The organism is Bacillus sp. TH19 (assembly GCF_016651075.1).
GTDB lineage: Bacteria > Bacillota > Bacilli > Bacillales > Bacillaceae_G > Bacillus_A > Bacillus_A mycoides.
Window position 1 is genome coordinate 1 of record NZ_JAEKEO010000016.1, and the last position, 41,942, is coordinate 41,942.

The window sequence follows — 41,942 nt, forward strand, 5'->3', positions numbered from 1 at the left end:
CTTATTGTAATTTCATTGTTTAAATCCAAATCCACATTTATATTTTGTTTTAAAAAAGCATATAGCGATTTACCACTATTAAAGAAGCTCGTTTTCCACTCAGGAAGGATTTCATCTAATAATAAACATAAAAACATTCCTGAGCTATAGCAACTCTTTCTTATGTTACAATTAGCTTCATATGCATCTAAAATTAATCTACTATATTTTCGTAATGTTTCACTTTCATCATTATTACATACTGTATTGTAAGCATTCATTTCAACATACCAAGCAGGCCCTTCTATACTTTCAACCATACACTCGTATGTTACAAACTCTTCTTTCATAAAATTAACCCTTTGCTCTCTTAGTTCAATAAATTGCTTAATATAGTTATTCTTCTCAGCTTGTGACTTACAATGAACAGCATCATATAAACAAATTCGCTCTTTATTTCGTAATTCAATATTTTCTTCTAATATAGGATATTGAAATCCTAGGGATTCATTTGGAAATCTACTTTCACCATTCAAATATTGATAACAATGAAAAAGTTCATGCACTACAATCGCAAATAAACTTTCATAATCTCTATACCTATTCATATTGACGATGGCAGTTGGATAATCTTTGAATATGATGAATGTATCTCCTTTAAATTGTTCATTCCAATTTAAAACGGTATACCCATCATCATCCTCTGTCATAAATAATGGATGATGAAATACATACACATACTCATCATTATACAATGCAAAAGCAGCCCTCTTAAAATCAGGCCATAGCTTATACAATAACTCCATATTTATATCTTGCTTCATTCTATTTAATATATTGTCCATTATACAAATCCCCCCTATATCATTCTTTATATATATCATCTACCCTATTTTCAAATAACCATTTCATTTACATAATTACAAAAATATATATCTTGTACATAATTTTCCAAATACAAACTTATCATGTATTATATAAATATAGTCATAACATTGGTATTAAAAGGAGGTGAACAATTATGAAAAATATAATCCCAGCATTATTAGCTTATATTATTGTTTGTATCATCGCAATTATCATTCCAGCATCTGAGGGCTATAATACTGTAGGTTGGAAATTCTTTGTTGGGCAAGCGTACGCAATACCTATTTTCATTATTGCTGCTATTATCACATTTTATATAAATAAGAAACGATCTTATGAATAAATGATAAGAAGGATAGCTATTGCTATCCTTTTTTATTTCCATCCAATAGGCTCTTCTGTAATTTTATAATAAAAAGGACAAGTAGCCAATATGACTACTTGTCCTTTCTTTTATCCATACTCAATAATATTAAGCTTGGAATGTTTCTGTTAATACTGGTACGATTTGTTTTTTACGAGATACAACACCTTTTAAAGTAGCTGTGTTGTTTTGTAATGTTACGTTGTAAGCTTTCTCAACAACGTTTGTTGCTTTACCAATCGCAAGACCAACAGAATCGTTAGTTAAGATGTCAGTTACAACGAATAAGAATAGGTCCAAACCTTTTTCTTCTACTACTGTAGTGATAACTTTTTCAAGTTCTGCTTGGTGTACAAGAACGTCGTTTGTATCAACAGCGTTTACTTGTGCGATTTCAACTTTCGCGTTACCCATTTGGAATTCTTTAGCGTCAAGAGAGATTAATTGCTCCATTGTTTTTCCGCTTAAATCAGCACCAGCTTTTAACATTTCTAAGCCGTAGCTATCTGCATCTACACCAGCGATTTCCGCTAATTCACGAGCTGCTGCTACGTCTTGTTCTGTGCAAGTTGGAGATTTGAATAGTAAAGAATCTGAAATGATTGCAGATAACATTAAACCAGCAACTTCTTTACGAATTGTAACGCCATTTTCTTTGTACATTTTGTTTAAGATTGTAGCTGTACATCCAACTGGCTCACAACGGTAGTAAATAGGATCGCTTGTTTCAAAGTTAGCAATACGGTGATGGTCAATAACTTCTAACACACGAACAGATTCGATATCGTTAGCACTTTGTTGACGCTCGTTATGGTCAACTAAAATAACGTTGTCCACTTCGTTTGCTACTGTCTCAACAAAACGCGGTCCTTCTACTTTAAAAGAGTCTAACGCAAATTGAGTTTCACCACTGATTTCGCCTAAACGTACAGGCTCAGCATTCATTCCTAATTCTTTTTTCAATTCTGCATAAGCAATCGCAGAACAAATTGCATCTGTATCTGGGTTTTTATGCCCGAAAACTAGTACTTTTTCCATGTTTTCCACCTCTTCATGAAAAGGATATCTTAAAGAAGCAAATATGACAATATTTAAAGCCGAATTTTTTATAAATAATTGTACTTTCTTCTATATTTTTCATAAAAAAGATCATCTAAAATGAATTAGATGATCAAAATGTATATTTAATTTAAAATAGTGTAGGAACTTGCACTACATTGTTAAACGCAAAATTGGAATTTAAACCATTATTCACAAGGTTCACATCAATAACTTGATAAAACGCATTTCCAGTGTCCGCAATCTCCCAAACAGCTAAAATAAGATGGTAGCCACTACGATTAGTTGGTACATTTGCTTCATGCGTTACTGTTGTCCCCGGTCTAACTCCGCCATCATTTTTCACATAGAACGGCACTAAATCTAAACTAGACCTTGTTAAAGGCATATTTGGATTCCAATCCTTCTTTGTAATGTAGTATTTCCATTCTTTCGTACTATGAGGAGCCGTTAATTTCCACTTGAATGTATTCGTCCCGCCGTTTAACGTAACTTTCTTCCACCTATCCACTGATTGAGCGTCTAAAGCAGGAAAATGACCAGCACCTGCAATTTGTCCATCAGAAGGTCCTAATTGCGGAAAGCCGCCTATTCCTTCTACACTTTGTGGTTCATATTGAACTGGACCGCAATTTACATTTACCCCTTGCTTACATAAAAAAGATCGGCTCGCTGGTGATTCTACATACCCATGAGCTGAAGCCTTTTCTGAAAATCCAAATGTTAATAATCCCGTAAGTAATATCCCACCACTTAACATAATCTTTTTCATCTTTTGTAAACTTGTCTTTTTCATTCTTTCATCCCCTTCCCAAAAATGAAACGAAAATAACTATAGTTGCCTAGTCATCTTCTCTACAACCATTATAAGTGGAAGGGCATTACTAAAAGAACCCTCTAAAAACTTTCTCAAATTCTTCTAGCTACAAAAATATCAATTCTTCACGCATTTTAATTACCAGTTATCAAATCTATTATTTATTTTGTCGTTTTACTGTTAAATACTTATAACACCGTCTGAAAATACAAACGGCGTTAAAGTAGTTAATAATTACTTACAATTATATATCACAGTGTAGCTTCGAAAAAAGTTTGATTACATTAACTCTATAAACCTAGATAAAATAATACAAAGAAAAAGTGTGTTTTGAAAAAGATTGATCTAAACATGCTTTAAATATACTCAATTAAACCATTCGTTTATAAATAAATTACGAAATTGGCAAAGGTAGTCTAGTTATCAAATAGCCCTCTCCCTCTCAGATTTGCGGAAACTGGCTCCTTTCCTATTTCACGTGCCCATATAGATAACTGGCCGATATGGTGGATTTCATGGACAATGACATGACGTATTATCTCTCCGTGTGTACATTCAATGACTCGGCGCCTGATTGGGGCGTCTCTAGAGCTAATCGGTTCTTCATTGAAATCAGTTTCTGAAAGTTTCCGAGAATCCATTTCATTTGTCCAAGATGTCACAAATGGCTTCACTTTCTCGTGATATTGAGCTGAGAGATTTTTTACTCTTTGCAAGCTGGCATACTCTTCAAACAATGGCTCCTCAGGAACTGGCTCACCTCGCAAACCTAAGATCCACATATATTCCACATCTACAATGTGAAATAGGGTATGTAGTATACTGCCGAACCCACCGACCCGTTTCTTTAATAGTTCTTCATCCGGCATGTCTTCGCACAATGTAAACCACTCATCACGAACTTGCCAATTATATTGAAACAGTTTCAACATGACAGCAACCTCCATCTTTTAGATTAACATTTAATATTCACCAAAAGACTTCAAAATCAAAATCTAAAAAACTGTTAAAATTCTCTACAGACTAGCCCTTTAAATTAAACATTCCAGATGAAGTTAAAGGGTCAAAAGAAAAAACTATTATACAGGATTTCATCAAACTTTATTTTGAATTATTAATCTTTTTGTAAATCAACACACAGACATAATAACAAATATGTCGTTTGAAATTATCTCCCTTTTCAAATAAAAAACTAAATCATTTTATAATAAATTACTGTTGCATCTAACTCACCATTCGGAGAAATTGCATACCCTGGTATTTTACCGGATTCTTGATAGTCTAACGACTTGTACAATCTATTCGAGGGATCTCCTTCTCTAGTATCTAACACTAAAAGAGACCTGTTTTCTTGCTTTGCTCGTTCCTCTGCTTTTTGCATAAGTGAACGTCCAATGCCGTTACGTCTAAAGTTTGGATGAGTCATTAACTTGCAAATTTCGGCTCTATGGATCCCGTTAGGCTTTGTAACTAAATGTAATTGAACACTACCCGCCACTTCATTGTTTATTTTAGCAACATACACTATCACTTCTGGCGCTAATACAGTTTGCCAATACTTCGCTGCTTCTTTTTCTTCTAGTGGAGGTAAAAAACCAATCGACGCTCCATCATCTACTACAGTTTTCAACAGTTCAGAAAGCTCTTCAATATCATTTTCTAGTTGCTTAATCTCTTCAATTACTAAATCTTGCATTACTAATCCCCCTTTTGTTTCATTGTAACAATTTTTAAAGCAGGAATAATGAAATACTAAGATGAAATTATTTAAAATACGATTTTTTAGAGAAAGGATAACTATATGAAATATATATTAGATAGGAAATATGCAAGAGAATTGCTGGATTGGGCATATGAACAAAACCCAGGTCCGTGGTTCGAACATTCACGTAATGTTGCCCTTGCAACTGAAAAGATAGTTGTAGAACTTATTAATAATGGGTACGACTTGGATGCTGACATAGCGTATAATGCTGCCCTCCTGCATGATATAGGAAGATATAAAGGTTTTACTAAATCTGTTATTCATTCCTATGATGGTTATATGTATATGAATGATTTAGGGTATACAGGAAACGCCATTATATGTGTGACGCATTCATTTCCTTGCAAAAATGAGCATTTAGATATCGCGGCAGAGTGGAGCATTGTTCCTGATTATATGGAAAGCCGATTAATTGAAATATTGAATGAAAACAGTGACTACGACTTATACAATAAGGTGATTAGCCTTTGTGACGCACTTGCTGATGCGGAAGGCTTTACTACTCTTGAAAAAAGATTGATTTCAGTTGGTTTACGTCATGGCACAACCTCTCATACTTCTTTACATTGGAAGGGATTCTATGCAATTAAGAAAGAATTAGAATCTTTAATTGGTAAGAGCATATACACACTTCTCCCTAATATAGAGACATCGATTTATAAAAATATAGAATATTAAAATAAACACAACTTAAAAACGATAGAATTTGTATGTATGATTCTAAAAAACTCTTTCAAAATCGGAGGGAATAATTATTAGTAAAATGGGATTTGACTTGATAGAACATAAAGGTAACTTTGATTTTGGATATGAAGATATTGCGGGTATATCTCGGAAATGTAAATTTTCTAATTGTTCGCATACAAATGAACCACACTGTGCAATAAAAAAAGCTATCTCTGACGGCATACTTTCTGAAGAAATATTTAATAGTTTTTATAGAGATTTAAACGAGGCACACTATGTTTCTAAACAGAGTAATAAAACAAAAGCTATCGACTATATGAAACAATTGAAACTCTTTCAAAAAAATTAGACTAAACTAGAAAGTCCCCCTTAAAAGAATATTTTAAGGAGGGCTTTTTCTTGTTTAATGACTTTGATGTTTCAATTCCACCAGACATTCTTGTACTAAGGTTACTGCCTGACTCATTGCAGCTCCCCCAGCAAACGCGGCTGAAACACCACAAGCTTCTAAAATTTCTTTATCAGAACATCCTTGGTCAATACAGCCCTTCGTATGATAAATCGTACAATATTCGTCTTGTGTTGCTAAACTAATCCCTAATGCAATGAGCTGCTTTTCTCTTTTAGTTAATGTACCCTCCTGAAAACATGCTTGTGTAAAAGCGTTATATGTTTCTGCAATTTCGGGGATTTGTTGCGTAAAATTCCCTATACCTTCTTTATAATCAAGTAATACATCATTTATAGAGCCATATTGTTGATTTTCCATCGTATATCCTCCATTCATTTTATTCACACTTACTTTAGTATGAGATAAAATGAAGGACATATACAAATATTTACTTTAAAAAATAGAATGAATTTTCAGTTTATTTTACTTTTAAATTTGTACATCTACAGTTTCAGCCCATTATCTACTGACACTTTTTCTTTAGAATTTTTCCTTTCAACCTCTTTACTTCTTTCTTCCCAAAATGTTAAACCTTCAATTCCCACATTTTTAGGATCAAACACTGGATCTTTCCCTTCTTTTTTCTGCGTTTCATAGTCTTTTAACACTTTTAATGCCGTTTTACTTAATAATAGAATCGCGATTAAGTTTAACCATGCCATACTACCGATTCCTAAATCTCCAAGGTTCCATAATAGCGACGCTGATTCTACGCTACCGATGTAAACCATAATTAAAAACCCAATTTTCAAAACTGGTTTTAACCAGCTATATTTGAGGTCACGATCTAAATAAGTAAGCGTCGTTTCAGCGATATAGTAGTACGCGAGTAAAGTTGTAAATGCAAAAAAGAAGATTGCGATTGAAATAAATATTGGACCAAATCCTGTCATAACAGTTTCAACTGCTTGTTGTGTATAGATTGGACCTGCATCTACATTCCCTATATTCTTTACAATAGCGCTTTTCCCTTCAGGTATTACATTATACATACCTGTTATTAAAATCATAAGAGCTGTCGCTGTACATACAACAATTGTATCGATATATACAGAAAACGCTTGAACTAACCCTTGTTTTGCAGGATGGGATACTTCAGCAGCAGCGGAGCTATATGTCGCTTCCCCGACACCAGCGACATTTGAAAATACAGCACGTTTTACCCCCCATGCAATTGCTGCACCGACGATTCCGCCAAACATTTCATTTACACCAAATGCACTAGAGAAAATTAATGCAAACATACTTGGAATTTCCGTTACATTCGCAATTAATACGATACATGTAACAATTACATAACCAATTGCCATAAATGGAACTAGCATTTGAGAAACGCCCGCAATTCTCTTTACGCCACCAAAAATGATAGCTGCTAATAATACGACTAACAATATACCAGTTATATATTTGCTAATACCATTAGAATTTTCAAATCCAACTGCGATACTACTCGATTGAATACCTGGTAATAAAACGCCATATGATAGTGTTACAACTACCGCTACAATGACCGCAAACCATTTCATTTTCAAGCCTTTCTCAATGAAATATGGCGTACCACCACGGTATTCATTGCCTACTTTACTTTTATATACTTGTGCTAATGTTGATTCAACAAATGCACTAGCTGCTCCTAATAATGCCATCACCCACATCCAAAATACAGCTCCAGGTCCGCCGAAAGCGATAGCTGTCGCTACTCCTGCGATATTACCAATTCCAACCCTACCTGATAACGCCAAACAAAATGCTTGAAAGGATGATATCCCAGTCTCCGAGCTCTTCCCTTCAAATAATAGTTTAATCATCTCCTTAAAATAGCAAATTTGTAAAAAACGAGTTGCAATTGTGAAATACACTCCTGCTCCTAATGCGAAAACAACTAAGCCAATACTCCAAACTTGCCCTACTAACCATTCTACTAACTGCTCCATCCAAATCCCCCTTATAATTCTTTTGAAAAAGCAATTTTATATATAAGAAAACGGACAACCTTTATCCTACCTACCAGTTGTCCGCATCTCTTACTATATTTCATCATTTTTTTATCTCGCTATTTGTGGGTAGTATGATTCCCACCTCATGCGTTGAACACAAAGGAAGTAAGGTGGAAAATCACCTACCCGTAAATACCCGATTCGTTCAACTACTATTCAGCCGGGATGAAAAGACTCCCGACTGAATAGAGTATTACTTAATATTTACCCAAACACTTTTCACTTCTGTATAGTTATCAAGGGCGTATGAACCTAATTCACGTCCGATACCAGATTGCTTATATCCACCAAATGGTGCAGCAGCATTTTCTAAGTTATAATCATTAATCCACACTGTTCCTGCTTTTAATTTATTGGCAACTTGATGCCCTGTTTTAATATTTTGTGTCCATACACCCGCAGCAAGTCCGTAAGACGAGCGATTTGCTCTTTCAATTACTTCTTCTGTCGAATCGAACGGGAGTACAACGACAACTGGTCCGAAAATTTCTTCCTTAACAATTGTCATATCGTCTGTAACATTTGTGAATACTGTTGGCTGTACAAAATAACCTTTTTCAAATGCACGTTCACCGCCAGCTGCAACAGTAGCACCTTCAGCTCTTCCTTGTTCAATGTAATTTAGCACACGCTCTTGTTGTTTTTTAGATACGAGCGGTCCCATTTCAGTTTCCGCCTCCATACCTGCCCCTAGCTTCACGTCATTCGCCATTTTTACAAGTTCATTTACGACTGTTTCATAATGTTTTCGGTGGACAAACACGCGAGAGCCTGCACTACAATTTTGACCATGATTATACATAATACCTTGGAACGCACCGTTAATCGCTTCTTCTAAGTCAGCATCTTCTAAAATGATGTTTGGTGACTTACCACCAAGTTCTAACGTTACATGTTTAATTGTTTCTGCAGATTGACGCATAATATATTTCCCTGTAACTGTTGAACCTGTGAAAGCTACTTTATCAATATCATGATGATTTACAATTGCCGATCCTGCTTTAGGGCCGAAACCTGGTACAAAGTTTACAACACCGTTTGGAAAACCAGCTTCTTTAAAAAGCTTCGCTGTATATAGTAAAGATAACGGTGTTTGCTCTGCTGGTTTTAATACGATTGTACAACCTGTTGCTAGTGCAGCTCCCATTTTCCAAGAAGACATAACGAGCGGAAAATTCCAAGGAATAATTTGCCCTACAACGCCAACAGGTTCATGGCGTGTGTAATTTAAATAATCTTTTGAAATCGGAATCGTTTGCCCGATAATTTTCGTAGCCCATCCCGCATAATAACGATAATTTTCTACAGTCGCTGCAATATCATCATCCAGTGCTACTTGATAGGGTTTCCCATTATCTAAAGCTTCTAACTGCGCTAATTCTTCTCCATGCTCTTCAATTAAGTCTGCTAATTTATAAATAAGGTGCGCTCTTTCAGCGGTAGTCATTTCTGCCCAAGGTCCTGATTCAAATGCAGATCTTGCTGCTTTTACTGCGACATCAATATCCTCTTCTTGCGCTTCACATACGACAGCCAGAACATCTTCTGTTGCTGGATTGTATGTCTCAAATGTCTTCCCGCTAATGGAAGGAACAAATTCACCATTAATAAACATTTTAATTTGTTCATTTAAAAACGCTTTCACTTTTGGTCTCAGCTCAATGTTTGTCGTTAACATATATGATCTCCTCCTTATTTAAACAGCTGCATGAGCTGCAATTTTTGAAATAATCGTTTGAAGTTTTTGATCTTCTTCTTCAGTTAATCCGAGTCTTGGATAACGAGAAGGTCCCCCCGCTTGCCCGTGTAATTCCATTGAACGTTTAACGATTTGTACATATTTTCCTGATCCTTCAAGAAACTCGCAAAGAGGTAAAATAGCATCGTTCATTTCCCACGCTTTTTCTAATTCACCATTTTGGAAATGCTCATACATTTTCGTAACAAGTCCCGGTACGATATTTCCTGCTACTGAAACCCATCCCGTTGCACCTACTAAATAAGATTCCATAACTAAATCTTCAGATCCACAGAATACTTGAAAAGCACCTTCTCCTTGTCGTACTAAATCTCTTGCTTTACGAATATCTCCGCTAGATTCTTTAATATGTGTAACATTTTCACATTCTTTTCCAATACGGAGCATTAGCTCTGTACTCATATCAACACCAGAAGTAAATGGATTATTGTATAGCATAATTGGTATATTTACAGCGTTTGAGATTTCTTTAAAATGAAAATAGATTTCCTCTTCTTTCGGTTTACAATAATACGAGTTTATAATTAATGCACAATCTGCTCCGTGCGCTTCTGCATGTTTCGTATATTCAATCGTTTCTTTCGTCGTCTCCGCAGCAGTTCCAACAATAACTGGAATACGGCCATCAACTTCTTTTAATACTGTTTCTACCATGTTAAATCGTTCTTCTTTTGATAAACTAACAAATTCCCCCGTACTTCCATTAATAATAATTCCAGCTACCTTTTGCTCAATAAAGTAGTTTACGTTTTGTTTTACGCCTTTCCAATCAATCTCTTGAAATTCATCCATCGGTGTTATTAATACTGGAAATGCCCCTTTAATTTTTTGCATCTTTATCTCTCCCTTTAACATATTATTTTAATAAGAAACCTGTTGGAAACGGATCAGTAGGATCTAATATAAATGTTTGCATACCTGTAATAAACCCTCTACTTTCAAATCGAAAAATGTATCCGAGTTCTTCTTTCTTCACTTTTTCTACTGTTATAAAGCTATTAAAAATACTTTCATTTCTAAAAGGTTTATCCGCTATATAATCATTTTTAAATAATGTATGAACATAAGACACAATAGTAGAAACAAAACCCGGCGAACGTACTATAAAGTTATCTTCATGAAATGTAATCGACTTTATATGGTTCTTTTCTTTTTGCATAGAATCTACTAAAATAAGTCTTTTTATTAATGACTGTTTTTGTATAGATTGAAGTGTAGCTTCACCCCATTTTTTTAATTTAGAGATGTTTTCAATACTGATTTCTGGCGAATACGTATCCTTTTCTACAACTGCATATACTTTATCTGCCTGTATGAGAGAGTAACTTATATTACCAACCTTTAAATTTTTCTCAATCATATAACATAGTTTGCTTTCAAACGAAACAGATACAACTTCATCATTCTCTACATATGCATCCACTGAAAATATTCCAGATAGCGTTTCGATTTTGTATTGATTAGACACTCTCTTTTTTAAATACCCGCTTTCTAGTAACATCGTTATTACTGCGACAATACCTCCGTAATGAAGAGGAATAGATCCTTCATGATTAAAAAACAATACAGCTGCATCCACTTCATTATGAATAGAAGGAACGACAATACATCCATTTAAACCGATAAAACCACGTGGTTCATTTAATAAAAGCTTCATTTCTTCTGCTAATTCACCTGAAAATTGTTCGTTTAATTGCTCCAAACTGTAGTAGTATTTACATGGTACGTCTTTCATTACACGAAATGCCTCGCCATTTACGTGTACGTCTACTGCTGTATACATTTTTTGAATGTTCATTTTACATCCTCCGTTTCATGTTCCATCGGCGGAATTAGCAAAAAGCCTTCTTTAAGCGGATCCTTTTCATTGTAAAAAAATCTATGCATACCCATAAGCCAAGCTGATCCCGTAATTTTCGTTACTACAGCTTCAATATTTTCTACATATGTTGTATTCATAACACACCCTTTAAATAAAGAACCTACAATACTCTCATGAACAAATTCTTCATCGATATCAATTTTTTTATGAGCGTATAATACAGCTAACTTCGCTGATGTTCCTGTGCCACATGGAGATCGATCAATTCCTCCTGGCGGAACAACAACTGTATTTTTCACATGCGCACTTTCATGAGTAGGATCTGTATAAAATTCTACATGTGTTAATCCTCTTATAAACGAATACTCCGGATGAATGATTTCAAACTTCTCATTAATTGTATTTCTAATATGAATCGCCTTATCAATGATTGTAGATGCGTTTTCTGGTACTAGCTCTAAACCTACTGACTTCGCATCGATAATGGCATAAAAATTCCCTCCATACGCAATATCCGCCTCTACAGTTCCAATTTCTTCGACGTGTACAGAAATATTTTTTAGTAAAAAAGCTGGTATGTTACAGAAGGAGACTTCTTTCGCTTTTCCATCTTGAACAGTAATATCTACTTCAACTAAGCCAGCTGGTGTATCTAGCTTTAAAGAAGTAACCGGTTCAATTACGGGAATTAAACCTGATTCAACTAAAGCTGTACATACACCGATTGTATCGTGACCACACATCGGTAAATATCCACCTGTCTCTATGTATATAACGCCTATATCAGCTTCCGGATGACACGGATCTGTTAATAGTGCTCCTGACATTACATCATGACCACGTGGCTCATTCATTAACAATTTACGAATCCAGTCATACTCCTTTTTCATATGTAACATCTTCTCTGCCATCGTCTCTCCAATTAACTTAGGAAGTCCGCTAATTAATGTCCTCGTTGGATTTCCGCCTGTATGTGTATCAATTGTCGTAAAGACTCTTTGTGACCTCATCCGTTTAACACCCTTTCTGTAAAACGACTCAAACGAAGTGGTTCAATAGGAATGATTGTTTCTTTTTCATTTAATAACTCTTCAATCACTTTCCCGGTAACTGCTGCAAGACTAATTCCATCACCTTCATGTCCTGCTGCAATAAAATAATTCGGAATATGTTCCACTCGTGAAATTATCGGCAAATGATCTTCTGTCCACGGGCGTAATCCAGCATATGAACGAATCACCATCATATCTGCCATTTTCGGATAAAAACGAATTGCTCTATTCGCAATACATTTAATAACCTCGTTATTTATCTTCGTATGAAAACCTACAAACTCTCTACTACTACCAATTAAAAAATTTTGGCTTTCTGTCGGTTCAAATACAAGTGCCACCCCATACTTTTCAGTTAAAGCATCCACTTTTCGTTTTCCACCAAATTTAGAAATTAAATAACCAAATTCCATTACTTTACGGCAGCCAACGTGTTGTTGCCTTGAAGCTACAATAATATGTCCCTTTCTCGGTTCAATTGGGATATTCACATCTAACATCTGTCCGATTTTAGGAGCCCACACACCGGCTGCGTTCACAACTTGCTTCGCAGTAAACGTTCCATTTGTTGTTTCTACAATAAAGGAACCGTCTATATCTATTTTTATTTCTTTCACTTCTGTATGATTAAAAGCTTTCGTGCCAAATTTCTTCGATTCTGTAAGAAGTGAAAAAGCAAGAAGATATGGATTTACAGTCGAATCAGTTGCACATTCTAAACCACCCAATAAATCATCCGCAAAAAATGGTGATTCCGCTCTTATATCTTGCCTATCTAGCATTCGAAACGGTAAGCCTACTTCTTTTTGCCTGTCAACCCATTGCTGTGCTGCCTCCATCTCTTCGTCTGATTCACAAACGAGAATACTTCCTGGCGCCCTATATTCAAATGAGTGCTCCAATTCTTCACTTAATTCAGTTACTAAATTTTGACTTACTAACGACATTTGACTATCAAACCCTGGGTCTTTATCAATCGCCAAAATGTTCCCGTCACACCGTGAAGACGTTCCACTGACAAATTCCCCTTTTTCAATGATTGTTACGTCTCTTCCGTATTTTGATGTGTAATAAGCGATAGAACATCCTATAATACCACCGCCTATTATTAAAACGTCACAGTGTCTCACATAGCACCCCCCCTTTCTCCTAAATCTCTCACTTTCTATTTATGCAATTGGTGTGCCAACTCTACACACATAAATATTTATATAAAATAAATTTATTTGTAAAAATATTTTAAATTTATCGTAAATAGGTGTATTATTTCTTTATCACTGTCTAAATTTTTATACATAACAGGAGGGCACTATGACATTTTCATTTCCAACAATAAAAGAGTTTATAAAAATTTTGTCAATTGATCATACAAGTACCATTCAGCACATGAAACAAGTAGGTAAAAATTTTTATTACCTTCCTTCATCTACTGAAGAATGTAGTTGCGCAGTTATTTATGAAGAAGACTCTTTCACTACGTTAATCGAAGCTTTTTCTAACCATTCTGCGGTCGTAATTGTGAACGGAAATCTAGAGCCTATATGCTGTGTAACTGCTCAACAAATGATTCCATTTCTTTATAATTCTTACAATGATCTGCTAGCTTTTTATAACACTGTCATTCAAACGACTGATTCTTCTGTTACCGTCATTGATGAGAAAGAATGCGTTCGTACGTGGACAGATGGCGCTGAAAAAATCTTTTCAGTCAAACATAACGAAATTATCGGACAACCCATTACACGGTTTTTTGATTATAAAGATTTAGAAATTTTACAATCATTACATGACGGAAAAAGCATAATCGCTCAGTTCCATCAGCCTCGTCCGGATTTGTTCGTATTAATTAATTCAAATCCAGTTTATTGTAACGATGAAATTATAGGAGCAGTCGTTTCTGAAACTGATGTTACAAATCAAGTCGCTTTGAATGAAAAACTATTTAATATGTCGCATGAAGTGCACCGATTAGAACAAGAAGTAGCAAAATATAAAGATACATCCGATCCTTTCCTTGCGATGAATGGAAAAAGCCCTGTTATACAACGAACGATTCAATTAGCTAGAAAGGTTTGTTCAGTGAAGTCAACTGTTTTAATACTCGGCGAAAGCGGAGTTGGAAAAGAAGTGTTTGCGAAAGCAATTCATGAAGCAAGTGAGACAGCAAATGCCCCTTTCATTTCAATTAACTGCGGTGCAATTCCTGAAGCATTATTTGAAAGTGAATTATTTGGTTACGAGCGCGGGGCGTTTTCTGGTGCAAATAGTAAAGGGAAGAAAGGGAAAATAGAGCTCGCGCAAGGCGGTACTTTATTCCTTGATGAGATTGGAGAAATGCCTCTCGATATGCAAGTGAAACTTTTGCGTGTACTGCAAGAACGAAAGTATTACCGAGTTGGTGGAGAAAAAGAAATAAATATTGATTTCCGCATTATCGCTGCTACAAATCGTGATTTACAAGAAGAAATGAGAAAAGGAACTTTCCGAGAAGATTTATACTATCGCTTAAATGTAGTTAGTTTGCATATTCCGCCACTACGCGAAAGACGAGAGGATATTATCGAATTAACCTATACCTTCTTAAACGATTTTTCAATAAACTATAACAGACCTATTCGCGACTTACCTTCAAGCATTATGCATGAACTGCTTCATTACAATTGGCCTGGTAATATTCGCGAGCTCCGCAACGTAGTTGAAAGACTCGTCGTATTTGCGACAGACGGCATTATAAAACAAGAATATTTACCGTTTCATACAAATGATACTTTAGAGAACGAAACATCTCATTCCCTATTACTCAGCAACAATAACACGATTCTTTCTTTACAAGAAGAGATGGATGAGCATGAGAAAAAGATAATTGAAAGAGCTTTACGCATTTTAGATGGTAATAAATTAGAATGTGCGAAACAACTTGGCGTAACGAGGGCCACTTTATATAACCGTTTAAAAAGACTGGGGTTACAATAATCCCTCTCCTCCTCTATATTGGCATAGTTTTTGCATAATAATTTGTGCAAACCGAACTAGAGGAGGAATACATATGACGAATAAAGAGAACTTAATTGTTTGTCGTTGTGAAGAAGTTACATACGGACAACTTCAATCGACAATTGCTGAATATAATTGCTCAGCTCGTGAGCTAAAACTAAGAACACGTGCTGGTATGGGTTTTTGCGGCGGTAGAACATGTAGAATGACGATAGAACGAATGGTAGAAAATGCGAATCCTAACATATCCCAAAATGAAATTCCATTAAAATATCAACCGCCAGTGCGTGCAGTTACTTTTGGAGCGGTAGGTGACAATCAATGAGTAGAATTACACATCACCCTATTTTAGGTAGTTTAAATAGTAGTCAGCGTATCAATTTTCAATTTAATGGTCAACAATATGAAGCATATGGACATGAAACGATAGCGGCCGCTCTACTTGCAAATGGAATAAGAACGTTAAGGGTCCATGAAGATAGTGGGACGCCGCGAGGTATTTATTGTAATATCGGGCATTGTTCTGAATGCCGCGTGACTGTAAACAATCAAACGAACGTACGAGCTTGCTTAACTGTAGTTGAAAACGATATGGTTGTTGACAGCGGAAAACAGCATCCAAATATCGTGAGAGCGATGGTGAAAAAGCGATGATCGATGTAATTATTATTGGTGCAGGACCAGCAGGATTATCAGCTTCCATCTCTTGTGCACGTTTTGGACTTAACGTACTTGTTATTGATGAATTTATGAAGCCGGGCGGGAGATTGTTAGGACAGTTGCATCAAGAGCCTACTGGGGAATGGTGGAACGGAATAGAAGAATCAAAACGTCTTCACGAAGAAGCAAAATCTCTTTCAGTCGATATTCGGTGCGGTGTTTCCGTCTATAATTTAGATAAAGATGAGAGTTGTTGGTTCGTGCATACAAATATCGGTACGTTAGAAGCACCGTTCGTACTAATTGCTACCGGGGCTGCTGAGTATTCTATTCCCCTTCCTGGCTGGACACTTCCAGGGGTTATGTCAATTGGCGCAGCTCAAGTTATGACAAATGTTCACCGCGTTCAAGTTGGTAAAAAAGGAATCATTATCGGTGCTAATATTTTGTCATTCGCCATTTTAAACGAATTGCAATTAGCTGGCATCACAGTGGATCATATTGTACTCCCTGAAAAAAGCGAATTAAGCCAAAAGGCCGGTGAACCAGAAGAAGTTTTAAACTCACTCTTAAATGCGGCTCACCTCGCCCCATCTCCCTTCCTACGTATAGGTAGCCGTTTTATGAAATATGATTGGATTCGAAAAGCTGGATTAACATTTTATCCAAATAGCGGCATGAAAATAAACGGGACGCCGCTTCATCTTCGTAAAGCTGCACTTGAAATTATCGGTACAGATCAAGTAGAGGGTGTACGTGTTGCTAACATTGACTCTAAAGGAAATATTATTAATGGATCAGAAAAGATATATGAGGCTGACTTCGTTTGTATAGCCGGAGGTTTATATCCGCTTGCTGAGCTTGCCGCTGTAGCAGGATGCCCTTTCCATTACATTCCAGAATTAGGCGGACATGTTCCACTTCATTCAGAAGAAATGGAAACCCCTCTTCCAGGTTTATTTGTAGCTGGAAATATTACCGGAATTGAAAGTGGTAAAATCGCAATGGCACAAGGTACTGTCGCTGGATATTCAATCGTGAAGCAAGCAATTCAAACATCCAATTCGGTTGAACAACACTTGCAACAAGCAATTCAAAATGTCCACACTGTGCGTCAACAAGCTGCGATTCAGTTTAATCCGATGGTTGATGTTGGTAGACAAAAGATGAATGAGATTTGGCGTGATTTTCAATCATTTGAAGAAAATCAACAAATGAAAGCGTGAAATACTAGCATATAAAAAAGGTGGTAGATTCATTTCCACCGCCTTTTTTATAATTTTCGTACTACATCTAGTATTTCTGTTACGTCAATTACAGGAACCAAAGGTATTACCTATTTTTTATTCCGACTAAAACTTTCGATATCGAAATCCATAAATTTATAAACATTAAAATTCCGCAAATATCAGCGACAATTACATACAATCCTATAAATTGGTTTTCAAAGTGGAACAACGGAGTGTAATAAATGGCCATAATTAAGGATATAACCATTGAAAAAAGAAGCAGTTTTTTCCTAGTTATCATATAAATACAATACAAAAACGTATAATAGGCCCAAAATTGCGCAGCATACCATGCATGAGATAGTCGAATACCTGTTTTCGTGTGCAAAGTTGTTAAAACCAGTATGTATATTACAAGTAATGCAATTACTGGTGCAAATCTAACAAATTGCAAAAGATTTATTAAAAAGCGTTTTTTTGAACTTAGGTGATTTACTTCGTATTTAAACATCTGTTTCGTTATATAATGAACAAAAAATATTAATCCTACACTAATAGCTAACATAAAAAACATCATTACTACGCCTTCTTTTCTAATGTATTAATCAACTGTATTTTAAAAACCAATAGGACTTAACCTAATAAAAATTACACCAACTAAAATTTTCACTAAACCATCTATTACAAAAAATACATCTAGATTTACGTTGGTAATGATTAATCCTATGAATGAATTGAATATTAAAATAACGGACAGCAAAAACATCATTTTTCCATGTACGGGAATAAACATTAAGAAATGAATACCTACAGCTAAAAGAATTAATAGCCAGCAATTTCTATAATCATCGCCGACAAAATGAAAAATGAGAAAAACTAAAATAGCCAAAAGCATCATTGAAAAATTAGCCAACTTTTTTGTTCCGATGTTCCAGAACCAACTGCAAATTTCTTCCTAGTTTTAGGGTTCAATTGCCATATCATTCCTAATGTATAAACAATAATAAAAGGCCAAACATTTGGATAGCCGTTATGTTTTATTAAAAGTAAAAACATTGCTACTCCAGCAATTATTAGCCAAATCCCATTAATCTTTTGTCTAGGATACTTGTAAGTTTGTATTTCCATGTTCCGTTCTCCTTTTTCGAACTTTTCTAATATTCTTGATATAAATATTTTTTTACCAGAAGCCTTATGAGCAAATTCAGCTAAATTCAAACCATCATTCTTCTACCTCGCTTTGAATAATAAAATATAAGATTTCTGAAATATCATATCAAATATAGCTGTGATTTATTTGTCGTAATTCGTCGAATAGATAAATAAAAATCGTTTTATGTCAAAAATATTTTTTATTTGGATAGCCAACTTTGAATTAGGTAGATAAAATGATGCAAATACTAAATTGAAGACACTTGAAATACTGGATTTTATTCTAAAAGAAGAAACATACTAGCAATATTAATCCAAATAAAAAACTGTTAGAGCATACAGCTCTAACAGTTTTATTGTTCATTATTATTAAATTTCGCTAATGCGTAAATGCCTTCTTCATCATCTAATTCAAGTTGCAATCTTGCTGCAAATGAATTGACGTTGTATTCTCGATCAAGCAACAAGCGTAGTGCTTCGATTAAGTTTGCTTGAATTAAAATTTGCTGGCGACCATTTACCTCTACTTCTGCAGAGAAACCGTAGTCATCATCATACATTAGTTCAACTGAAACTTCTTCTGGACCAACTTGTCTTTTTTCGGCGATATATACGCAAAGCGCATTTATAAGTTCTTGTTCAGAAATTTTTATTGTTTCCATGCTACTTCATCCGCCTTTTTCTTACGTTGGTCTTTGAAGTATTTAAATGCACGAACTGCTAACATTACGATACCAGCCATTACTAACATATTTACCATAAACGCTAATACAGAACCAAGTGCTCCCATATTTGCAAATAAGCTACCCATTAGTAAACCACCAAGACCACCTAGTAATAAGCCTTTCATAAAACCACCTTTATTACTTTTTGGCGCTGTGTTTGTTGCTTTTGTTTTTGAATCAGTTGTCGTTTTTTGTGAATTCACATTAGAATCTTTTTTGTTTAAATCAACTTTTGACTTTTGACCTGAACTTGGTGTATATGATTTTTTACCAGATTTGTAACTTTTCGCTGCCGCATGATCTACGAACATAAAGCTACTAGCCCCAAAGATAACCATGAATGCTGTCATTACTGCTACAAGTTTTTTCAACATATTATATCCATTCTCCTTTTATATAGATATATGTGAAATCTATCTTTCTAGTAAATTCAGAATGATAGATTTGTTTTAAAACCATTTTAAAGGTTCTTATGAACTTATTATATGAACTTTTGTCGAAATATGCAAGCATTATTTACTTACGACAATTTCATGACATAGGAAAAATTAAGCAAAACGGAATTGACTTTAAATGAAACAAAACATATTATAAGTTCATAAGAACTTTTTATAATTTTGGAGGTGAAAAGATGGAAACATTTCATCTCACACGAAACGAAATGGCAACGCTCCTTCTATCACTAAGAGGATGGAATACGAAGAAGCCTCTCGGCATTTTACAAGAAGCTTGGGCAAAGTCACATAAAAAAGATATTGAAAGCGGACAAAGCGTTACTGCTTTTATTACAACCGCACTTTCACCTATTTTTGAAAAATTGATTAAGATTGACGATACGGATGTCGGTTTTTCTTTAAATGAAATAGTTGCGCTTGGCAATCAGATTGAAAACACGAGTTTCTCTGTAACTGCTATGCAAAACTGGGTGAAACGAGATATAAAAGAAATGATTGGCTCACCTCAAAAAGGGAAAAAATACTCAATCGAACAAGCAGCATTACTATTCATTGTCGAAGATTTAAAAACAGCGCTTGATTTTGAATCTATTCGCAAACTATTACGACTCATCGTAAATGACCCGGCCGATCGAAGTGATGATTTAATTAATCCTCTTCATTTATATGTAGCTTATTCTTCTTTATTTGAAGAACTGAATCAAGGGAATTGCTTACAACTAAATGCTACAGATACAGTTCATACGATCGAAAATATCGTAAAAGAAAAAGCTGATAAAATAGCAAGTAAGTTCGATCAAATTAATAACGAACAACGCGAAGCAATTCGTAACGCTATTATTATCGCCACACTTTCTGTACATACCGCTTATGTACAAATGCTAGCGAAACGATATGTGACAGCAACATTATTTTTACAAAATTTAGATGTGAAACCTTAAAAAACAGGAGCAGATTTGCTCCTGTTTTTTTATATCAATATATCTTTTGTACTATTAAGCTCACATGAAATTCGAAATTGCCCTTCATGAACTTTTTCGGAGACTAAAAAAGTTTTATGTAGACACCTTTATTCTCACTAATATATGAGAAATTTTTAATAATCTTTTCATTATCTCTTCATGAAAACTGGGCTTATATCCTTTACTATAATACTTATGAGAGACATAAAAGAATTGAAATGGTAATCCACTATATAAATAAGGTATAATCTACATATAGTGAACCTTTTACATTGTTAAATAAAGGGGCTTATATTCAAAATTCATAAATTAGAAGGTGCAACAATGTTAAGTAGTTTTATTCATTCAGTATTAACATTTTTTGAGGGATTAGGTTATTGGGGCATAATGCTTGGACTTATGATTGAAATTATTCCAAGTGAGATTGTCCTTGCTTATGCGGGATACTTAGTATTCAATGGTAGTATCTCATTTGTAGGCGCAGTTATATTCGGTACAATTGGTGGGGTTATTGCCCAAATCTTTGTTTACTGGATTGGTCGATATGGTGGTCGCCCTGTATTAGAACGTTACGGTAAGTATATTTTCATACATAAAAAACAAATGGATGCTGCTGAAGATTGGTTTAATCGTTACGGAACTGGCGTAATTTTCACTGCACGTTTCATTCCTATCGTTCGTCATGCGATATCAATTCCTGCTGGTATTACAAAAATGCCATTACTACGTTTCACTACATTAACAGCACTTGCGATCATCCCTTGGTCTATCATTTTCATTTATTTAGGTGAGAAACTAGGTGAAAATTGGGAGAATATTAACGATATTGCTGGACCGTATGTGAAATCGTTCGCTATCGGTGGCGTTGTACTTATAATTTTATATTTCGTAATAAAAAAGTGGACAAAAAAACGTAAAAATCTTGCTTAAGATTATAATAAAAACCGCTATAAATTCATTAAGAATTATAGCGGTTTTATTATCGGCTTGATCATGTATTAGAAATTGTATTATTTCTTTTTTATGCTTTAAGTCATGCTCGATAAGTGATGAAAAATAATTATTTAACCTCAATTTTTTTGTGCCAAATTGATAGTCATTATTAAAATCCCGAGCAGGAATTCGCTCAATTTGGTCTACTAATTGTTTACGAGTAAAGCTAAATTGATCTATTAATTCTTCTTTTGAAATACCAGACCTTGCATATTTTATTGCACCCTTATTCATTTCCTCAACATCTGTTGGAACGATATGTACAGATTTCCCGCTTACAAAATATGAAATTCTATACTTCATTAAAAACTCATCCCAAACAATAAAATGTGAAATTACATCCGCAATTGCCCATGAACCTTTTTTAAATGGTTGAAACCATTTATCCTCCGATATTCCATTCAATGTTTGGCACCATTCTATTAGATTTAACTTTTCTTCCAGAATCCTTCCTTTCTCCATAATGCACTCCTCTTCCACACTAATAATTCATTCATATTAATGATTTCTAGACATTTCATTAAAACACTCCAGTCTAAGATTTACATGGATAAGCAACAATTCCACCATAAAATACGTATAGTAACTCAAAAAGGATTGATTCCCTATGCATTGGCAGCAAAAAATACCATACTTAATCGGACGCCCTGTTGGTGTTTCTCTCATTAATGGGCAAGGGACATCCGGCGTTTTATGCGGCGTTCAAAATAATCAATTATTTGTTTACGAATACCTTTACCAAGCCCAGTTCGCCATGAAACATTATGACTTTAGACAAATTCAAGATATACACGCCTTTCCAAATTGCCCACACCAAAATCCTCTATACTAAAAAACAGGAACGGCTTTATTGCCATTCCTGTTTCTATTGTTTATGCATTATTTTTCAGAGTAAAACTTCTGCACTGCTTCATCAAAATAGATCCATCCTTTCCAGCCTAAATGAATCGTATCTTTTAAGAAATACTTATCATATTCATGGCTAGAAAAATCGACTACTGGGTATCCCGCTTTCTCAACTTGATCGCGAACCTTATTGTAATACACATCACGACGTTCTTTTGGGAAACCAGCGTAATCATACCACGGTCCGTTTACAGGCACAGAAATAAAGAGTGGTTTTACATTTTTTTCTTTGAAAAGATCTAAAACAATTTGTAAGTCATCATATTCTGGTGAATCATCATACGATTCATTTGCTCTAAAGTTTTTTAAACCTTTTAATTTTTTCTTTAAATTATGTTTATAATAATATGGATTTTCAATTCCGAATGTATTTGTTGTGGATCCTACTTTACCTTCTTGTTCCGCATGTTTACGTGCATCTTCCCAAGAAAGCGAACGTAATCCCATATTTGTTTCCTCTTTCATCGGTTCGATCTTAAATAAAGAGTTAAATAAATCTCGATGATCTAAAATGTTCCGATACATATACACTAGCGGTTTAGCTAGTCCAGCTTTTATGTTATGTTTTGTATCGTTATATACAATACTCTCTAGCGAACTACTTAATATCGCATCCTTACGAACAACTTTATAATCTAGTAAACGTTTCGCGATTTTTTTCTTCATTTCAGGCTTTATTTCGTCATTAAAAATAAAGTGATAGGCTTGTTGTTTGGAGAAATTATTTGTAAAATCCCCTTGTGATACACCGGTTTTTGTAAACCATTGTGGTGAAAGAACAAAGACTACCTTTTTACCTTCTAATTCATCCATTGTAGACGTCATATTTAATATATGAGCCAAGCTTTGCGTACCACCAGTCCCTATTAAAAATGGAGTAAAACCTACTGGATTTACTTTAAAATAGTTAGATGGATGATATGCATCCATTCGTAAAAACTCTGATGAACCATACATCGGTAAATACTGCGAATTCTCTAACATTTTCTGTTGCAAGAAAACACTTTGTAATTTCTCTTTTTGTAAGGAAGTTGCTGCATCTTCTATCTTTTTATCGCTTATTAGTGACACTAAACTCTTAGATGGAATAAGCAATACAATGAAAAAGAGTACACAGGCTAAAATAATTGGTCCGAAAGCATGCTTCATCTTCATCGTTTATTCCTCTTTCTATTGCTAATAAATTGTAACCCTTGTTTATGACACGTCATCATTTTTCTCCTTTTTTCTATACATGTCCCATTCTATTTATCTATTGTATACATGTATGTATTCCTCTCTTTTCTCTGCAAATTCATACATTCATAGAGAAAGAAAATGTTTCCAAAGAAACATGTTAATTATACAAGATTCTACATAAATTTCACACTGGAATTTATGTAATAATTTTATTTTTAAGCTATGAAAAAACTTATAAAATGTCTATAATTCATTTGAATCTATAAGAAAAAACAGACTATCACATACGTGAAGTCTGTTTCTCCATCACTTTATTTTTGTACATCTGCCCATTTTAAACTTGTAGCTGGACCGAATTGATGTACATATAATTCTTTCACATATGGTTTTTGTAAGTAAGAAAGACCGCGCTGGAATACTGGTGCAATTACCGCATCATCAAGGAGCACTTTTTCCGCATCTTGCAGTGCTTTCCAACGAGCTTTTTCATCATTACCTAATTCTGTTTTAATCTTCTTAATTAACGCATCATATTCTGGATTTGCATATCCTGTATTATTTACGGTACTTCCCGAAAGGAAAACTTCTAAGTATGTCATTGGATCTGGATAATCAGGTAACCAACGTGATAACGACATTTCGTATTCTTTTTTCTTCTCTAACGCTAATTTTTGCGTATGTGGTTGTAATTTCACAGTTACTTTTAGCCCCGGTAAGTTTTTCTCAAGCTGTTCTTTAATATATTCGCCTACCTTTTTAAAGTTCTCTAAGTCATAGTTTAATAGTTCTAACGTCACTTCATTTGTGCCTGTCTCTTGCTTCGCCTTTTCCCAATATTCTTTCGCTTGTTTTACATCCGTCTTATTAAACTCACCTGCCGTACTTCTAAAATCTTTCTTATCTGGTCCTTTTAAAAATCCTTTTGGTACGTAATAATTCGCAGCAACTGATCCGTCATTTAAAAATGATGTCGCCAAGCCCTTTTTATCAAACACTGTACTTAGCGCAAGACGTGCATTTTTATTTTTAAGAATCGGCACATTTTCATTGAAACGGAAGAAATACATAACCGGATCTGTATATTGTTTCAGCTCTTTATTATTTTTATATTTATCTACGAATTCTGTTGAAATGACAGCTCTATCAACTTTATCTGTCTCATATAAATTTACCGCAGTTGAAATTTCTTTAACAATTTGATAGTTTACTTCATCTAACTTCACTTCTTTTTTATCCCAATATTTATCGTTTTTCTTCATTGTAAAGCTCGCTTCGTGCTTCCACTCTGATAATGTAAACGGCCCATTATATATCGCTTTATTTGCCTCTAACCCGTATTTATCACCTTGCTCCTTCGCATATTTTTCATTAATTGGATAGAAAGATGGTAAAATGAGTAGTTTCGTAAAATACGGTACAGGATGTTCCAGCTCTACAACGAACGTTTTATCATCCTTTGCTTTCACACCTAATTCTTCTAAGCCTAATTGTTTCTTATTTATCTTCTCCGCATTTTTCACATCGTACGCGATATATGCATATTGAGAGGCTGTATCTGGATTTATAAGTTGCTTCCAAGCATATACGTAATCATGAGCTGTTACTGGATCTCCGTTAGACCATTTCGCATCACGCAAGTGGAATGTATATGTCTTACCATCTTTACTCACTTCATATTTTTGTGCTCCCGCTTGAATCACTTCATCATTTTTCGATAAACGGAATAACCCTTCCATTACGTTATTCAAAACGTTAAATGATACCGCATCTGTTACTTTCCCTGAATTTAATGATGGAATTTCACCTGTTTCTAATAGTTGTAATACTTTCTTCTCATCTTTCGGCTTTGTAGCTGTTTTTTCTTTAGCACAGCCTACTAAAAATGAAGATACAAGTAGAGTACTAACTAATGAGTAGCGAACAACCTTCTTCATATAAAGCCCCCCTATCTTTTTTAAGGTAAGTAACGACGAGCACCAGCGTATTCTTCTATATATCCTGGTGTATTTAGCGGTATAATTTCTACCGATCTTTCAGCTCTTGGTGAGTGAATCATATTTCCATCACCAATATACATGGCAACGTGATGAACACTACCTTTTCCTTGATTATGTGCAAAGAATATTAAATCGCCCTTTTGTAGGTTTTCTTTATCAACCGCAATTCCTGCTTTTGATTGTGGCCCAGAATCCCTCGGTATTGTAATGCCATGTGATTTATAAATCGTATGTGTAAATCCAGAGCAATCAAATCCAAAACCACTTGTACCAGCCCATATATACGGTAATCCTAAAAACATTTTTCCGGTGTTTATTAAGTCATCAGCGGTTGGAGTCGGAATATCATTTTGAGAATGGTAAACAGTCCCATCATTTTTCCGTAGCCACGCCTTCTGACCATTTGGCAACAATACGCGGTATGAGATCGTATCTTCACTTAATAGCGGTAAACGCGTATTATAACTGACTTCAAGCGATTTATGTTTTTCAGAAGGGTTAATATATACAATTGCTGTCGGTTTCGTTACTAATACAAAAGCTTCGTTTGTTTTATCTGCAAATTCCTGATTATACGTTAATTGTTTTTCGGGCATCCATCCCGGGTAACCTACTTGGTTTCTTGGTGTTGGCTGACCGTGGACTAATACTTTCACCCAGTCACCTTTTTTATCAACAACCGTTACTTCTTGACCGAGTAGCGCTTGCGTTTCTAATTTATTTGCACTCGTTAACCAAAGCTTCTCATCTAGCGTCATTGATTTCGTCCACTTCCATAAATCAACTGGATTTGTCGCACTCGGTGCATCAATTGGTCGTAATGAATCTGGTGCAGTCCATAACGTTGCAGCAGATACATCTATAAATGCTTTACTATCCTTCTTCTCTTCAGCATTCACCGAAGTAAACGATGAAAATATAAATAAAGTTGTTAAAAATGCAGTTCCTACTTTTTTCATATATATCCCCCTTATAAGATAGTTTACTAGGTACTACTTCTAAGATTGTATATTCACTATAGAATGTAGGTTTACCTTTGGACCAGTGTAAGTCATCCCTTCTGGCTCTTCTACTAACCATAACGGTGCATCAAGATCAAAGTAATGAATATTCGGATGTGCCGCAGCTAAATGGGCAACAGCGCTAACTGAAAGTGAAGGTTCCATCATACTTCCAACCATACATTTCACACCTGCTGCTTCCGCAATATCTGCAATTTTCCATGCTTCTCGTATGCCACCGCATTTCATTAATTTAATATTAAGTAGGTCTGCATATCCTCCTTGGACAATCTTTAATGCATCGCTTGCCGAAAACATACTTTCATCTGCCATAATAGGCGTTTGTACATTGTCCTTCACGTACTTTAATCCTTCCCAATCTTTCGCATGAACTGGTTGTTCTACAAATTCTATATTTAAATTTCTATTCTCCATTTCTCTAATAATAGAAACCGCTTCTTTCGGTTTCCATCCTTGATTTGCATCTAAACGTAACGTCGTATTCTTTGGTACTACATTTCGAATTGCCTCTATGCGTTCTAAATCTAAATGTGCCTCTTTACCCACCTTAATTTTTAATGTTTGGAATCCCTTTTCGATATGCTTTTTCGCTTCTTTTGCCATTAATAAAGGCTCATCCACACTTACTGTAATATCAGTATGAATCTCTTTCTTCCCACCTAACAATGCATATAACGGTATGTTGTGAAATCGACAATATACATCGTATAAAGCCATATCTACCGCCGCTTTCGCACTTGTATTTCCTATACAGCTCATTTGAGTGTGTAACAATAACGTTTGAAATTGCAGCACATCTTTATCAACTAATACGGAGCGAATTGGCCCTAATATTGCTTCCTCAATCCCGTTGGCAAAATCACCTGTAATAACCGGTGTTGCTGCAGCAGCTCCTTTTCCAACAATCCCTTCATCTGTATGAATAAACACATCTATACTTTCGATTTCCGTTACAGTGCGAAGCGCAGTTTTAAACGGTGTATGAAGCTTTACATGTCGGCGGTTTACCTTCACATCGGTAATTTTCATTTTGTTCATCCTTTCATTATTTATAGAGTGATACTTTAATATCCAGGTGGCTTTTCCGTTAATATGAAACAAAAAAATCCAGCCATAAGAAGATTCTTACGGCTGGATTTTGTCTATGAATGGGTAGACAAAGCAGCGATCTGATTATATTTTTTCTGTGCATCCTTTAGCGCTACAAGTAGCGCCTTTTGAGACGAACCGAAGTACCGATTTTTTATTTCTGTTACTAATGCTGGGTCATTAATATTTTTATGTAGAAACAAATATTTAACAAATTGAGATGTTAATGCAATTGTGGCTGAGCAATCTGCATCTACAATTTCCCCTGTATCCTTCTCAAGTACAAATGCTACAAAATAACTTTTGAACTTTTCAGTAATGGGATTATTTTGAGGTGCTTTCGCATCCCCTACGACGTAAATTGTATTTGAAGCGTACACAGCTATCTTCCTTTCTTATACGAGGATAACGGTTTTCTTAACAGACGTATAAGCTGTTAACTCAACGTTGATTAAAAAATGTATCCGCTTACCTTGTATTATATACAATTGACAGAATTTTAACAATATTTATTTTGACATATATTCCATAATTATGAAAATCTCTTAAAACAATTAAAATTGGCTCAAACTTCTCATTTTTACAATATGTCATTGCTCCTTGTACCATGACATTCACACTACAAATAACTTTTCCCTCATACATCAAAAAACAGTTAGCTATCGCTAACTGTTCCACCACTTCACTTTGGTAATACGAATATTGTTTCGTTTGACTTAGAAAATTGATACTCTTTTCTAGCAAACTTTAAAATCTCTTCTTCATTATCGGTTAAATTCTCAATGTTAGTCTTTAAAGAACCTTGATCTTTCTTTAAAGAAACTAATTGTTTCTTTTGATTTGTTATTGTATTTTTTTTGCCATTAATTACTTCTTGTTGTTTCGTTAAAATATATTGAACGTACAAAGTAGTCGCAGCAATAAAAATGAACATGAAAATAAAACGCCTTAACTTCTTCTTATTTATAGTTCGCTTGTCGTTAGGCTGTGATAGTTGCTCTGGTATATTAGGAACATTGACTCTTTTGAGTTTCCTCATTTTCAAATCCCCCTAACCCATATTTTCTCACTACCATAGGCACGATCTCTTACTAACTTAAATTCTATTCTTATAAAATAACCTCCTTCACAAAAAAATCTCACAAATTAACCAATTAGAGATAGCGTTCGACGACATCTCTGTATTTAAAATGAGAATTTTTATTTATGCTGCTATAAAATAGTAGTTTATGTTATTCTTTTTCCCCAATTGTAGAAAACATTTTTACACATATAAATTCTAGTTTTGCATACCGATGTTATAACATGCTTACAAGGAGGAAAAATGATGCACTACCGTACATTAGGTAAAACTGGAATTACTGTTTCTGAAATTGGCTTTGGAGCGTGGGCGATTGGCGGCGATGAATGGGGTCCTGTTAACGACAAACAATCTATAACCGCTATGAAGAAAGCAATTGAATGTGGCGTAAACTTTATTGATACTGCTGATGTATACGGATTAGGACATAGTGAAAGGTTAGTAACTCAAGCGATAAGAGAGCACCGTAATAATATCGTTTTATCAACGAAAGGCGGTTTAATTGGGCATCACTATGATCCAAGTGGAGAGCCTGTTTATAATACTGCAGAAAAAGTGATCGCAGTATTTGAAACTAGCTTACTGCGCCTAGAAACAGATTATATTGATGTTTATTTCTGTCACATTTGGTGGGATAAACAAGAAGAAACAGAAGCATTTTTACGAGCATTTGAAATATTAAAACGGGACGGAAAAGTAAGAGCTGTTGGTGTTTCAACTCACGACATACAATATATAAAACACTTCAATAAAAACAATGAAATTGATGTTGTGCAACTTGATTACAACATATTAAACCGAAAACCAGAAAACGACATACTGCCCTACCTACAGGAGAACAATTTAGGAGCTGTTATACGCGGCCCTTTAAAAATGGGGATATTAACTGGAAAATTTACAAATAAAACAACTTTTCTTGACGGAGATTTACGCAAAGAATGGCCAAAAGAAAAGTGGTTTCAAGAAGATTTACAAAAAGTAGAGAAACTACGATTACTCTCAAATAAAAATCAAACCTTAGGGCAACTTGCGCTTCGTTATGTCCTCACTCATCCAGCGGTATCGGTCGCAATTCCTGGCGCAAAAACAGAAAAACAAGCGAAAGAAAATGCAAACTCGTCTATCCGTCCGATTCTTACAGATGAGGAATTAGCGCATATTCAGTCAATATAAAACAAGACGAGCAGCTGGAAATATCCAACTGCTCGTCTTGTTTTACTTTTTAATATTGTAAATCAATATCATATTCCATCATCTTCGCTGTTTCTTCAGCAACCCGAGCACCCAACAAATTTCTCACAATGTGAAATGACATATCAATTCCAGCTGAAATTCCTCCAGACGTAATAATATGCCCCTCATCTACAAACTTTACATTCTCTAATACTTCCACATTCGGAAAATCATTTCTAAAACTTTCAATACTTGCCCAATGTGTTGTCGCTTTGAAGCCATCGAGTAATCCAGCTTTCGCAAGTAAAAGCGCACCCGTACAAACAGAAGTCATTAACTTTACTTCTTTCATTTGCTCGCGGATCCAATTTGTTATTATTTCATTTTTCATTTCGTTTTCTCTAACACCTAATCCACCAGGAATAATTAAAATATCAACTGGAGGCAAGTTTTCGATACTATAGTCCGGTTGTACCTTTAATCCATTTCTCGCTGTAACCATTTCTCCATCTTGACTAACAGTACGAACTGTAAATAGTTGACCTTCACTTGTTGCTGTAACGGAAAAAACTTCAAATGGACCCGCAAAATCTAACACTTCCACTTCATTAAAAAGAAAAATCCCTACATTCCAGTGGCTAATCATAAGCTCACTTCCTCTTGCAAATGATGTAATAGGGATTCATACCCTTTTTCTAAAGCAATATCATATGCGGTTTTCCCATCATTTTTCTTAATCATTTTATTAGCACCATTTTCAAGAAGTAATATAATGATTTCTTCATTTCCTAATAACGCTGCTTCATGAAGTCCTGTCCAGCCACCACTTTGAACTGCATTCACATCTGATCCCTTTTCAATTAAGAAAGCTACAAGCTCGCTTTGTTTGTTCGCAATTGCTGCTTGAAGTGGCGTATTTTCATTTTCGTTTTTTGCTCTAATATGTATATCTGCACCCTGTTCTAAAAGGAAGCTTGCTAGTTCTTTCTGTCCAAAATAAGCTGCTAAATGAAGTGGTGTCCAGCCCTCTTCACTAAATTCGTTAACAACACTTGGATCCGTATTAATGATTTCTACTACCTTTTCTTTTTCCCCGCTTATGACTGCTTGTGATATTGATATGATTTGTTTCATAATGAACCTCCATGTATACAAATATTAAGTATCCCTTAATAAATTCCATTAATAATCACATGTTCCTTTCTAAATAATTAAGTTTACATAATAATATTATTTTTATAATTCGCTATCCTAATAAAAAAACAACCGACTCTAATGAGTAGATTGTTTTTGAATTTCATTTTTATAATTGTTTAAAAAAATATCATTTTCACTTACAACTAATAAACATTAATAAAAATGAAATGAAATTATATATTTAGCAGCCATAAACTCTTTATATATCAAAACCGGCTATTTACTTAAATTAATAGTTTTTTATCGTTTGAAAATAAAAATGGAATTTATCCTTACATTTGAAAAATACATATATAGCAAGAATCTATAGCAGTACTCTTATCATACTAATCTATAACAATTCTGCCTTCTTCCCTTACCTGTATCCTTTAAAACATAAGACTTTAAAACGAGTGCTGTTAGTGAATCTGTTAATGTTTTATATGATAAATTTGAAAGAGCTAATAGATCGTTCGTATATAACATTCTATGCTTCTCTAATAATAATAGTACTAAGCGTTCTGACGGTTTTAATGTTTCATCACTTTCTAGTATAAAATCTATATTTTTCATATCCCTACTTCTTACTCCTTATATAAAAAAATGATTTTAGTAGTTATTTAATATAAAAATACTACACAACAAATTTGAAGATATATCGAAATAACATAACACCCAAACACTTTTATACTATAACATAAAAAAGACATTTCCCCAAATTGAAAATGCCTTTTTATATCTACTTCTCTTTTTTATATAATTGATATGATTGTTCTAGCCCTTTATTATATTTCGTATTATTATCTGTCCATTCTCCCCCTAAGTTTCCTGGCCACCCTGATGTATTAGCAACATATTTAAGCAACTCCCAATCCTGCAGTCCTTTTTTCACACCACGTTCATACGATTTGACCATACTTGAAATTGCTATCGTTGTATTTATACGCGAATCCACTAAACTCTCTTCCGATAATTGCGCTGGTGCTAATCCACCACGATGTAATTGGAATAATCCGAAAGATGTTCCGTTATCCCCTATCGCTTTTCGATCAAATTTTGTTTCATGATCAGCAATAGATAATGGTATCCAATCTGGAATATCATACCTCTTTGCAACTTCACTAATTACTTGTTTATTATTTTTAATCTCTTTCTGCTTTTCATAGTTAATATAAATTACATAACTTAAAGTAACTAACGTAAATAATATGAATATATATTGTAGTGCCTTTTTCATCATTTCATCTCCTGCTTTGTATATGTTTCACTTTCTATATACACTATAAGACTTTTATGTGACATTCATTTGACAAAATGATATTAATTATACATAAACTGTTACAGTTTTAACTATCAATCTAAAAACTACAATTCTTCTAAAAGACTCCTCCAACACATAAAAACAATCAGCCTTTCATGTATAGTACATGAAAGGCTGATTGTTTTTCACTACACTTTTTTATGTATACAGTATATCCCTCTATAACAAAACAAATTGAAATTACTGATAAAATTGTACCTTGGATTTCATAAAATGCAGTAAAGAATTTTCCGCTTGGTCTATCCCAAATTTCTAATGAACCCGCGTAAATTGCGAAAGTTATATATGTAAGGTCAAATAGGAGAATTCCCGAAAGAACATAGGTTACTCCACTATTTTTCATTATTAGCTCACCTCCATTAATTTGATTTGTGAATAAAACAAAAAAGACCTTTATACGTTAAAGATCTTTTTCATCTTATTTTTGTTAGAAAAACGCCAGAACCTAAAACAAAAACTCACTTTATTATACGTATCTCCATATAAAAATTAAAGACTATAAGGTTACCAGCGTCTTCTCGATTATCATTTTCACATTAAATGTTTCTTGCAATATGCGGTTTACTATAATGGCTTGTTCCACCACCGCCTACTATTACTTTACCGCCTTTTTCGAAGATTAATAATTTACTTGAACCATCTGAAAGTAAAACTATTACTTCAGCATGATCACTTGTCGCTACATAGATTACATAACCACTTTTTGAAATACAAGTTTCCCAATTCTCATCAAATTCTGATCTTACAACTCGATTAGAATACACTTGATTTTCGATTCTTCCTTGTTCTTCGTTTTCCAAGTTTATTCCTCCCACTTCTCTAAAGTGTCATTTATAGTAAAATAACAGCCCATTTTAAATAGTGACTGACTTTAACATAAATAGTATATGTAGTTAGTAGGAGAATGCTTGGACAATGAAAACGTAACAGCATTTAAGTATTTTACAATCGGAATTTTTCCTTAATCATTACAGCTACTTCTTTAGCACTCAAATGAGTATTATTAATTTTTATGTACTCTTCTTTTTCAATTTCATCATGAAATGAATTTAATCTATGTTTTTTCATCGTTTCTTTTAAATTTTTTTCAGACCATTCAATGTCTCTTTTTTTCGGTTTATGCTCTAGTCTATGTGGACTTTTATTTCGCTCTAATCTTTCATCTAATTCTGCCTCGAGCTCTACAAAATATACTGCTGCGCCTTTTGATTCAAAAATACTTACTACATGGTTTATGTACTCCCAAGCCGATTGAAGGTCAAATGCCCATACATATGTAAAAATCATTCCGTATAAATCACTTTTAGACACTTCTTCAAACAGTTCATTACGAAACAAACTTACTAACCGTTGTGCTTCCGCTTTGTACTGTAATCAAAAAACGAGCTAACAAAATCAATCGTCATATGATTATGAAATAGCTTTAAATCAGTTATTTTTTCTAACTCATGCCCGACCGTCATTTTCCCGACTGCTTGCGGGCCAAATATTAAGATGAATTTCATTTGTTTGCCTCCGATTTTTCTCTATAAACAATGAAATAAAACATATCCTAAAATTGAAAATAAGGCAGTCGATGTTGTGTCGATTGCCTTATTTTCATGAATAGTTCCTATATTATTACTTTCGTACAGCTTCAAAAGTAATAATTTGTTCTGCATTTGACGGTTGCTTTTCATAAACATAGTCAGCAGAGCAAGTAATGTCAGTGAAACCTATACTTTCTAAAAGGAGCTTAAACTCTTCTATTCCATACCACCGCATTGCAAAACGTTGTAGTTCAGTTTGTACTAACTGTCCTTTACTCCATTTTTCATATTTTAAATATGATACAGTTACTTGGTTAAGCCAATCTATTTCAATTGATTTATTTTCTAATGTAATTCCGTCCCCGCTTGGCAGAGAAAAAGTCGATGTATGAATCTCACCCGTCTTCCAGTCATATGGAAACGCAAGATCTACAATTAAACGCCCACCTAGATTAAGATGTCGATAAAAACATTTCAGAGCATTTATAGAATCATCACGATTTTCAATTAAACAAAAGGATCCAGTAGGAATTATTATCGCTTCATATTTATGTGGCAGTGAAAATTGTTGTAAGCTTCCTTCATATAAATTAGGATGCAAGCCTCTCTCTTTACACCGCATACGGCAAGAATCTAGCATTTCAGGCGAATAATCTATCCCATCAACTTTAAAGCCAGCTTCAAGAAATGGAATAATGACACGTCCCGATCCTACTGCTGCTTCGAGAATTCTCCCTTTACAACTTTTTAAACGATCTTGATAATATTCAATATCACCTTTCAAAGAGTAACCGACAGGTTTTGTGAAATCATATAATTCCGTACAAAGTGTACTATAATAACTAAACATTTATTTTCTCCTCCGTTTTATGTGTACGGAAGATTCTAATTTACTTAATCTTTCCGTACCTCAAATTTTAATGAGAATTCGAAAGAGCTGACTGTCATAATATATCACTCGCTTTCTATAGAATATAATCATATTGTATAATATTCCCTTCAAAATGAACATATAGAAACCAAAATTCAGACTTATACTGAAAGGAGGATATGATGAATTCATTAATTGGATTTCTTTTTCTTCTTATCGCTATTAATGTTCTAATTTTCTTTATAGCAAAGCAGTGTAAACGAATATGGAAAATAGCCAGTGGTATTTTCATTCTTTCTTCTCCCATTTTCTTCTTTGCCACTTTGCACGTAATGGGAAAAAAAGTAGGAGATGATTAGCTGGAGGTTTTGCCGCTTTTACCTTTAGTGGCCTTTTAATCATTAATGCAATTTTTTTATTTGTTGTAAATATTATTATATCTACCAATAGAAATGCATAATACACTCCCTATGTTTGTAGGCATTTCTATTTCAAAATTTAAAGAGCTTACTATAGTAAGCTCTTTATCAAAAACTATTTATTTCACAATCGGCAATGTCACTTCACTCAATTTCACCGTTAGCTTCGTTCCTGCTTTCGGTCTAATTGTATAATCGTAATCACTTGCGATTAAAACGACCGCCATTTGATGCCCTACTTTAAATACATAATCATCTGGCTGCATGTCCCATGTAAATGTGTAATCTTTACCAGGTTGAATCGCTGTTGAATTTTCTATACTATTTAAGTTTTGAGGATCCATCCAACCTCTCGTTACAATTTCAGGCCTCGCTCCGCCATAATCAACGAGTAAAGCTGTTAAATTCGAAACAGATCGATCAATATTTCCTGTTATTGAAATTTTAGGCGTACCACTTATTCGCATATCTTTTTGCAGTACAGGCATTGTATATACTAATCGATTCGCTATTTCTAACTCAGGGTTTTCTACTAGTTGATTTGACTTTATTTTAGCATCATCTACTAATGAGAAAACATTGTTTACTGATCCCATACTTAATGGTAGATTGACTGCTTTATTACTTAAATACATACGGACTTTTGATGGTACAGCTGCTGGATCTGGCCAATTTTTTATTTTTTGCCACGATTTATTTTCACGTTGTACATCTACCATCGGTTCATCCATAATTCCATTTTCAATTCCATATAGCCAATAATCGAACCATTTATTTTGGGTTTGTTGCCAGTTATTACTTGATGTTCCACCATGTCCACCTTGATGTAACCACATTTTACGAGGAACATTATTTTTGCCAAGAGCTTCCCACCACTGTGCGAACTGCTTCGTTTTTACATTCCAATCATTTAAACCGTGAACAACAAACACACTAGCCTTCACATTCTTAACATCTTTTACATAGTTACGTTTATCCCAAAAATCGTTATAATCGCCTGTTTTACGATCTTGTCCAGCTGTTAGTTCTTTAATAATTTGCCCGCAAACTTCAGGGTTCTTTCTTGTTAGTATTGCTTCTGCCATATTATCTGTATCTTCTCCCTGATATCCACCTGGCGCAATAACCGCCCCATTTGCACGATAATAATCATACCAGCTACTAATCGCTGCGATTGGAATAATTGTTTTTAACCCTTCCACTCCTGTCGTTGCGACAGCATTCGGTAACGTACCATTGTAAGAAACTCCTGTCATTCCTACATTTCCCGAAGACCAATTTGCATTTACTTCCTTACCATCCTCTGTATATGCTTTCGCACGCCCATTTACCCAATCAATGACAGACTTCGTCCCTAGTATTTCTTGTTCATCTCCAGTTGTCGGACATCCATCTGATTTTCCAGTTCCGATACTTTCGCCTAAAATGACTGCATATCCTCTCGGAACATAATAATTACCATACGACCCAAGATTAACTGCCCCATACGGTTTTCCTTCATACGCATACAATTCTTCATCAACATTATAAACAGGAACATCTTTTAATCCTGATCGATATGGACTCATTTCATAAATAACGGGGACTTTCACATCTGAGTTCGTCTTTGGACGCATAACCTTTACTGATACACGATCTTTTTTACCATCACGATCACTATCAACTTCTGTCTCTACAAATAGATTTTCTACGATGGCTTCATCAAGTGAATAGATTGGCTTCGTCATCCCATTTTCTAATTCAATTTTCGTATTTGACATTAAACCCTCTGAAATTTGACCATTTAACATAACATTTTTGTCTTTTACGGAGCTCCCTTCATTTTCTTCTGCATGTGCAGTCATACTAGAAACTCCTGAAGTAATTGTTAAAGATAATATAGTCGATAGTGTAATTGCTATTTTCTTTTTTTCATGCCCTTCCCTCCCCATATATTCCTTCTTTTACTATACATTAAAAATGCAGAAAATTCAGTTTATATTTCGTAGAAAGTTGAGAAATTTGTAAAACATTCGAATCTTTCAAGATAATAGAAAAGGAACTAATAACAATTAGTTCCTTTCTATATACATATAAAATTGTATTTCTCCATCTTCTACCGAAACTCCGTATTCAAAACCATGTCTTTCTAATATACTTTTTACAATCGCTAATCCTAATCCAGTACCTGATTTTTCTTTACTGCGAGAAGAATCTAATACGTAAAAAGGCTCCCAAATTTTATCTATCTCTTTAATTCCCTCAGCAGCAATACCATTTTGAATTTGAAAATACACAATGCCATTTTTCTCTTCTAATATGATTTTTATATTTTGATTCGTTGTATATTTTATCGCATTAGAAATTAAATTTTGAAAGACCATTCTCATTTTATTTAAATCAGCATAAACAATCGTGTCACCAACACTATAGTTCACTTGCAACTTGAGTTCTTTCGACTCCAGTTCAATCTTATGCTTATCTATTATACTTTGTACTAGTGGTTCAATAGGGAATTCTTCTTTTTGTAAAATATCTCTTTCTAGTTTAGAAAATCGCAATAACTCTTCAATTAAATTTGAAATTTGATCTGTTTGTTTAATGATTGTATCAACATATGTGCCATCATCTAAACCGTCTTTTATTCCCATAGAATATGCTTTTACTAATGCGATTGGTGTTTTTAATTCATGAGTTACATCGCCCATAAATCGTTTTAAGTGGTCATTTCGATCTGTTAAATCTTGATGTGCTTCATGTAATTTATCACTCATAATGTTTATACTATTTGCTAAATCACCTATTTCATCATTCGTTTTAACTTTCGTCCGTTTAAATTTCAGACGTGAAATATCTTCTGCGACATCACTCAATTCATTCAGTGGCGTAGTGATTGTTTTTGAAAAATCCAGACGAGCACGATAATAAGAAATAGTGAGAATCCCAAAATGTATAAATAAAATGAGTTAAGCGTTTTAATTACTTCATTTGAATGTGCGATAGAAACTCCTACTAAAATCAACATATCATCTTTCGCAATGTATTTCGCAAAAAAAATAGATTTTATCTTTTCTTGATCATATATTTTATTCGATTGTCCGAGGTTCTTCACTTTCGTAATTTCTTCTTTTGTAATCCAAAGTTTATTCAATGCAACTCTCTTTTTTGTAAGTTGCATGCGTAATTCTTCATTAATAGCATCTTCTGAACTATTTATTGATGTATAAGCAATCGTAACATTACCTTCATTTTCAATACGATTTATAGCATCATCCAGCTCTTTACGCGGTATTGACTGGATTTGCGCTGTAATGCCTTCTAAGCTTTCACGTGTTTTGTGCACATTATATTTTGGTAAAAAATAGTTAATTAATAATAAAGAGATGGCAAAAATAAGGATGACTGTTAAAGAGATGCTGAAAAATAACTTTTTACCGAGTTTATTCACACTCTTCCTCCAAACTGTATCCTAAACCGCGATGTGTCTTTATAATATTTTCTCCTATTTTTTTACGTAATCTTCTTACATGCGTATCAACCGTTCGCTCTTCCCCAAAATAATCAAATCCCCAGACGATATCTAACAACTTTTTCCTCGTTAAAATCGTGCCTTTATGATTTAAAAAGCACTTTATTAATTGTAATTCTGTCTTTGTAATGTCTAATTCTTTCTCATTTTTATATACTTTATTTTTGGTGAAATCTATTTTTAAATCTTGAACTTGAATAACATCTTCATGCTGTACAAGTTTTTTCGCTCGCGTAATTAGCACTCCTGGGTGAAATGGTTTTTTCACATACTCATCTGCCCCGCTTTGAAGAGCTGCTAATTCATCTTCACTTTCACTTTTCGCAGTAAGCATTAATACTTTTACACTCGAATTCTTTTTTATTTCCTGACAGACAGTAATACCACTACTTTTCGGCATCATCCAGTCTAAAATAGCTAGGTCAATTTTCTCATCATAAAATATTTGAAGTGCTTCCTCTCCATCTTTTGCTAATAAAACTTCGAAGCCTTCTTTTTCAAAATACGCTTTTAAAATTTTCAGCATATCTTGTTCATCATCCGCGATTAATACTTTCATTACATTTCCTCCATTACTTATAAACAAATATCAATTTTATCATACAACTTCTTTGTTACATCAATGTGACATAAAAATATTTACAACGTTTGAGGGTATAGTAAGTGTGAGGTGTTGTTTCATGTTCAAAAAAATAGGAGTCATTACTCTTCTCTTCTTTTTATTATCAACAAATGCGTTCGCAAATACAAATAAACAAATTGAAGTATTTGATTGTAAAAAAGAAATGGTCGTTCAAAAACAATCTTTAGATCCAGCTATTCAAAAAGAAGCTGTTCAATATGCTAAATACATTACTGGCCCGTTCAAAAACTTAAACGTCGTTCCAAAAGATGGTCACATGATAAAAATCCCTTTATCTAAACCAGTTTCTATTACAAATCAATGGTTACATACAACAATTGATGAGGTACTTATTCTTCTCCCGCTTAATGAAAAACCTTATATTATGCTTTACGATGATGAAAATAATCCGCATTTTTATTATGTAAAAGGTAATCCGAAAACTTTATTGAAACAAATGAATGTTAAATTATAATTAATTAAAGATCCCGCAAGTATCATTCGCGGGATCTTTCTTTATCAGTTAACAACTTGATTTTCATTTAAAAAATTAATAATCTGCCTTTTGTGATGGTTATCGTGATCTACGAATTCTTTAATAATATATATTAGAGAGTACGGCATTCCAGTATGAGGACAATATGATACTCCATTGGCAGTTAAATGTTCCTTTAGCTTTCCAATAGACAGTCGGTTAAGCTCTTGAACAAGTAAATCTCTTTTAGCTTGTGCTTCTTCAAGAAGTTTTATCTTAGATATACCTGATTTTGCATAATTAGAGGCTTGTTTATTATATGTATCAAAGTCAGGGAACTCCATTCCCTGTCCATCTCTCACTGATGATAATGTCTCACGTAAAAGATAGTCATCCCAATTCATAATATGAGATACAATCTCACCAATAGTCCATTTCCCCTCTGATATTGGCGCTGTCCACAATTCTTCTTTCATACCTTTCAATGTGGTTATCCACATTGAATAATCTTTAAAATCATTAATAATTTTATTTTCTCCCATCATCTAATCCCCATTCTAATAGTAGATTCAAATAAATTATACCATAAATCTACATAATACAGAACGAACGTTCTCTTGGGGATCAAATAATAATTCACTACATCCTTTTATCTAAGTTTAGATAATGGCTTGTTCCTACATACATTTTCCCTTTCGCAAATCCACTCGAAGTATAAAATTTATCCCCCTGTTCTGTATCTGTATGTAAGACAACAATAGTAAAATAGATTTTTGCATCGCTTAAGATTCTCCCTAACAGTAACTTTCCTAATCCTTTCCGCCGGTAATCTTTTGCAATATAAAATCTTCTTAATCGACCAATCTTATTATTTTTCGTATACGGATCTTGATTTAATCCTCCAATTCCAATTAACGTATCCTCTCGAAAGATTCCATATAAACATTCACCTGTTTTACTAAACGTATTTCTTTTACTTTCATATTCATTTATTAGTTTTATTAAGAAGTTAAATCCTTCTTCTTTACTTTCCTGGACAAGGTGATTGACCTCATATTTTAGCAAATCTCCAATTCGTTTTATTTGTATATTTTCCAGCTTACTCCCCCACTTTCTCTATCCAAATGTATCTTTTTAAAAAATAAAAATGCCCAAGAATATATTATCCTGAGCATTCATTTGAATGTGAACTTATTCATTTTGTTATGTACGTATTCTTCAATTCTGGTAATATCCCCTTCAGTTCCATTAAATCATCAATTACTAAATCAGCATGAGCAAGCTCATCTTCTTGTGCAAAATCAAAATTACATCCAATCGCAATTAAACCATTATCTTTTGCCGCATTAATATCCGATAAACGATCCCCAACTACCGCTGCCTCTTGTATATCATACTTCTTCAAAATACCTTTAACTAAGTCACCTTTATTTAGCGAGTGTATTTGTTCAATACTGAATATTTCCGTAACCCATTGGTCTAAACCATAATAAGATACGATTGCCTGTAAATATTCCGTTAAACCATTACTAGCAATGTAAATGGAACAGTTATTTTCTTTTATAAAACTAAAAATTTCCTTTACATTCGGATATAAAGCACCATTTCCGTTCTTTATATTTTCAATTAGTCTTTCTAAAAAATATGCATCTGTTTGTTCCCTTACTTCATTAGAATAATTAGGTAATAAAGCTTCCCAAACTTTAGGTAAAGGTACACCCATAATTTCACGATATTTATCAATTGGTGTTATCGTATTCCATAATTGTAGTGACCGTAAATGAT

The 41,942-nt window shown here is 34.1% G+C and carries 45 protein-coding genes and 6 pseudogenes; 13 read left to right on the top strand and 38 right to left on the bottom strand.

The features are described from left to right. Nucleotides 1–824, bottom strand: an 824-nt coding sequence (locus tag JFU54_RS29085; RefSeq protein WP_201067641.1) for a peptide ABC transporter permease, incomplete at its 3' end; no start/stop codon positions are given. Nucleotides 825–1,000: 176 nt separating this feature from the next. Between JFU54_RS29085 and JFU54_RS29090 the strand changes: the two genes are divergently transcribed. After that, nucleotides 1,001–1,189, top strand: coding sequence for a DUF4017 family protein (locus JFU54_RS29090; RefSeq protein WP_061690278.1), 189 nt, complete (start codon nt 1,001–1,003; stop codon nt 1,187–1,189). 129 nt (nt 1,190–1,318) lie between these two features. On the opposite strand, the gene ppaC is transcribed toward JFU54_RS29090, so the two are convergent. From ppaC to JFU54_RS29110, 4 genes are all read right to left on the bottom strand, one after another. Further along, on the bottom strand, nt 1,319–2,248 hold the full coding sequence (gene ppaC, locus JFU54_RS29095; RefSeq protein WP_002032629.1) for a manganese-dependent inorganic pyrophosphatase: 930 nt from the start codon (nt 2,246–2,248) through the stop codon (nt 1,319–1,321). Nucleotides 2,249–2,399: 151 nt separating this feature from the next. Next, nucleotides 2,400–3,065 (bottom strand): lytic polysaccharide monooxygenase, encoded by a 666-nt coding sequence (locus JFU54_RS29100; protein WP_201067660.1) that lies wholly within the window; start codon nt 3,063–3,065, stop codon nt 2,400–2,402. Between the two features lie 437 nt (nt 3,066–3,502). After that, complete coding sequence (locus JFU54_RS29105) at nt 3,503–4,018, bottom strand: DinB family protein (protein ID WP_201067668.1); 516 nt, start codon at nt 4,016–4,018, stop codon at nt 3,503–3,505. A gap of 260 nt (nt 4,019–4,278) precedes the next feature. Then, entirely contained in the window at nt 4,279–4,782 is a 504-nt protein-coding gene (locus tag JFU54_RS29110) for a GNAT family N-acetyltransferase (RefSeq protein ID WP_002127754.1), read from the bottom strand. A 105-nt stretch (nt 4,783–4,887) separates the two neighbouring features. Here JFU54_RS29110 and JFU54_RS29115 point away from each other — a divergent pair, with 105 nt between their 5' ends. Both JFU54_RS29115 and JFU54_RS29120 read left to right on the top strand, forming a co-directional pair. After that, nucleotides 4,888–5,529 carry an HD domain-containing protein gene (locus JFU54_RS29115; RefSeq protein WP_201039174.1) on the top strand — a complete coding sequence of 214 codons (642 nt, stop codon included), beginning with the start codon at nt 4,888–4,890 and terminating at the stop codon, nt 5,527–5,529. 85 nt (nt 5,530–5,614) lie between these two features. Then, the gene (locus JFU54_RS29120) at nt 5,615–5,887 is read left to right on the top strand and encodes a P-loop NTPase family protein (protein WP_201039173.1); all 273 of its coding nucleotides are present in this window, start codon (nt 5,615–5,617) and stop codon (nt 5,885–5,887) included. Between the two features lie 54 nt (nt 5,888–5,941). On the opposite strand, the gene JFU54_RS29125 is transcribed toward JFU54_RS29120, so the two are convergent. From JFU54_RS29125 to JFU54_RS29155, 7 genes are all read right to left on the bottom strand, one after another. Then, nucleotides 5,942–6,307, bottom strand: a complete 366-nt coding sequence (locus JFU54_RS29125; RefSeq protein WP_002085063.1) for a carboxymuconolactone decarboxylase family protein — start codon at nt 6,305–6,307, stop codon at nt 5,942–5,944. Between the two features lie 125 nt (nt 6,308–6,432). Further along, nucleotides 6,433–7,923 (bottom strand): alanine/glycine:cation symporter family protein, encoded by a 1,491-nt coding sequence (locus JFU54_RS29130; RefSeq protein ID WP_201067670.1) that lies wholly within the window; start codon nt 7,921–7,923, stop codon nt 6,433–6,435. A 256-nt stretch (nt 7,924–8,179) separates the two neighbouring features. Continuing rightward, a complete protein-coding gene (locus JFU54_RS29135; RefSeq protein WP_201067672.1) occupies nt 8,180–9,664 on the bottom strand; it encodes an aldehyde dehydrogenase family protein in 1,485 nt (494 codons plus the stop codon). An 18-nt stretch (nt 9,665–9,682) separates the two neighbouring features. Beyond that, entirely contained in the window at nt 9,683–10,579 is an 897-nt protein-coding gene (gene dapA / locus JFU54_RS29140; protein ID WP_033729262.1) for a 4-hydroxy-tetrahydrodipicolinate synthase, read from the bottom strand. 22 nt (nt 10,580–10,601) lie between these two features. Further along, nucleotides 10,602–11,543, bottom strand: a complete 942-nt coding sequence (locus JFU54_RS29145; RefSeq protein ID WP_201067681.1) for a proline racemase family protein — start codon at nt 11,541–11,543, stop codon at nt 10,602–10,604. Then, on the bottom strand, nt 11,540–12,577 hold the full coding sequence (locus JFU54_RS29150; protein ID WP_201067691.1) for a proline racemase family protein: 1,038 nt from the start codon (nt 12,575–12,577) through the stop codon (nt 11,540–11,542). The genes JFU54_RS29145 and JFU54_RS29150 overlap by 4 nt, the downstream gene beginning before the upstream one ends. After that, nucleotides 12,574–13,749: an NAD(P)/FAD-dependent oxidoreductase gene (locus JFU54_RS29155; protein ID WP_201067693.1), complete on the bottom strand. Its 1,176-nt coding sequence runs from the start codon at nt 13,747–13,749 to the stop codon at nt 12,574–12,576. The genes JFU54_RS29150 and JFU54_RS29155 overlap by 4 nt, the downstream gene beginning before the upstream one ends. Before the next feature lie 181 nt (nt 13,750–13,930). Here JFU54_RS29155 and JFU54_RS29160 point away from each other — a divergent pair, with 181 nt between their 5' ends. The 4 genes from JFU54_RS29160 (at nt 13,931) to JFU54_RS29175 (ending at nt 17,499) form a co-directional block, all read left to right on the top strand. Further along, nucleotides 13,931–15,592, top strand: a complete 1,662-nt coding sequence (locus tag JFU54_RS29160) for a sigma-54 interaction domain-containing protein (RefSeq protein ID WP_201067701.1) — start codon at nt 13,931–13,933, stop codon at nt 15,590–15,592. A 73-nt stretch (nt 15,593–15,665) separates the two neighbouring features. Then, nucleotides 15,666–15,938 (top strand): (2Fe-2S)-binding protein, encoded by a 273-nt coding sequence (locus JFU54_RS29165; RefSeq protein ID WP_002012972.1) that lies wholly within the window; start codon nt 15,666–15,668, stop codon nt 15,936–15,938. Then, nucleotides 15,935–16,267, top strand: a complete 333-nt coding sequence (locus tag JFU54_RS29170; protein ID WP_002165621.1) for a (2Fe-2S)-binding protein — start codon at nt 15,935–15,937, stop codon at nt 16,265–16,267. Before JFU54_RS29165 ends, JFU54_RS29170 begins: the two co-directional genes overlap by 4 nt. Next, nucleotides 16,264–17,499: an NAD(P)/FAD-dependent oxidoreductase gene (locus tag JFU54_RS29175; protein WP_201067703.1), complete on the top strand. Its 1,236-nt coding sequence runs from the start codon at nt 16,264–16,266 to the stop codon at nt 17,497–17,499. The genes JFU54_RS29170 and JFU54_RS29175 overlap by 4 nt, the downstream gene beginning before the upstream one ends. A gap of 106 nt (nt 17,500–17,605) precedes the next feature. Here JFU54_RS29175 and JFU54_RS29995 read toward each other — a convergent pair whose 3' ends face one another. The 4 genes and pseudogenes from JFU54_RS29995 to JFU54_RS29190 form a co-directional block, all read right to left on the bottom strand. Then, nucleotides 17,606–18,079, bottom strand: a complete 474-nt coding sequence (locus tag JFU54_RS29995; RefSeq protein WP_002012970.1) for a hypothetical protein — start codon at nt 18,077–18,079, stop codon at nt 17,606–17,608. Nucleotides 18,080–18,118: 39 nt separating this feature from the next. Further along, nucleotides 18,119–18,630: pseudogene (locus JFU54_RS29180) on the bottom strand (DUF6609 family protein). A gap of 377 nt (nt 18,631–19,007) precedes the next feature. Further along, entirely contained in the window at nt 19,008–19,316 is a 309-nt protein-coding gene (locus JFU54_RS29185) for a YxcD family protein (RefSeq protein WP_000447767.1), read from the bottom strand. After that, a complete protein-coding gene (locus JFU54_RS29190) occupies nt 19,304–19,753 on the bottom strand; it encodes a hypothetical protein (RefSeq protein ID WP_002032604.1) in 450 nt (149 codons plus the stop codon). Before JFU54_RS29190 ends, JFU54_RS29185 begins: the two co-directional genes overlap by 13 nt. Before the next feature lie 257 nt (nt 19,754–20,010). Here JFU54_RS29190 and JFU54_RS29195 point away from each other — a divergent pair, with 257 nt between their 5' ends. After that, nucleotides 20,011–20,775 carry a DUF1836 domain-containing protein gene (locus tag JFU54_RS29195; protein ID WP_002085036.1) on the top strand — a complete coding sequence of 255 codons (765 nt, stop codon included), beginning with the start codon at nt 20,011–20,013 and terminating at the stop codon, nt 20,773–20,775. A gap of 345 nt (nt 20,776–21,120) precedes the next feature. Continuing rightward, on the top strand, nt 21,121–21,726 hold the full coding sequence (uptA, locus tag JFU54_RS29200) for an undecaprenyl phosphate transporter UptA (RefSeq protein ID WP_201067705.1): 606 nt from the start codon (nt 21,121–21,123) through the stop codon (nt 21,724–21,726). A gap of 45 nt (nt 21,727–21,771) precedes the next feature. Here uptA and JFU54_RS29205 read toward each other — a convergent pair. After that, nucleotides 21,772–22,251 (bottom strand): annotated as a pseudogene (locus JFU54_RS29205) (DinB family protein); the annotation flags it as partial. A 145-nt stretch (nt 22,252–22,396) separates the two neighbouring features. On the opposite strand from JFU54_RS29205, the gene JFU54_RS29210 reads away from it, so the two are divergent. Next, a complete protein-coding gene (locus JFU54_RS29210) occupies nt 22,397–22,621 on the top strand; it encodes a hypothetical protein (RefSeq protein ID WP_201067709.1) in 225 nt (74 codons plus the stop codon). Nucleotides 22,622–22,668: 47 nt separating this feature from the next. On the opposite strand, the gene dltD is transcribed toward JFU54_RS29210, so the two are convergent. The 7 genes from dltD to JFU54_RS29245 all read right to left on the bottom strand — a co-directional run bounded on the left by dltD (nt 22,669) and on the right by JFU54_RS29245 (nt 29,021). Continuing rightward, a complete protein-coding gene (gene dltD / locus JFU54_RS29215) occupies nt 22,669–23,850 on the bottom strand; it encodes a D-alanyl-lipoteichoic acid biosynthesis protein DltD (protein ID WP_201067711.1) in 1,182 nt (393 codons plus the stop codon). Between the two features lie 335 nt (nt 23,851–24,185). Beyond that, entirely contained in the window at nt 24,186–25,808 is a 1,623-nt protein-coding gene (locus JFU54_RS29220; protein ID WP_201067713.1) for a peptide ABC transporter substrate-binding protein, read from the bottom strand. Nucleotides 25,809–25,828: 20 nt separating this feature from the next. Beyond that, entirely contained in the window at nt 25,829–26,830 is a 1,002-nt protein-coding gene (locus JFU54_RS29225) for a C40 family peptidase (protein WP_201067715.1), read from the bottom strand. 39 nt (nt 26,831–26,869) lie between these two features. Then, entirely contained in the window at nt 26,870–27,931 is a 1,062-nt protein-coding gene (locus JFU54_RS29230; protein WP_201067717.1) for a dipeptide epimerase, read from the bottom strand. A 104-nt stretch (nt 27,932–28,035) separates the two neighbouring features. Continuing rightward, nucleotides 28,036–28,362: a DUF3870 domain-containing protein gene (locus JFU54_RS29235; protein WP_002012954.1), complete on the bottom strand. Its 327-nt coding sequence runs from the start codon at nt 28,360–28,362 to the stop codon at nt 28,036–28,038. A gap of 88 nt (nt 28,363–28,450) precedes the next feature. Beyond that, the gene (locus tag JFU54_RS29240; RefSeq protein WP_201067719.1) at nt 28,451–28,726 is read right to left on the bottom strand and encodes a hypothetical protein; all 276 of its coding nucleotides are present in this window, start codon (nt 28,724–28,726) and stop codon (nt 28,451–28,453) included. Continuing rightward, nucleotides 28,665–29,021, bottom strand: coding sequence for an FtsB family cell division protein (locus JFU54_RS29245; protein ID WP_002085024.1), 357 nt, complete (start codon nt 29,019–29,021; stop codon nt 28,665–28,667). The genes JFU54_RS29240 and JFU54_RS29245 overlap by 62 nt, the downstream gene beginning before the upstream one ends. A gap of 288 nt (nt 29,022–29,309) precedes the next feature. Here JFU54_RS29245 and JFU54_RS29250 point away from each other — a divergent pair, with 288 nt between their 5' ends. Continuing rightward, entirely contained in the window at nt 29,310–30,236 is a 927-nt protein-coding gene (locus JFU54_RS29250) for an aldo/keto reductase (protein WP_201067721.1), read from the top strand. A gap of 49 nt (nt 30,237–30,285) precedes the next feature. Here JFU54_RS29250 and JFU54_RS29255 read toward each other — a convergent pair whose 3' ends face one another. From JFU54_RS29255 to JFU54_RS29295, 8 genes and pseudogenes are all read right to left on the bottom strand, one after another. After that, nucleotides 30,286–30,882 (bottom strand): DJ-1/PfpI family protein, encoded by a 597-nt coding sequence (locus tag JFU54_RS29255; RefSeq protein WP_033709175.1) that lies wholly within the window; start codon nt 30,880–30,882, stop codon nt 30,286–30,288. Further along, nucleotides 30,879–31,370, bottom strand: coding sequence for an ankyrin repeat domain-containing protein (locus tag JFU54_RS29260; RefSeq protein ID WP_201067723.1), 492 nt, complete (start codon nt 31,368–31,370; stop codon nt 30,879–30,881). Before JFU54_RS29260 ends, JFU54_RS29255 begins: the two co-directional genes overlap by 4 nt. A 384-nt stretch (nt 31,371–31,754) precedes the next feature. Further along, nucleotides 31,755–31,985 (bottom strand): hypothetical protein, encoded by a 231-nt coding sequence (locus JFU54_RS29265; protein WP_000789035.1) that lies wholly within the window; start codon nt 31,983–31,985, stop codon nt 31,755–31,757. Between the two features lie 166 nt (nt 31,986–32,151). Continuing rightward, on the bottom strand, nt 32,152–32,652 hold the full coding sequence (locus tag JFU54_RS29270) for an invasion protein (RefSeq protein WP_002012946.1): 501 nt from the start codon (nt 32,650–32,652) through the stop codon (nt 32,152–32,154). Between the two features lie 209 nt (nt 32,653–32,861). Continuing rightward, nucleotides 32,862–33,076 (bottom strand): annotated as a pseudogene (locus tag JFU54_RS29275) (hypothetical protein). Nucleotides 33,077–33,269: 193 nt separating this feature from the next. Next, entirely contained in the window at nt 33,270–33,533 is a 264-nt protein-coding gene (locus JFU54_RS29280; RefSeq protein WP_201067725.1) for a hypothetical protein, read from the bottom strand. 142 nt (nt 33,534–33,675) lie between these two features. Next, nucleotides 33,676–34,238: pseudogene (locus tag JFU54_RS29285) on the bottom strand (AAA family ATPase). A 115-nt stretch (nt 34,239–34,353) separates the two neighbouring features. Then, a complete protein-coding gene (locus JFU54_RS29295) occupies nt 34,354–35,112 on the bottom strand; it encodes a class I SAM-dependent methyltransferase (protein ID WP_201067729.1) in 759 nt (252 codons plus the stop codon). Nucleotides 35,113–35,315: 203 nt separating this feature from the next. Here JFU54_RS29295 and JFU54_RS29300 point away from each other — a divergent pair. Beyond that, a pseudogene (locus JFU54_RS29300) lies at nt 35,316–35,593 on the top strand (hypothetical protein). A gap of 78 nt (nt 35,594–35,671) precedes the next feature. Here the strand turns inward: JFU54_RS29300 and JFU54_RS29305 are convergent. The 3 genes and pseudogenes from JFU54_RS29305 to JFU54_RS29315 all read right to left on the bottom strand — a co-directional run bounded on the left by JFU54_RS29305 (nt 35,672) and on the right by JFU54_RS29315 (nt 39,619). Further along, nucleotides 35,672–37,483: a Xaa-Pro dipeptidyl-peptidase gene (locus JFU54_RS29305; protein WP_201067738.1), complete on the bottom strand. Its 1,812-nt coding sequence runs from the start codon at nt 37,481–37,483 to the stop codon at nt 35,672–35,674. Nucleotides 37,484–37,603: 120 nt separating this feature from the next. Further along, nucleotides 37,604–38,979, bottom strand: a pseudogene (locus tag JFU54_RS29310) (sensor histidine kinase). Further along, complete coding sequence (locus tag JFU54_RS29315) at nt 38,972–39,619, bottom strand: response regulator transcription factor (RefSeq protein ID WP_000865958.1); 648 nt, start codon at nt 39,617–39,619, stop codon at nt 38,972–38,974. Before JFU54_RS29315 ends, JFU54_RS29310 begins: the two are co-directional and overlap by 8 nt. Nucleotides 39,620–39,740: 121 nt before the next feature. Between JFU54_RS29315 and JFU54_RS29320 the strand changes: the two genes are divergently transcribed. After that, a complete protein-coding gene (locus JFU54_RS29320; protein ID WP_201067740.1) occupies nt 39,741–40,157 on the top strand; it encodes a hypothetical protein in 417 nt (138 codons plus the stop codon). 44 nt (nt 40,158–40,201) lie between these two features. Here JFU54_RS29320 and JFU54_RS29325 read toward each other — a convergent pair whose 3' ends face one another. The 3 genes from JFU54_RS29325 to JFU54_RS29335 form a co-directional block, all read right to left on the bottom strand. Continuing rightward, nucleotides 40,202–40,699 carry a DinB family protein gene (locus tag JFU54_RS29325; protein WP_016091565.1) on the bottom strand — a complete coding sequence of 166 codons (498 nt, stop codon included), beginning with the start codon at nt 40,697–40,699 and terminating at the stop codon, nt 40,202–40,204. Between the two features lie 97 nt (nt 40,700–40,796). After that, nucleotides 40,797–41,222 (bottom strand): GNAT family N-acetyltransferase, encoded by a 426-nt coding sequence (locus JFU54_RS29330; protein WP_374101010.1) that lies wholly within the window; start codon nt 41,220–41,222, stop codon nt 40,797–40,799. 130 nt (nt 41,223–41,352) lie between these two features. Further along, on the bottom strand, nt 41,353–41,942 hold a 590-nt coding region (locus tag JFU54_RS29335), incomplete at its 5' end, for an HAD family hydrolase (protein WP_201067742.1).

Bases quoted from the DNA above. Each gene is read 5' to 3' on its own strand.
- JFU54_RS29090 (WP_061690278.1), top strand. From the start codon at position 1,001: ATGAAAAATATAATCCCAGCATTATTAGCTTATATTATTGTTTGTATC.
- ppaC (WP_002032629.1), bottom strand. From the start codon at position 2,248: ATGGAAAAAGTACTAGTTTTCGGGCATAAAAACCCAGATACAGATGCA.
- JFU54_RS29100 (WP_201067660.1), bottom strand. From the start codon at position 3,065: ATGAAAAAGACAAGTTTACAAAAGATGAAAAAGATTATGTTAAGTGGT.
- JFU54_RS29105 (WP_201067668.1), bottom strand. From the start codon at position 4,018: ATGTTGAAACTGTTTCAATATAATTGGCAAGTTCGTGATGAGTGGTTT.
- JFU54_RS29110 (WP_002127754.1), bottom strand. From the start codon at position 4,782: ATGCAAGATTTAGTAATTGAAGAGATTAAGCAACTAGAAAATGATATT.
- JFU54_RS29115 (WP_201039174.1), top strand. From the start codon at position 4,888: ATGAAATATATATTAGATAGGAAATATGCAAGAGAATTGCTGGATTGG.
- JFU54_RS29120 (WP_201039173.1), top strand. From the start codon at position 5,615: ATGGGATTTGACTTGATAGAACATAAAGGTAACTTTGATTTTGGATAT.
- JFU54_RS29125 (WP_002085063.1), bottom strand. From the start codon at position 6,307: ATGGAAAATCAACAATATGGCTCTATAAATGATGTATTACTTGATTAT.
- JFU54_RS29130 (WP_201067670.1), bottom strand. From the start codon at position 7,923: ATGGAGCAGTTAGTAGAATGGTTAGTAGGGCAAGTTTGGAGTATTGGC.
- JFU54_RS29135 (WP_201067672.1), bottom strand. From the start codon at position 9,664: ATGTTAACGACAAACATTGAGCTGAGACCAAAAGTGAAAGCGTTTTTA.
- dapA (WP_033729262.1), bottom strand. From the start codon at position 10,579: ATGCAAAAAATTAAAGGGGCATTTCCAGTATTAATAACACCGATGGAT.
- JFU54_RS29145 (WP_201067681.1), bottom strand. From the start codon at position 11,543: ATGAACATTCAAAAAATGTATACAGCAGTAGACGTACACGTAAATGGC.
- JFU54_RS29150 (WP_201067691.1), bottom strand. From the start codon at position 12,577: ATGAGGTCACAAAGAGTCTTTACGACAATTGATACACATACAGGCGGA.
- JFU54_RS29160 (WP_201067701.1), top strand. From the start codon at position 13,931: ATGACATTTTCATTTCCAACAATAAAAGAGTTTATAAAAATTTTGTCA.
- JFU54_RS29165 (WP_002012972.1), top strand. From the start codon at position 15,666: ATGACGAATAAAGAGAACTTAATTGTTTGTCGTTGTGAAGAAGTTACA.
- JFU54_RS29170 (WP_002165621.1), top strand. From the start codon at position 15,935: ATGAGTAGAATTACACATCACCCTATTTTAGGTAGTTTAAATAGTAGT.
- JFU54_RS29175 (WP_201067703.1), top strand. From the start codon at position 16,264: ATGATCGATGTAATTATTATTGGTGCAGGACCAGCAGGATTATCAGCT.
- JFU54_RS29995 (WP_002012970.1), bottom strand. From the start codon at position 18,079: ATGATGTTTTTTATGTTAGCTATTAGTGTAGGATTAATATTTTTTGTT.
- JFU54_RS29185 (WP_000447767.1), bottom strand. From the start codon at position 19,316: ATGGAAACAATAAAAATTTCTGAACAAGAACTTATAAATGCGCTTTGC.
- JFU54_RS29190 (WP_002032604.1), bottom strand. From the start codon at position 19,753: ATGTTGAAAAAACTTGTAGCAGTAATGACAGCATTCATGGTTATCTTT.
- JFU54_RS29195 (WP_002085036.1), top strand. From the start codon at position 20,011: ATGGAAACATTTCATCTCACACGAAACGAAATGGCAACGCTCCTTCTA.
- uptA (WP_201067705.1), top strand. From the start codon at position 21,121: ATGTTAAGTAGTTTTATTCATTCAGTATTAACATTTTTTGAGGGATTA.
- JFU54_RS29210 (WP_201067709.1), top strand. From the start codon at position 22,397: ATGCATTGGCAGCAAAAAATACCATACTTAATCGGACGCCCTGTTGGT.
- dltD (WP_201067711.1), bottom strand. From the start codon at position 23,850: ATGAAGATGAAGCATGCTTTCGGACCAATTATTTTAGCCTGTGTACTC.
- JFU54_RS29220 (WP_201067713.1), bottom strand. From the start codon at position 25,808: ATGAAGAAGGTTGTTCGCTACTCATTAGTTAGTACTCTACTTGTATCT.
- JFU54_RS29225 (WP_201067715.1), bottom strand. From the start codon at position 26,830: ATGAAAAAAGTAGGAACTGCATTTTTAACAACTTTATTTATATTTTCA.
- JFU54_RS29230 (WP_201067717.1), bottom strand. From the start codon at position 27,931: ATGAACAAAATGAAAATTACCGATGTGAAGGTAAACCGCCGACATGTA.
- JFU54_RS29245 (WP_002085024.1), bottom strand. From the start codon at position 29,021: ATGAGGAAACTCAAAAGAGTCAATGTTCCTAATATACCAGAGCAACTA.
- JFU54_RS29250 (WP_201067721.1), top strand. From the start codon at position 29,310: ATGCACTACCGTACATTAGGTAAAACTGGAATTACTGTTTCTGAAATT.
- JFU54_RS29255 (WP_033709175.1), bottom strand. From the start codon at position 30,882: ATGATTAGCCACTGGAATGTAGGGATTTTTCTTTTTAATGAAGTGGAA.
- JFU54_RS29260 (WP_201067723.1), bottom strand. From the start codon at position 31,370: ATGAAACAAATCATATCAATATCACAAGCAGTCATAAGCGGGGAAAAA.
- JFU54_RS29265 (WP_000789035.1), bottom strand. From the start codon at position 31,985: ATGAAAAATATAGATTTTATACTAGAAAGTGATGAAACATTAAAACCG.
- JFU54_RS29270 (WP_002012946.1), bottom strand. From the start codon at position 32,652: ATGATGAAAAAGGCACTACAATATATATTCATATTATTTACGTTAGTT.
- JFU54_RS29295 (WP_201067729.1), bottom strand. From the start codon at position 35,112: ATGTTTAGTTATTATAGTACACTTTGTACGGAATTATATGATTTCACA.
- JFU54_RS29305 (WP_201067738.1), bottom strand. From the start codon at position 37,483: ATGGGGAGGGAAGGGCATGAAAAAAAGAAAATAGCAATTACACTATCG.
- JFU54_RS29315 (WP_000865958.1), bottom strand. From the start codon at position 39,619: ATGAAAGTATTAATCGCGGATGATGAACAAGATATGCTGAAAATTTTA.
- JFU54_RS29320 (WP_201067740.1), top strand. From the start codon at position 39,741: ATGTTCAAAAAAATAGGAGTCATTACTCTTCTCTTCTTTTTATTATCA.
- JFU54_RS29325 (WP_016091565.1), bottom strand. From the start codon at position 40,699: ATGGGAGAAAATAAAATTATTAATGATTTTAAAGATTATTCAATGTGG.